At 75.6% G+C, this 56,142-nt stretch carries 55 protein-coding genes and 1 other RNA gene (1 of these 56 only partly in view); 14 read left to right on the top strand and 42 right to left on the bottom strand.

Annotated features, from left to right (window positions below):
* Positions 1-663 carry the 5' end (the start) of an adenylate/guanylate cyclase domain-containing protein gene (locus D0Z06_RS13710; RefSeq protein ID WP_199522311.1) on the bottom strand. It extends 849 nt beyond the left edge of the window, so only the first 663 of its 1,512 coding nucleotides appear in the window; its start codon is at positions 661-663; its stop codon lies off the left edge, out of view.
* A gap of 129 nt (positions 664-792) precedes the next feature.
* Here D0Z06_RS13710 and D0Z06_RS13705 point away from each other — a divergent pair, with 129 nt between their 5' ends.
* Positions 793-1,425 (top strand): superoxide dismutase family protein, encoded by a 633-nt coding sequence (locus D0Z06_RS13705; protein WP_117378003.1) that lies wholly within the window; start codon positions 793-795, stop codon positions 1,423-1,425.
* 54 nt (positions 1,426-1,479) lie between these two features.
* Here D0Z06_RS13705 and D0Z06_RS13700 read toward each other — a convergent pair whose 3' ends face one another.
* The 5 genes from D0Z06_RS13700 to D0Z06_RS25370 all read right to left on the bottom strand — a co-directional run bounded on the left by D0Z06_RS13700 (position 1,480) and on the right by D0Z06_RS25370 (position 4,595).
* Positions 1,480-1,926: an SRPBCC family protein gene (locus D0Z06_RS13700; protein ID WP_199522310.1), complete on the bottom strand. Its 447-nt coding sequence runs from the start codon at positions 1,924-1,926 to the stop codon at positions 1,480-1,482.
* Positions 1,927-1,984: 58 nt separating this feature from the next.
* Positions 1,985-2,149, bottom strand: coding sequence for a hypothetical protein (locus D0Z06_RS25845; protein ID WP_199522309.1), 165 nt, complete (start codon positions 2,147-2,149; stop codon positions 1,985-1,987).
* Between the two features lie 73 nt (positions 2,150-2,222).
* Entirely contained in the window at positions 2,223-3,059 is an 837-nt protein-coding gene (locus D0Z06_RS13695; RefSeq protein ID WP_117378001.1) for a PhzF family phenazine biosynthesis protein, read from the bottom strand.
* A gap of 118 nt (positions 3,060-3,177) precedes the next feature.
* A complete protein-coding gene (locus D0Z06_RS25375; RefSeq protein ID WP_158579984.1) occupies positions 3,178-3,660 on the bottom strand; it encodes a hemerythrin domain-containing protein in 483 nt (160 codons plus the stop codon).
* Positions 3,657-4,595: a Rieske (2Fe-2S) protein gene (locus tag D0Z06_RS25370; protein WP_158579983.1), complete on the bottom strand. Its 939-nt coding sequence runs from the start codon at positions 4,593-4,595 to the stop codon at positions 3,657-3,659. The genes D0Z06_RS25375 and D0Z06_RS25370 overlap by 4 nt, the downstream gene beginning before the upstream one ends.
* Before the next feature lie 243 nt (positions 4,596-4,838).
* Here D0Z06_RS25370 and D0Z06_RS25365 point away from each other — a divergent pair, with 243 nt between their 5' ends.
* The 7 genes from D0Z06_RS25365 (at position 4,839) to D0Z06_RS13655 (ending at position 14,373) form a co-directional block, all read left to right on the top strand.
* A complete protein-coding gene (locus D0Z06_RS25365) occupies positions 4,839-5,564 on the top strand; it encodes a hypothetical protein (RefSeq protein ID WP_158579982.1) in 726 nt (241 codons plus the stop codon).
* Positions 5,561-8,791 (top strand): bifunctional cytochrome P450/NADPH--P450 reductase, encoded by a 3,231-nt coding sequence (locus D0Z06_RS13680; protein WP_117377999.1) that lies wholly within the window; start codon positions 5,561-5,563, stop codon positions 8,789-8,791. Before D0Z06_RS25365 ends, D0Z06_RS13680 begins: the two co-directional genes overlap by 4 nt.
* Positions 8,792-8,809: 18 nt before the next feature.
* A complete protein-coding gene (locus tag D0Z06_RS27145) occupies positions 8,810-9,244 on the top strand; it encodes a hypothetical protein (RefSeq protein ID WP_117377998.1) in 435 nt (144 codons plus the stop codon).
* Positions 9,151-10,248: a hypothetical protein gene (locus D0Z06_RS13670; RefSeq protein ID WP_158579981.1), complete on the top strand. Its 1,098-nt coding sequence runs from the start codon at positions 9,151-9,153 to the stop codon at positions 10,246-10,248. Before D0Z06_RS27145 ends, D0Z06_RS13670 begins: the two co-directional genes overlap by 94 nt.
* A gap of 171 nt (positions 10,249-10,419) precedes the next feature.
* Entirely contained in the window at positions 10,420-11,907 is a 1,488-nt protein-coding gene (gene zwf / locus D0Z06_RS13665; RefSeq protein ID WP_117377996.1) for a glucose-6-phosphate dehydrogenase, read from the top strand.
* A gap of 80 nt (positions 11,908-11,987) precedes the next feature.
* Positions 11,988-13,400 (top strand): MFS transporter, encoded by a 1,413-nt coding sequence (locus D0Z06_RS13660; protein ID WP_117377995.1) that lies wholly within the window; start codon positions 11,988-11,990, stop codon positions 13,398-13,400.
* 19 nt (positions 13,401-13,419) lie between these two features.
* Positions 13,420-14,373 carry an NAD(P)-dependent alcohol dehydrogenase gene (locus tag D0Z06_RS13655; RefSeq protein WP_117377994.1) on the top strand — a complete coding sequence of 318 codons (954 nt, stop codon included), beginning with the start codon at positions 13,420-13,422 and terminating at the stop codon, positions 14,371-14,373.
* A 27-nt stretch (positions 14,374-14,400) separates the two neighbouring features.
* Here D0Z06_RS13655 and D0Z06_RS13650 read toward each other — a convergent pair whose 3' ends face one another.
* Entirely contained in the window at positions 14,401-15,192 is a 792-nt protein-coding gene (locus D0Z06_RS13650; RefSeq protein WP_117377993.1) for an MBL fold metallo-hydrolase, read from the bottom strand.
* 1 nt (position 15,193) lies between these two features.
* Positions 15,194-16,054 carry an alpha/beta hydrolase gene (locus D0Z06_RS13645; RefSeq protein ID WP_117377992.1) on the bottom strand — a complete coding sequence of 287 codons (861 nt, stop codon included), beginning with the start codon at positions 16,052-16,054 and terminating at the stop codon, positions 15,194-15,196.
* Positions 16,055-16,315: 261 nt separating this feature from the next.
* On the opposite strand from D0Z06_RS13645, the gene D0Z06_RS13640 reads away from it, so the two are divergent.
* Positions 16,316-17,326, top strand: a complete 1,011-nt coding sequence (locus tag D0Z06_RS13640) for an AraC-like ligand-binding domain-containing protein (protein ID WP_117377991.1) — start codon at positions 16,316-16,318, stop codon at positions 17,324-17,326.
* Positions 17,327-17,335: 9 nt separating this feature from the next.
* Positions 17,336-17,521: a hypothetical protein gene (locus tag D0Z06_RS13635; RefSeq protein WP_117377990.1), complete on the top strand. Its 186-nt coding sequence runs from the start codon at positions 17,336-17,338 to the stop codon at positions 17,519-17,521.
* A 34-nt stretch (positions 17,522-17,555) separates the two neighbouring features.
* On the opposite strand, the gene D0Z06_RS13630 is transcribed toward D0Z06_RS13635, so the two are convergent.
* The 18 genes from D0Z06_RS13630 to D0Z06_RS13545 all read right to left on the bottom strand — a co-directional run bounded on the left by D0Z06_RS13630 (position 17,556) and on the right by D0Z06_RS13545 (position 35,811).
* Positions 17,556-17,822 carry a DUF6510 family protein gene (locus D0Z06_RS13630; RefSeq protein WP_117377989.1) on the bottom strand — a complete coding sequence of 89 codons (267 nt, stop codon included), beginning with the start codon at positions 17,820-17,822 and terminating at the stop codon, positions 17,556-17,558.
* A 1-nt stretch (position 17,823) separates the two neighbouring features.
* Positions 17,824-18,570, bottom strand: a complete 747-nt coding sequence (locus D0Z06_RS13625; RefSeq protein ID WP_117377988.1) for a ferredoxin reductase — start codon at positions 18,568-18,570, stop codon at positions 17,824-17,826.
* Positions 18,540-19,142, bottom strand: coding sequence for a sulfite oxidase-like oxidoreductase (locus D0Z06_RS13620; RefSeq protein ID WP_117377987.1), 603 nt, complete (start codon positions 19,140-19,142; stop codon positions 18,540-18,542). Before D0Z06_RS13620 ends, D0Z06_RS13625 begins: the two co-directional genes overlap by 31 nt.
* 31 nt (positions 19,143-19,173) lie before the next feature.
* Positions 19,174-20,415: an epoxide hydrolase family protein gene (locus D0Z06_RS13615; RefSeq protein ID WP_117377986.1), complete on the bottom strand. Its 1,242-nt coding sequence runs from the start codon at positions 20,413-20,415 to the stop codon at positions 19,174-19,176.
* Positions 20,416-20,480: 65 nt separating this feature from the next.
* The gene (locus D0Z06_RS13610) at positions 20,481-21,530 is read right to left on the bottom strand and encodes a thioredoxin family protein (protein WP_117377985.1); all 1,050 of its coding nucleotides are present in this window, start codon (positions 21,528-21,530) and stop codon (positions 20,481-20,483) included.
* A 17-nt stretch (positions 21,531-21,547) separates the two neighbouring features.
* Positions 21,548-22,804, bottom strand: a complete 1,257-nt coding sequence (locus D0Z06_RS13605; RefSeq protein WP_117377984.1) for an epoxide hydrolase family protein — start codon at positions 22,802-22,804, stop codon at positions 21,548-21,550.
* A gap of 256 nt (positions 22,805-23,060) precedes the next feature.
* On the bottom strand, positions 23,061-23,195 hold the full coding sequence (locus D0Z06_RS13600) for a methionine/alanine import family NSS transporter small subunit (protein WP_117377983.1): 135 nt from the start codon (positions 23,193-23,195) through the stop codon (positions 23,061-23,063).
* Entirely contained in the window at positions 23,192-24,826 is a 1,635-nt protein-coding gene (locus tag D0Z06_RS13595) for a sodium-dependent transporter (RefSeq protein ID WP_117377982.1), read from the bottom strand. Before D0Z06_RS13595 ends, D0Z06_RS13600 begins: the two co-directional genes overlap by 4 nt.
* 249 nt (positions 24,827-25,075) lie before the next feature.
* Positions 25,076-26,011, bottom strand: a complete 936-nt coding sequence (locus tag D0Z06_RS13590; RefSeq protein ID WP_117377981.1) for an alpha/beta fold hydrolase — start codon at positions 26,009-26,011, stop codon at positions 25,076-25,078.
* 176 nt (positions 26,012-26,187) lie between these two features.
* Positions 26,188-27,828, bottom strand: a complete 1,641-nt coding sequence (locus D0Z06_RS13585) for a LuxR family transcriptional regulator (protein ID WP_117377980.1) — start codon at positions 27,826-27,828, stop codon at positions 26,188-26,190.
* A 109-nt stretch (positions 27,829-27,937) separates the two neighbouring features.
* Positions 27,938-28,678: a hypothetical protein gene (locus tag D0Z06_RS13580; RefSeq protein ID WP_117377979.1), complete on the bottom strand. Its 741-nt coding sequence runs from the start codon at positions 28,676-28,678 to the stop codon at positions 27,938-27,940.
* Entirely contained in the window at positions 28,675-28,956 is a 282-nt protein-coding gene (locus D0Z06_RS13575) for a hypothetical protein (protein ID WP_117377978.1), read from the bottom strand. The genes D0Z06_RS13580 and D0Z06_RS13575 overlap by 4 nt, the downstream gene beginning before the upstream one ends.
* Before the next feature lie 755 nt (positions 28,957-29,711).
* Positions 29,712-30,086: a transfer-messenger RNA gene (gene ssrA, locus D0Z06_RS13570) on the bottom strand.
* 202 nt (positions 30,087-30,288) lie between these two features.
* A complete protein-coding gene (locus D0Z06_RS13565) occupies positions 30,289-31,428 on the bottom strand; it encodes a magnesium and cobalt transport protein CorA (RefSeq protein ID WP_117377977.1) in 1,140 nt (379 codons plus the stop codon).
* 311 nt (positions 31,429-31,739) lie between these two features.
* On the bottom strand, positions 31,740-33,353 hold the full coding sequence (locus D0Z06_RS13560; protein ID WP_117377976.1) for an SLC13 family permease: 1,614 nt from the start codon (positions 33,351-33,353) through the stop codon (positions 31,740-31,742).
* A gap of 46 nt (positions 33,354-33,399) precedes the next feature.
* Positions 33,400-33,936 (bottom strand): carboxymuconolactone decarboxylase family protein, encoded by a 537-nt coding sequence (locus tag D0Z06_RS13555; protein WP_117377975.1) that lies wholly within the window; start codon positions 33,934-33,936, stop codon positions 33,400-33,402.
* Positions 33,933-34,811, bottom strand: a complete 879-nt coding sequence (locus D0Z06_RS13550; protein WP_117378080.1) for an SCO6745 family protein — start codon at positions 34,809-34,811, stop codon at positions 33,933-33,935. Before D0Z06_RS13550 ends, D0Z06_RS13555 begins: the two co-directional genes overlap by 4 nt.
* A 10-nt stretch (positions 34,812-34,821) precedes the next feature.
* Positions 34,822-35,811, bottom strand: a complete 990-nt coding sequence (locus D0Z06_RS13545; protein WP_233517671.1) for a GNAT family N-acetyltransferase — start codon at positions 35,809-35,811, stop codon at positions 34,822-34,824.
* Between the two features lie 97 nt (positions 35,812-35,908).
* On the opposite strand from D0Z06_RS13545, the gene D0Z06_RS13540 reads away from it, so the two are divergent.
* A complete protein-coding gene (locus D0Z06_RS13540; protein ID WP_117377973.1) occupies positions 35,909-36,226 on the top strand; it encodes a GYD domain-containing protein in 318 nt (105 codons plus the stop codon).
* Here D0Z06_RS13540 and D0Z06_RS13535 read toward each other — a convergent pair whose 3' ends face one another.
* Both D0Z06_RS13535 and D0Z06_RS13530 read right to left on the bottom strand, forming a co-directional pair.
* Complete coding sequence (locus tag D0Z06_RS13535) at positions 36,227-36,598, bottom strand: VOC family protein (protein ID WP_117377972.1); 372 nt, start codon at positions 36,596-36,598, stop codon at positions 36,227-36,229.
* Complete coding sequence (locus D0Z06_RS13530) at positions 36,583-37,821, bottom strand: MFS transporter (protein WP_233517670.1); 1,239 nt, start codon at positions 37,819-37,821, stop codon at positions 36,583-36,585. The genes D0Z06_RS13535 and D0Z06_RS13530 overlap by 16 nt, the downstream gene beginning before the upstream one ends.
* A 122-nt stretch (positions 37,822-37,943) precedes the next feature.
* On the opposite strand from D0Z06_RS13530, the gene D0Z06_RS13525 reads away from it, so the two are divergent.
* Positions 37,944-39,011, top strand: a complete 1,068-nt coding sequence (locus D0Z06_RS13525; RefSeq protein ID WP_117377971.1) for a substrate-binding domain-containing protein — start codon at positions 37,944-37,946, stop codon at positions 39,009-39,011.
* Here D0Z06_RS13525 and D0Z06_RS13520 read toward each other — a convergent pair.
* The 7 genes from D0Z06_RS13520 to prfB form a co-directional block, all read right to left on the bottom strand.
* A complete protein-coding gene (locus tag D0Z06_RS13520; protein WP_117377970.1) occupies positions 39,008-39,910 on the bottom strand; it encodes an amidohydrolase family protein in 903 nt (300 codons plus the stop codon). The genes D0Z06_RS13525 and D0Z06_RS13520 overlap by 4 nt on opposite strands.
* Complete coding sequence (locus D0Z06_RS13515; RefSeq protein WP_233517669.1) at positions 39,907-40,374, bottom strand: zinc-binding dehydrogenase; 468 nt, start codon at positions 40,372-40,374, stop codon at positions 39,907-39,909. Before D0Z06_RS13515 ends, D0Z06_RS13520 begins: the two co-directional genes overlap by 4 nt.
* The gene (locus D0Z06_RS26370; protein WP_233517668.1) at positions 40,371-40,604 is read right to left on the bottom strand and encodes an MDR/zinc-dependent alcohol dehydrogenase-like family protein; all 234 of its coding nucleotides are present in this window, start codon (positions 40,602-40,604) and stop codon (positions 40,371-40,373) included. The genes D0Z06_RS13515 and D0Z06_RS26370 overlap by 4 nt, the downstream gene beginning before the upstream one ends.
* Before the next feature lie 42 nt (positions 40,605-40,646).
* The gene (gene smpB / locus D0Z06_RS13510; protein WP_117377969.1) at positions 40,647-41,123 is read right to left on the bottom strand and encodes an SsrA-binding protein SmpB; all 477 of its coding nucleotides are present in this window, start codon (positions 41,121-41,123) and stop codon (positions 40,647-40,649) included.
* A 176-nt stretch (positions 41,124-41,299) separates the two neighbouring features.
* Positions 41,300-42,184 (bottom strand): permease-like cell division protein FtsX, encoded by an 885-nt coding sequence (ftsX, locus tag D0Z06_RS13505; protein ID WP_117377968.1) that lies wholly within the window; start codon positions 42,182-42,184, stop codon positions 41,300-41,302.
* Positions 42,185-42,258: 74 nt separating this feature from the next.
* Positions 42,259-42,948 (bottom strand): cell division ATP-binding protein FtsE, encoded by a 690-nt coding sequence (ftsE, locus tag D0Z06_RS13500; RefSeq protein ID WP_117377967.1) that lies wholly within the window; start codon positions 42,946-42,948, stop codon positions 42,259-42,261.
* A gap of 204 nt (positions 42,949-43,152) precedes the next feature.
* Entirely contained in the window at positions 43,153-44,268 is a 1,116-nt protein-coding gene (prfB, locus tag D0Z06_RS13495) for a peptide chain release factor 2 (RefSeq protein WP_117377966.1), read from the bottom strand.
* Between the two features lie 46 nt (positions 44,269-44,314).
* Here prfB and D0Z06_RS13490 point away from each other — a divergent pair, with 46 nt between their 5' ends.
* Entirely contained in the window at positions 44,315-44,602 is a 288-nt protein-coding gene (locus tag D0Z06_RS13490) for a DUF6343 family protein (protein ID WP_117377965.1), read from the top strand.
* Between the two features lie 6 nt (positions 44,603-44,608).
* On the opposite strand, the gene D0Z06_RS13485 is transcribed toward D0Z06_RS13490, so the two are convergent.
* Together D0Z06_RS13485 and cutA are read right to left on the bottom strand one after the other, a co-directional pair.
* On the bottom strand, positions 44,609-46,393 hold the full coding sequence (locus tag D0Z06_RS13485) for a putative bifunctional diguanylate cyclase/phosphodiesterase (RefSeq protein WP_233517667.1): 1,785 nt from the start codon (positions 46,391-46,393) through the stop codon (positions 44,609-44,611).
* A gap of 14 nt (positions 46,394-46,407) precedes the next feature.
* Positions 46,408-46,740 carry a divalent-cation tolerance protein CutA gene (cutA, locus tag D0Z06_RS13480; protein WP_199522306.1) on the bottom strand — a complete coding sequence of 111 codons (333 nt, stop codon included), beginning with the start codon at positions 46,738-46,740 and terminating at the stop codon, positions 46,408-46,410.
* A gap of 81 nt (positions 46,741-46,821) precedes the next feature.
* Here cutA and D0Z06_RS13475 point away from each other — a divergent pair, with 81 nt between their 5' ends.
* Complete coding sequence (locus D0Z06_RS13475) at positions 46,822-47,046, top strand: hypothetical protein (RefSeq protein ID WP_147332049.1); 225 nt, start codon at positions 46,822-46,824, stop codon at positions 47,044-47,046.
* A 75-nt stretch (positions 47,047-47,121) separates the two neighbouring features.
* Here D0Z06_RS13475 and D0Z06_RS13470 read toward each other — a convergent pair whose 3' ends face one another.
* The 5 genes from D0Z06_RS13470 to D0Z06_RS13450 all read right to left on the bottom strand — a co-directional run bounded on the left by D0Z06_RS13470 (position 47,122) and on the right by D0Z06_RS13450 (position 55,889).
* A complete protein-coding gene (locus tag D0Z06_RS13470) occupies positions 47,122-47,994 on the bottom strand; it encodes an alpha/beta fold hydrolase (RefSeq protein ID WP_117377962.1) in 873 nt (290 codons plus the stop codon).
* Positions 47,995-48,053: 59 nt separating this feature from the next.
* A complete protein-coding gene (locus D0Z06_RS13465) occupies positions 48,054-50,708 on the bottom strand; it encodes a putative bifunctional diguanylate cyclase/phosphodiesterase (protein WP_117377961.1) in 2,655 nt (884 codons plus the stop codon).
* Between the two features lie 290 nt (positions 50,709-50,998).
* Positions 50,999-52,054 carry a glycoside hydrolase family 6 protein gene (locus D0Z06_RS13460; protein ID WP_117377960.1) on the bottom strand — a complete coding sequence of 352 codons (1,056 nt, stop codon included), beginning with the start codon at positions 52,052-52,054 and terminating at the stop codon, positions 50,999-51,001.
* The gene (gene glxA, locus D0Z06_RS13455) at positions 52,051-54,072 is read right to left on the bottom strand and encodes a radical copper oxidase GlxA (protein WP_117377959.1); all 2,022 of its coding nucleotides are present in this window, start codon (positions 54,070-54,072) and stop codon (positions 52,051-52,053) included. Before glxA ends, D0Z06_RS13460 begins: the two co-directional genes overlap by 4 nt.
* Complete coding sequence (locus D0Z06_RS13450; RefSeq protein ID WP_117377958.1) at positions 54,069-55,889, bottom strand: glycosyltransferase family 2 protein; 1,821 nt, start codon at positions 55,887-55,889, stop codon at positions 54,069-54,071. Before D0Z06_RS13450 ends, glxA begins: the two co-directional genes overlap by 4 nt.
* Between the last annotated feature and the right edge of the window lie 253 nt (positions 55,890-56,142).

Genomic DNA, 56,142 nt, shown 5'->3' with positions numbered 1-56,142 from the left:
GGGGCCGCCGGGGTTGCTCGGGTCGAGGAAGAGCAGCACCAGGCCGAGCAGCGGCACGCCGCTGGTCACCGCCCAGGTCAGCAGCAGCCGCGGGCGCACCCCCAGGCCGGGCGCGCCGTCGGGTGGGTGGGCCGCCAGGGCCCGGGTGGTCACCCCGCGCGCGGTGCGCAGCGCCAGCAGGTAGGTGACACCGGCGCTCACCACCCCGCCGAGCAGGGCGGCCAGGCCCAGCCGCAGGCCGACGAGGGGGAAGGGCGAGACGACGGCTCCCACCACGCCCACCAGGAGGGCGCCGGCGAGCCACCCGACCGCGGTGAGGAGCGCGGCGTCCACCGGCAGCCGCAGCGCCTGCGCGGCCTCCTGCGGGGTGGGGTCGCGGCCGGCCAGCAGCCAGGTCGCCGTGGCCCGCTGCCGCCGCAGGCCCGCCAGGACGCCGGCGGGGAGGGCGAGGACGACGTAGGTCAGGGCGGTGAGCACGATGACCGCGCGCCCGCCGCCGTGGTCCTGCGCGCCGGCGGACAGCCCGACCAGCAGCAGCGCGACGGTGCCGGCCGCGACGAGGTTGGCCGCGACGACGAGCAGCAGGATCGCCGGGACGGCACGGCGGCCGCTCGGCGCCCACGCCGGCGCGGCGTCGAACCGCCCCGGCGCTCCGCTCGTCACGCCCCCATGGTCACCGACGCGGCGCGCGCGACCGCCCGTGACGGTTTCGTGTCGGCCCGCCGGGTGGCGTGCGCGTGCAGCCGGTGGGGGGAATCCCGGGGACGACGACAGCGGACGACAGGAGGGCCCGTGAGGCATCAGCTACTCGTCGGCACCGGCGCTGCCGTGCTGCTCGGTCTGACCGGCTGCAGCGACGCGGACGTCACCGAGGGCTCGGCCGGGCAGGAGGCCGGGACGGGCTTCACCGAGGCTCCCGAGAACGGCACCGACGAGGCCGGCGAGCCGTTGGAGGTCCCGGTCAGCCCGGAGGCCACGCTGGTCGACCCCGAGGGCAGCACCGCCGGCGGTGCGCAGCTCACCGAGGGCGGCACGGGGGCCGTGCTGGTCGTGGACGCCAGCGGCCTGGCCGCGGGCAGCCACCCGGTCACGCTGCACGCGGTGGGCGACTGCACGGCCTCGGACGGCACCACGGCCGGGGAGGTGTTCGCCGCCACCGGCCCGGTGCTGGACGGGGAGGAGTACCGCGACCTGCCCGCCCTGGTCGTGACCGAGAAGGGCACCAGCGAGTACAGCTCGGCGGTGGGCACGGCGGAGATCGGCGACCTGATGGACGACGACGGCTTCTCGGTCGTGGTCGGCCCGTCGGACGGCGGGGGCCCCGGTTCCGGCCTGGCCTGCGCGGCGTTCACGGCCGCGCAGGACGAGACGCCCACCGAGGACCAGGGAGGAACCGGGGACGAGGAGGTCGACCTCGGGACGTAGAGCTCGCAGGCCGGACCTCGGGGACCCGGGGCGACCGGTGACCGGTCCGGCTGCTCAGGTGCGCTCGAGCACCTGGCGCAGGCGGGCCAGGTCCGCGCGGTTGGCCCGCCGGACCGCCACGGCCACCACCGGGGCCGCGAGCCGGGAGAACCCGGTGGGCCGGCCGCGGTTGCGCAGGGTCATGCGGGTGCGCCCCGGGTCCACCGGCTCCCAGGTGTAGGTGGTCTCCATCGGGAACGGGCCGTCGGCCGTCCGCATGACCAGGCGCCGGCCGGGCTCGAGGTCGACCACCTCGTAGGTGTAGGCCAGCCGGCGGCCGAGGAAGCGGGCGACGAAGTCCACGCGCGACCCCACGGCCAGCGGCCGTGGGGAGCGCTCCTCGACCGAGGAGATGTTGGCGTACCAGTCGGGGGCGTGCGCCGGGTCACCGGCGTAGGCGGCCACCTCGTCGACCGGGCGGGCGACGACCGTCTCGGTCACGACGTCGACGTCCCGGGCCACGGCGCCACCTCCCACGGGTGCGCCCATGGTCCCGCCGCGGCGGTGGGCGGTCCAGGGTTCAGACCCCCACCGCGGCGGCCGCGTCGGCCTGGAGCACCAGGTCGGCCGCGGTGGTGAGCCAGCCGGCCACCAGCAGCAGCGGCCAGGGCTGCTCGTCGTCCAGCGACGCGGTGGCCGCCACGAGCCCGGCCTGGGCGACGGCGCGGCATGCGATCGTCCTCATGCCCCTTGCTCTCGGCAGCCGGGGCGCGCGGCTGCAGCGGGGACACGCGGACGTCACACCAGGGAGGCAGACGTCACAGGTCGACCGAACCCCGGATGCAGGTGACCGTGGCGCCGCCGACCCACACCGCGCCGTCCCGCGAGTCGATCTGCACGACGCCGTCCCGGCCGACCCGCGAGCCCTGCCCGGCCCGGTAGGACGGCGGCGCGGCGCCGGCGCCGATCAGCCACTGGGCGACGCCGGCGTTCAGGCTGCCCGTGACCGGGTCCTCGCGGATGCCGACGGGCAGGCAGAAGGCGCGCAGCTCGAACTGCAGCGGCGCGCCCCCGGGGTAGGCGCCGACCACGCCGACGTCGTACTCGTCCATCTCCGGGCCGCGCGGGTCGAGGTCGAGGACGGCCTGCGCCGAGGCGAGCTGGACGGCGACCCAGCCGGGCCCGTTGTCCACCCACTGCGCGGCGACGACGTCCGCCCGGTCGACGCCCAGCCCGCGGACGATGCGCTGCAGGTCCGCCTCGTCGACCGGGCCGGAGCGCACCAGCGGCGGCGCCTGGAAGGCCAGCGCCCCGCCGTCCCGGGCGATCTCCACCAGGTCCGCGCCGCACTCCTGGACGACGGCGTCCGCCCGCCGCGGTCGCCCGCCGGCCTGGAGCCAGGCGTGCGCCGAACCGAGCGTCGGGTGGCCGGCGAAGGGCAGCTCGCCACCGGGGGTGAAGATGCGCAGCCGGTAGTCGGCCTCCGGCACGGTCGGCGGGAGCACGAAGGTCGTCTCGGACAGGTTGGTCCAGTGCGCGAAGCGGGCCATCGCCTCGTCGGGCAGCCCGTCGCCGTCGAGGACGACGGCCACCGGGTTGCCCCGGTAGGCGGTGCGGCCGAAGACGTCGACCTGGGCGAACGGGCGCGCGGGCATGCGGGGCTCCTGTCCGGGAGGGTGGTGACCGCCCGACGCTAGGCGACCGCGCCGCCCGCCGGACCGGGCCACTGCCCGCCGGTGGACCGCTCGGAGGAGCCCCGGCACCGGCCAGGACTCACACCAGGCGCAGCACCGTCCGCTTCAGCCGCACGATGAGCCGCATGGCCCCGGACCGGGTCAGCTCGCGCTGCCGCTCCTGCAGCCGCCGGCCCAGCTCCTGGAGGCGTTCCTCCCCCAGCGCGTGCGACTGCGGGAACATCCGCTGCTCCTCCTCGACGGTGTGGTGGTGCAGCGTCGCCTCGAGCATGCGGACCTCGGTGGCGAACTCCGGGTCGTCCGGGGCGGTGCGCATGACGGTGGCCAGCTGGTCGTCGATCTGCCGGTGCTCGGCGTGCGCGACCGACAGCAGCGGGGAGACGTCGGCGACGGCGGGGTAGAACAGCTCGTCCTCGATCTGGGCGTGCACCTCGAGCTCCCGCAGGAACTCCGCGCGCAGCCGCCGGCGCTGCCCGGTCTGGGCGTCGGTGGTCCCCGCGAGCTCGCGCAGGAGGCCGCGCAGCACGTCGTGGTGGGCCACCAGCACCTCGTCGGCCCTCACCGCGACGCCTCCTCGACGGTCGTGACCGCCGTCGGGGTACGCCAGTGCGCCCGGCGGCGGACCTCGACCCGGCCGTCCCGGAGCCGGGTGTCGTAGCACGGGAGGGGTGCCGTCGACGGGCCCTGCGCGGGTTCCCCGCTGTCCAGGTCGAAGCGCGACCCGTGCCAGGGGCAGACCAGCTCGCCCCGGTGCAGCCAGCCCTCGCCGAGCGGGGCACCCAGGTGCGGGCAGCGGCCGCCGACGGCGCGCACCGTGCCCGCCTGCGCCACGAGCACGAGGGGGCGGCCGTCCACCTCGACGCCGACGGCCTCCCCCTCGACCAGGTCGGACTCGTCGGCCACGGCGGTGAACCGGCGGGGCTCCGGGCTGCGGTCGGCGTGGTCGGTGCCGAGGCCGTGCCGGTAGGCCAGCGCGCCACCCAACCAGCTGCTGGCCAGCGTGACCGCGAAGCCGGCGGCCCCGCTGAGCCGGGCTCGGCGGGCCCGCCCGCGCCCCCTGTCCCGCAGCGACCAGGCGTACAGCGCCAGCGCGGTGCTGTTCAGCGCGGCGTGCGCCAGGCCGACGCGGCGGGCGCCGTCGTGGGCGTGCTGCCAGTCGGTGAACCCGGTCGCCGCGGAGGCCACCGCGCCGGCCACGCCGATGCCGACCACGGTGCGGGCGGCCTGCCCGGTGCCGGGCCCGCCGCGGCCGGCGGCGTCCAGCCCGTCGAGCACCAGCGCGGCGGCCCACGCCCCGACCGGCACGGTGACCAGCGCCGGGTGCAGCGGGTGGCCCAGCCAGACGCCGTGCAGCAGGTCCTGCAGCGGCCGGGCGTACCGGCCGGCCAGCAGGAACGTCAGGGAGACGCCGTGCTCGACCTGGTAGCCGGGCGCGTCCAGCACCTGCCAGCGCTCGACCGCCCCCAGCGCCCGCTCCAGCAGGCCGTGCACGGTCACCGGGCCCGCTCCGTCTCCGTCTCCGTCTCCGTCACGGGACGGACCTGCCCCGGCTCCCCGCGCCGAAACCCCTCGCACCCCCGTGTGACGACAGGCGGGACGATCCCGGGCCGCATGCCCCGGACAGGGCACAAGGACCCGCCCGGGGGCGCGCCGCCGGGTGTAGGCACGGGCGGTCCGCGGCCCTCCCCTGCCGGCGGCGCACCGTCGACCGGCAGCAGCCGCGGCCGCCGGGAGGCGACGATGCGGGTCCACGCCCGACCACGGGGTGCAGCACCGACAGCGGACGGCGACGGCGGCGCGCGCACCGGCGCGCCGCAGCGCTCCTACGCCGCCAAGGCCGGCTGGTCGGGCGTCGTGTTCGCCCTGCTGCTCGTGGCGTCGGTGGTGCTGGTGAGCCGGGTCCCGGGGCTGACCGCCTCCGACCGGGAGTACGCGGACTTCTACGCCGGCGGCGGCGACGAGATGGTGGCGGTCGGGCTCTACCTCGTCCCGTTCGCGGGGATCGCGGCGCTGTGGCACATGACCGCCACGCGGATGCTCCTGCAGGCCCGGCGGCCGGACTGGTGGACCGACGTCACCCACTGGCTGCACCTGGCCGCGTGCGTGCTCTTCGTCGCCATGCTCTTCGCCGGCGCCGCCGCCGCGGGCTCCCCCGCCCTGGTGGTCCAGTTCTCCGACGCGGCCGCGCTGGACCCGGAGGTGGCCCGCGGCATGGCGGCCGCCGGCTACACGCTGGTGTTCGTCTACGGGGTGCGCGCCGCCGGGATGTACATGATCACCACGACCGCCCTCGCCCGCGCCGCCGGCGCGGTGCCCCGGTGGCTGGCCCTCCTCAGCTTCCTGGCCGCCGGGTTCCTGCTCGTGAGCACCACCTTCCACCCCGCCGTCCTGCTGGTGTTCCCCGTCTGGGTGCTGGTGGTCAGCACCCGGCAGCTGGTGCGCCGGCCGACTGGAGCGACGCCATGACCGCGACCATCCCCGTCGACGAGATCCCCGGCCCGCACGGCCTGCCGCTGCTCGGCAACATCCGTGACGTGGACGCCGACGCGCCCATCGAGAGCCTGATGCGGCTGGCCGACGAGTACGGGCCCATCTACAAGCTGGTCATCCCCGGGGGGACGCGGCTCATCGTCTCCGGTCCCGAGCTGGTGGACGAGCTCTGCGACGACGCGCGGTTCGACAAGAAGGTCAGCGGCGGCCAGGCGGCCCTCCGCGGTGAGATGGGGACGTCCGGCCTCTTCACCTCCGACACCCAGGACCCCATGTGGCGCCGGGCGCACAACATCCTGATGGCGCCGTTCAGCATGCAGGCGATGCGGGACTACACGCCGAGGATGCTCGACATCGCCGATCAGCTCATCGAGAAGTGGGCCCGGCTCAACCCCGGCGACGAGGTCGACGTGCCGGCCGACATGACCCGGCTCACGCTCGACACGATCGCCCTCTGCGGGTTCGGCTACCGGTTCAACTCCTTCTACCGCGACACGCCGCACCCGTTCGTCGAGGCGATGATGCGGACCCTCGCGGAGGGGCAGGCCCGGGGCCGCCAGCTCAAGGTCCAGGCGCGGCTCCGGATCCGCGCACAGCGGCAGCTGGACGAGGACCAGGCGTTCATGAACGACCTGGTCGACGGGCTCATCGCCGACCGGCGGGCCCAGGGGGACGCCGGCGACGCCACCGACCTGCTCGGCCGGATGCTCACCGGCGTCGACAAGCAGACCGGCGAGCGTCTGCCGGACGAGAACATCCGGGCGCAGTGCATCACCTTCCTCATCGCCGGTCACGAGACGACGTCGGGCCTCCTGTCGTTCGCGATCTACTACCTGGTGAAGCACCCCGACGTCCTCGCGCGGGCGCGGGCCGAGGTGGGGCAGGTGCTCGGTACCGCGGCATGGCCGACGTTCGAGCAGGTCATCCGGTTGCGGTACGTGCGGCAGGTCCTCGACGAGACCCTCCGGCTGTGGCCGACCGCGCCCGCCTTCACCCGCTACCCCTACGAGGACACCGTCCTCGGCGGCCGCTACGGCATCCCGGCCGGCACCGTGATCACCGTCCTGACCCCCGCCCTGCACCGGACGCAGTCCATCTGGGGGGACGACGCCGACGAGTTCAACCCCGACCACGTGGCCGCGGAGCGGCTCGCCGCCATCCCGCCGAACGCGTACAAGCCGTTCGGCAGCGGGCAACGGGCCTGCATCGGCCGCCAGTTCGCGCTGCAGGAGGCCACCCTCGTCCTCGGCATGCTGGTGCAGCGGTTCGAACTCGTGGATCACCTGGACTACCAGCTGCGCATCAGGAGCGCGCTCACGATCAAACCCGACGACTTCGTCATCCAGGTCCGGCCGCGGCCGGACGTGATCATCCAGCCCCCGGTCGCCGCGCCGGAGGCCGAGGCGGCCGTCCCCGCACCCCGCACCGAGCCGGTGCCGTCGGTGGTCCCGCACGGGAGCCGGCTGAGCGTGCTGTTCGGGTCGAACCTGGGGACCGCGGAGGCGCTCGCGGCCCGGCTCGCCCAGGAGGGCACCGAACGCGGCTTCGACGTCACGCTCGGCGCGCTGGACGAGCACGTCGACGACCTGCCCCGGGATGGCGCGACGATGATCGTCTGCTCCTCCTACAACGGGACGCCGCCGGACAATGCCACGGACTTCTGCCGGTGGATCACCGACGCGCCCCCGGATGCCGCCCGCAGGGTGTCCTACACGGTGTTCGGCTGCGGCAACACCGAGTGGACGAGCACCTACCAGGCAGTGCCGACCATGCTCGACGAGCAGCTGGCGGCGCACGGCGGCCGGCGGCTGCAGCCGCGCGGCGAGGGCAACGTGGCCGGCGACTTCGACGCGGCCTACCGCTCCTGGCACGGCGAGCTGTGGACGCAGGTGGCCGCTGCGCTGGGTCTGCCGGCCGACGTGGCCGCCCCCGCGCCCGCCGGCCCGCGGCTGTCGATCACGCTGACCAACCGGCAGGCCAGCAACCCGGTGATCACGTCCTACCGGGCCCGGCCCGCCCGGATCCGGACCAACCGCGAGCTGCTCGCCGCAGGGCCCGGGGGCATGCCCGACCGGTCCACCCGGCACATCGAGATCGCCCTGCCCGAGGACATGCCCTACCGGGCGGGTGACCACCTCGGCGTGCTCCCGCGCAACAGCATCGACCTCATCCGCCGGGTGATCGCCCGGTTCGGGCTCGACGCGGGGCAGTACCTCACCATCATCCCGAACAGCGGCACGCACACCCACCTGCCGATCGACGAGCCCACGCCCCTGCTCGGTGTGCTGGCCAGCTGCGTCGAACTGCAGGACGTCGCCCGCCGCGACGACATCGAGGTCCTCGCCCGCTACACCGACGACCCCGAGCAGAAGGCCGCGCTGGATTCCCTCGCCGGCGCCGATGAGGAGTCCCAGGCCCGCTACCGCGAACAGGTGTTCGCGACCAACCGGTCGGTGCTCGATCTGCTCGAGCAGTTCCCCGCCTGCCGGCTGCCGTTCGAGGAGTACCTCGACGTGCTGCCGCCGCTGCGCCCGCGCTACTACTCGATCTCCTCCTCCCCCATGGCCGACGGCGGGGTCTGCAGCATCACCGCCGGCGTGGTGCGCGGGCCGGCGCGCTCGGGCACCGGGACGTTCACCGGAGTCACCTCCGGACACCTCGCGCAGCTGCCGGAGGCCGGCACCGTGTTCGTCTTCGTGCGCGAGCCCACGATCCCGTTCCGGCCGCCGCAGGACACCTCCGTGCCGATGATCATGGTCGGCGCCGGCACCGGGCTGGCTCCCTTCCGCGGCTTCCTCCAGGAGCGCGCAGCCCAGCGGGACCAGGGCCTGCCGACAGCGAGGTCGCTGCTGTTCTTCGGCTGCCGCACCTCGCTGACCGACGAGCTCTACGCCGACGAGCTGCGCGACTACGAGCAGCGGGACGTCGTCCGGGTGGAGCGCGCGTACTCGAAGGAGCCGGGCCGGCCCGGGCGCTACGTGCAGGAGGCCATGCTCGACTGCGCCGACGAGGTGTGGGGCCTGCTGCAGCAGGGCGCTGTCGTCCTCGTGTGCGGCAACGCCGCCACGATCGCCCCCGGGGTGCGCAGGTCTCTGCTGCACATCTTCCGCGAGCGCACCTCGACGACCGACGCGGACGCCGAGGCCTGGCTGGCCGGGCTGCGCACGGCCGGCCGGTTCGTCGAGGACATCTGGGGCGGCTGACGGCGGGGAGGTGGCGGCGTGATCGAGCGGGTGGTGGTCCTCGGCGCCTCCGGCGACCTCACCCGCCGGCTGCTCATGCCGGCGGTCGCCGCGCTCGCCGACGCCGGTGAGCTGCCCCCGCGGCTGGCGGTCCTCGGCTCGGCCACCACCGACCGGTCGACCGAGGGGCCCCCGGCGGCGCGGCACCGGCGGTCCGGCCGGGCTGCAGGCGGCCCGGCAGCCCGCTGGTGGACTGCCGGGCCTCGGCCGCGCGCGCCTGCGCGCCGACGCGGGGCCGTGGAGGCAGCATGCGCGCGTCCGGCGGTCGGCGCCGCTCCGGGTGCGGGGCCGGGCGACCGGGAGGCGGGCATCATCGCGGTATGCCACGCCGTCCGGCCCCCCGGGCCGCGGTGGCGGTGGCGGTCGTCACCGCCGTGCTCGCCGTCGCGGTGTTCGCGCTGCACCCGGCCGTGACCGCCACCGCGAAGTCCGCGTTCGTGCTCGACGGCGCGTTCGGCGGTCCGCTGCCCCGGCCGTGGGCGCCGGCGGTCGAGCGCAGCGAGCGCGCCGTGGCGGGCGTCGTCGTCGACCGCTACGCCCCTCCCGGCGGCGCCCCGCCGGTCCTCCTGGTCCCCGGGGCGGCCCCCGCCGGCCGGGACGACGAGCGCGTCGTGTCCCTGGCGTCGTCCCTGGCCGCCGCGGGACGGGAGGTGGTGGTCCCGGAGCTGCGCCTCTACGCGGCGGAGCTGGACGTCGACGACGTCGACCGGGTGGTCCGGGTGGCCGCGCACCTCTGCCGCGGTGGCGGCGGGCTGGTGCTGCTCGGGTTCTCCTACGGCGGGTCGCTCGCCCTGGTCGCCGCCGCGGACGACCGCGTGGCCGGCTGCATCGACCTGGTCGCCACCTTCGGCGCGTACGGCGACCTGGTGGGCGTGATCCAGGCGGCGGTGACCGGGGTGTCCGTGGTGGACGGCGAGGTCCACCCGTGGGAGGCCGCCGACGGGTCCGTCGTCCGCAGGGTGGTCCGGGACGCCGCGGCGAGGCTGGTCCCCGAGGAGGAGCGGGCACCGCTGCGCCGCGCGCTCGAGCAGCAGGACCCCGGCGGGCTGCCCGCTGCCGCGCGGCTGGTCTACCGCATGGTGACCACCGACGACCCGGCGCTGGTGGCCGAGCTGGCCGGGCGCCTGCCGCCGCCCGGGGACGCCCTCGTCGAGACCTTCTCCCCCGTCGACGTGGCGGGGGAGGTCGAGGCCGACGTGCTGGCCGCGCACGCCCTCGACGACCCCGCCGTGCCGGTCGCGGAGCTGCTGCGGCTGCAGCGGGCCTTCCCCGGGGCGCGGGTGGCGACGCTGGGCTCCTTCGAGCACGTGGACCTGAGCACGGACGACGGCCTCGGCCCGCTCGTCCGGGACCTGGCGGTCGCCGGGGCCTTCGTGCAGGCGCTGCTGCGGCCGCAGGAGGACTGGCCGTGGGAGTAGGGCGGCGGGGACGGCGGGTCCCCGTCCGGCGCCGTGCCGGGTGCCGACCACCGCCGGAGGGGCGGGTTCTGCGCCAGGATGTCCCCAGCTGCGGCGGGGCCCAGGCCGACCGGCGCCGGAGGCCCGGCTACCCGCGGCTGCACGGACGCGGAGAGCTGGCAGGGCACGCCGATGACCGACCCGGACCGCCGTTCACCGCCGTGCGCGCTGGTCATCTTCGGCGCCTCCGGTGACCTCACCGCGCGCAAGCTGCTGCCGGCCCTGGAGCGCCTGGCCACCTACGGGGCGCTGCCGCCCCAGGTGACCCTGATCGGCGTGGCCCGCACCCCGATGTCCGACGGCGAGTTCCGGGACTACTGCCGCGAGCGGGTGCCCGGCACGGCCGGCCCCGGCTGGACCGCGCTCACGGCCTCCGCCCGGTACGTCGCCGGCGGGTACGACGACCCTGCCACCCACCGGCGCCTGGCCGAGGTCCTCGACGAGTGCGACCGCGACGCCGGGACCGCCGGGAACCGGGTGTACTACTTCGCCACCCCGCCCCGGCTCTTCGGCCCCATCGCGGTCCACCTGGCCGAGGCCGGTCTCGGCCGGTCCCCGCTCGGCGGGTTCGTCCGGGCGGTGATCGAGAAACCGTTCGGCTGGGACGAGGCCAGCGCGCGCGACCTGTACGCCGACCTGTCCTCGGCGTTCGCCGAGGAGCAGATCTTCCGGATCGACCACTACCTGGCCAAGGAGACGGTGCAGAACCTGCTGGCCCTGCGCTTCGCCAACTCCATCTTCGAGCCGATCTGGAACCGCACCTGGGTGGACAACGTGCAGATCACCGTCGCCGAGACGCTCGGGGTCGGCGACCGCGGCGGCTTCTACGAGACGACCGGCGCGATGCGCGACATCGTGCAGAACCACGTGCTGCAGGTGCTCTCCCTGTTCCTCATGGAGCCGCCGACGTCCTTCCACCCGGAGGCGATCCGGGACGAGAAGGTGAAGCTGCTGCGCGCCATCCGGCCGCTGGACGAGGCGGCGGACGTCACCGCCAACGCCGTCCGCGGCCAGTACACCCGCGGCGGCACGCGCGAGGACCTCATGACCGGCTACCGGGACGAGCCGGGCGTCGACCCGCTGAGCTCCACCGAGACCTTCGTGGCGCTGCGCCTCGACATCGACAACTGGCGGTGGACCGGCGTGCCCGTGTACGTGCGCACGGGCAAGCGCCTCCCCTGCCGGGTCACCGAGGTCGCGATGGAGTTCCACCGGCCGCCCCAGCTGCCGCTCTTCCCCGGCCCCGCGGGCGACCTCGAGCCCGACGCGCTGGTCGTCCGGGTGCAGCCGGACGAGGGGCTCAGCCTCCGGTTCGGCGCGAAGGTGCCCGGCCACGCGTTCCGGGTGCAGAAGGCCTCCATGGACTTCTCCTACGAGAGCTTCGAGGAGCAGGCCCCCGACGCCTACGAGCGGGTGATCCTCGACGCCCTGATCGGGGACCCGACGCTGTTCATCCGCGCCGACGAGGTGGGCCGTTCCTGGCGCATCGTCGACCCGGTGCTGGAGCACTGGTCCGAGGACCCCGGGTCGATCCCGCTCTACCAGGCGGCCACGTGGGGCCCCCCGGAGGCCGCGGCCCTCATCGCCCGCGACGGCCGGCGCTGGCGCACGCCGTCCTGACCCGCGGGCGTGCCCGGACCCGTTCTCCCCCGGCCCGGGCGCTGCCACACTGGTCGGGCGCGGCGAGGGGGCGGTCGGTCATGACGACACCCGGGAGCCTGCGCCTCACGCTGCCCTTCCTGCCGGTGGCCGGGGCGCTGTTCTGCATCCAGCTCGACTTCTTCTCCCTCGCGCTCGCGCTCCCGACCATCGCGACCGACCTCGGGTCGACCACGACGGACCTGCAGTGGCTGCTGAGCGGCTACATGATCGCGCTGGGGTCGCTGCTGATCCCGGCCGCGCGTTCCGGCGACGTGCTGGGCCGGCGCCGCGTGCTGCTCCTCGGCACCACGGTGTTCGGGGCGACGTCGCTGGTGTGCGGGCTGGCCTCGGCGGTCCCGGTGCTGATCGGCGCCCGCGTCGTGCAGGGCCTGGGCGCCGCGATGATCATGCCGACGGCGCTGGCGCTCGTGACGAACGCGACGACCGAGGACGTGCGGCCGCGGATCACCGGCGCCCTGCTCGGCCTGGCGGGTGTCGGGACGGCGCTGGGCCCGGTCGTCGGCGGGGTGCTGGCCTCGGAGGTCAGCTGGCGGTGGGTGTTCCTGCTCAACGTCCCCATCGCCGCGCTGGCCTTCTGGGGGGTCCTGCGGCTGCCGGGGTCCCGGGACGAGTCCGGGCCCCGCACGCTCCGGCAGCTGGACTGGTGGGGTGTGGTCTCGGTGGTCGCGGGGCTGGCGCTGGTCAGCGTCGCGATCGACGACGTCGGCGTCGAGGGCTGGACGAGCCCGGTCACCGTCGTCCCGCTGGTCGCCGGCCTCGCGCTGCTCGCGGCGTTCGCGGTGGTGGAGACGCGGACCGCGGCACCGCTGGTCCGGCCGTCGCTCGTGCGCGACCGGGTGTTCCTGGTGCTCGCGGTCGCGGGCACCATCGCCAACATCGGGACCTGCGTGTACATCGTCCTCGCGACCCTCGAGCTGCAGGACGTCCGGGGGTACTCCGCGGCCGCCGCGGGGCTGGTCTTCTTCGCCTCCTCGCTCGGGCTGGCGCTGTGCGGACCGCTGTCCGGGCCGCTGTCCGTGCACTTCCCGGCCGGCATCGTCATGGGGGTGGCGGTGCTGCTGGCCGCGCCGGCGCTGGCGCTGCTGGCCGTGGCCGGCCCGCTGCCGGTCTACGTCGTCGCGCTCACGCTCTGCGGCCTCACGACCGGCATGGGGTACTCCCTCGGCCAGGTCGCCGTGCAGAACGTCCTCCCGCCCGCGCGCTCCGCGGAGGTCACCAGCGTGCTCCTCACGGTCCTGATCAGCGTCGGCGGCGTCGGCGTGGTGGCCGCCACGGCGGTCGTGGAGGCGGTCGGCGGCGGCCGGGCCACGACCGACGGCATCGAGCTCGTCCTGGGCGTCCTCGCCGCGGTGCTGCTCGTGGCCGGGGTCGTCACGCTCGTCGCCGCGGCGCGACGGCTCCGCGCCGCGGCGGCGAGCGGTCGCCCCGGCCGCAGCCGGCTCCCGACGTGACGGTGGGCGGTGCTGCGGCGTGAGAGCGGCCGTCCGCGACCGGTACGGGCCCCCCTCCGTGCTGCGGGTCGAGGAGGTCCCCGTCCCCTCCCCCGCGGCCGGCCAGGTGCTGGTCGAGGTCGCCGCCACGTCGGTCAACCTGAGCGACTGGGAGACCCTGCGGGGTTCCCCGCTCTACGCCCGCATCGGCGGGCTGCGCTCCCCGGCCCGCCGGACCCCGGGATCGGACATCGCGGGGCGGGTCACCGCCGTCGGCGCGGGCGTCACCCGGTTCCGGCCGGGCGACGAGGTCTACGGCGACAACCTGGCGCTCACGGGCGGGTTCGCCGAGTACGCCGTCGCCGCCGAGTCCGCGCTCGCGCACAAGCCCGGGGGACTGAGCTTCGTGCAGGCCTCGACCATCCCCCAGGCCGGGGCGATCGCCCTGCAGGGGACCGCCGGTGCCGGGCCCGGGCGCCGGGTGCTGGTCAACGGCGCCGGTGGGGGCTCGGGCTCCTTCGCCGTCCAGCTCGCGAAGCGGGCCGGCGCGCACGTCACCGGCGTGGACAACGCCGGCAAGCTCGACCACGTGCGGGCCCTGGGCGCCGACGAGGTCCTGGACCACCGGCGTCAGGACTTCACCCGCTGCGGGCCCTACGACCTGGTCCTCGACCTGGTCGCCCACCGCTCGGTGCTCGCCTACCGGCGCGCCCTCGCGCCCGGTGGCCGGTACCGCTGCGTCGGCGGATCGGTGCCCGCGCTGCTGCGCGTCCTGACGATCGGCTGGGTGGCCGGCCGGCTCACCGGCCGCCACCTGGGGGTGCTCGCCGTGCGGGAGGGGCCGGCGCACTTCGAGCCGCTGGCCCGGCTCGTCCTGGCCGGGGAGGTCGGCATCCACGTGGACCGCACCTTCGGGCTGGACGACGTCCGCGAGGCGCTGACCCACGTCGGTGCGGGCCGGGCCCGCGGGAAGGTCGTCGTCCGGATCCGCTGACCGGCCCCGGCGGACGGCGGGACGCCGTCAGGTCACCGCCCCGACCGCCTCGCCCAGCGGCAGCCAGCGGACCGCCCGGCGGACGTCGTCCGGCGCCCTGGCGAACTCCCGCTCCGCGGCCTCCCTCCCCTCGGTGAAGTGCGACCACCCCTCGTAGTGCACCGGCACCACGGTGCGCGGCCGCAGCTCGCGGCACAGCCGCACGGCGTCGCGGGCGGTCATCGTGTAGCCCACCGGCCCGGTGGTGCCGAACCGCACCCGGCCCAGGTGCAGCAGCGCGGTGTCGACCCGCAGCCGGCGCGCCACCTCGCGCAGACCGCGGAACAGCACGGTGTCGCCGCTGATCCACAGCACGCCGTCGTCCTGGCCGGCCCAGCGCAGCGCGAAGCCGGTGACCTCCCCCACGACCGGCCCGCTCAGCGGGGGGCCGTGCCGGGCCGGCGTCGCGGTCACCTCGATCGCCGGCCGGCCGGGTGCCGTCAGCTCCGTCGTCCCCCACCGGCGCAGGCCCCGGGCGTTCGGGCCGAGCCGGGACGCCGCCGACGGCGTGGTGACCACCGTGCCCACCGACGCCAGCAGCGCCCGGCCGGCCTCGTCCAGGTTGTCGGCGTGCTGGTCGTGGGTGAGCAGCACGGCGTCGACCGGGCCGAGGTCGGCGGCGGCGACCGCCGGCCCGGTCAGCTTCCGCGACGAGCTGCCCCAGCCGAACGACCACCGCCGCCCCGGCGGGTCGAACGTGGGGTCGGTGAGCAGCCGCCGGCCGGCCACCTCGACCAGGACGGTCGGGCCGCCGACGTGGGTCAGCCGGACGCCGTCCACCTCAGGGCGCGCCGGTGACCCCGGCCCGCGGGCGGGCGTGCCGCACCGCCCAGTCGAGGACGTGGTCGGCGATCTGCTCCCACCCCTCCTGCGCCGGCAGCAGGTGCGCGTAGCCCGGGTGCTCCTCGATCTCGACGACGCCGGTGGTGTAGTGCCTGGCGTTCGAGCGCTGCACGCTCGGCGGCATGATGTGGTCCTCGCCGCCGGAGACGAACAGCAGCGGTGGGCGGTCCGGGTTCGCGTAGTCGACCGCGGCGTCCTGCGGGCCGGGCATGAAGTTGGCCAGCACCGAGCTCCACAGGATCCGGCCGGAGGCCGGCACGTGGTAGCGCCGGTAGAGCCGCAGCGACTCCTCCTCGCTGAACGTGTTGGTGAAGGCGTAGTGCCACTGCTCCGGGCTCAGGCCCACCGCCCGGTGCCGGTTGGCCGGGTTCCTGAAGGCCACGAACGTCGAGCGCAGCTGCGACAGCGGCAGCACCCGGACGCCCTCGGTCGGCGCGGAGTTCAGCGCGACGCCCACGGCCCCGTGGCCGCGGTCGAGCAGGAGCTGCACGAGCGTGCCGCCGGCCGAGTGCCCGATGAGGATCGGCGGCTGCTCCAGCGCCCCGACCACCGACGCGAGGTGGTCGACGATCGTCGGCAGGGTCAGCTCGGCGATCGGCGCCGGATCGGCGTTGAGCGCCTCGACCTCGACCTCGAACCCCGGGTAGCCCGGGGTGAGGACGCGGTAGCCCTGGGCCTCGTAGCGGGCCTTCCACCCCTCCCAGCTGCGGGGCGTCACCCAGAAGCCGTGGACGAGCACGATCGTGTCCGGCCCCCCGGGGCGGGGGCCTGGGCGCGGGGCGGGGACGGCGTCGGTCATGGTGGGTCTCCCTCGGTCGGGCCCGCGCGCGGGCGAGCAGGACGGAACGGTCTCCCCGGGAGGAGACCCTGGCAGGGCGGGCGCGCCCGGGATGGTCCGTGCGTGCACGGTTCTGGCCCGTGGGTGCACGCCGCTCCGGGGCCGCGGAGGGGGCGCCGGCTCGGCGTGGGAGCGCTTCCGCCGTCCCCGCCGCTCTGCCAGGCTGGCGCGGCGCGAGGAGGCGCACCGACCGTTCCGTGCCGCTCCGGCGGGAGGCCCGCGATGCTGCTGCTGGACACGGCGACGGTCGCGCCGGAGGACCGGGTGAGCGCCTTCCGGGCCGCCTTCGACCAGGCGTCGGTGCCCTGCCGCATCGAGCACCTCGACCCGGCCGACCGGGTCCGCTCGCGCATGCACCTGTGGCACTTCGGCGCGGCCAGCCTCTTCACCACCGACGCCTCGGGGTTCCGCCTCGTGCGCACGGCGCGGCACGTGCGCGTGGAGAGCCCGGCGGTCGTCGCCCTGGCCCTGCAGACCGGCGGGGTCGGCCGGTTCCGCCAGTTCGGCACGGACGCCGTGGTCCCCACCGGTGCGCTCATGCTCAGCGACCTGACCGGCCCGTACGAGTTCTCCTGGCTCGGCAGCGGCGGGTCCCGGGCCTTCCAGATCCCCTACGAGCGCCTCGGTCTGCCGGTCGACGTCGTCCGCGCCGGTGCGCCGCGGCTGCGTGCGAGCCCGCTGCACGACCTGGTGCGCGACCACCTCGAACGGCTGGCCGCCCGCCCGGAGGAGCTCTCCGCCGACCCCGGTGCGGCGGTGCTCGGGTCGGCGACGGTCGACCTGGTGCGCGCGCTGCTGGTGTCCGCCGCCGGGCACGGCGACCTCGCCCGCACGGTGCGGGAGGAGACGCTGCTCACCCGGCTGCGGGCCTACGTCGGCCGGCACCTCGCCGAGCCCGGGCTGACCCCCGAGGTGATCGCATCGGCGCACAACGTGTCGGTGCGCCGGCTGTACCAGGCCTTCGCCGAGGCCGGGCTCAGCCTGGAGCAGTGGGTCATCGGCCAGCGGCTGGAGGCGGCGCGCTCGGCGCTGGTGTCGCCGGCGGGGATGCGCCGCCCGGTCGAGGCGACCGCGCGCTCCTGCGGGTTCGGCAGCCCGAGCCACTTCACCCGCCGCTTCCGGGAGGCCTACGGAATGACGCCGCGGGAGTGGCAGCGGCAGCACCGGGGAGGGAGCGGCGCCGGCCCGGTGCAGGGCCGTCCGCCCCTGCCCGGCGGGCCCGCCGGCTCCTAGCGTCGGTCCATGACCAGGAAGCCGCTGCGGTGCCGGTTCGGGCTGCACTCCTACGTCCAGCGGCACCCGGACGGCGAGCGACCCGCGGGGCCGGACCACCGGATCTGCCGGCGGTGCGGGAAGCACACCGACGTCCCGTTCGGCAACGTGCCGGGGATGGGCCTCGGCGGCGGGGGCGGCGGGGGCGGCTTCTGACAGCGGGCGCGCGGTCGACCCGCCGGGGCGTCGGTCAGGAGTCGTCGACCGGGACCTGCAACGTCCGGATCCCCGGGAAGCCGATCCACAGGCGCCCGTCGGCCGGGACGAGCGTCACCATGGCCTGCTCGCAGCGCGGGCAGCGGAGCACGAACCCGGCGCCCCGGTAGACCTGCGTCGCCCCCATCGGCGAGGGTGCGCCGCAGCCGGCGCACGTCGCGATCGTGGTGGTCGTCTCCACCGCGAAGACGTCCTGGAGCAGTCCGGCGACGGCGTTGCCGTCGAGCATCGCCTCGTCCATCTCACCCTCCCGTCGGTCCGAAACGTTCGGTCCTGATGCGCTGCGGCTCGTGCCCGAGGGCCACCAGCGCCTCCGCCACCGCCTCGACGAACGGCGTCGGACCGCAGACGAAGGCGTGCGGCCGCGCGGCCGGGCCGGGGCCGACCTCGGCCAGCATGTCGGCGTCCACCCGGCGCGCGTACCCGCTCCAACCGGCCGGCCGGGACGCCGTCAGCGTGTGCACCACGGTCAGCCCTCCCCCGGCGAGCCGCCCGAGCTCGGCTCGGTAGAGGACGTCCTCCTCGCTGCGCGACGACACGAGCAGCCGGGTCTCCGCCGGGCTGCCGACCGCGGCCCGCAGCCGGACCATCGCCATCAGCGGCGCGAGCCCCGAGCCGCCGCCCACCAGCAGCAGCGGTCCGCCGTGCGCCGGCTCCCACACGAAGTAGCCCCCGACGGGTCCCCGCAGCTCGATCCGGTCGCCGGGACCGATCTCCCCGGTCAGGTAGGGGGAGACCTCGCCGTCCTCGACGCGCACCACGGTCAGCTCGATGCGCGTCCCGTCCGGTGCGGAGGCGATCGAGTAGCTGCGCTGGGCCTGGTAGCCGTCCTCGGCCGTGAGCCGGAGGTCGACGTGCTGCCCGGCCCGGTGACCTGCCCAGCCCGGGACGTCGAGGACGAGCGTCCTCGCCCGCGGCGTCTCCGCGCGGACGTCGACGACGTCCGCCACCCGCCAGGTCAGTCGCCCCAGTACCGCTGTTCCCGCCATGGGTCTCCGTAGTGGTGGTAGCCGTTGACCTCCCAGAAGCCCGGCTCGTCGTGGTCGAGGAGCCGCAGGCCGCGCACCCACTTGGCGCTCTTCCAGAAGTAGAGGTGCGGCACCAGCACGCGCGCCGGGCCGCCGTGCGCCGGCTCGAGGGGCTCCCCCTCGTACTCGAACGCGATCCAGGCCTTGCCGTCGAGCAGGTCCTCGAGCGGCAGGTTCGTGGTGTAGCCGCCGTCGCTGTACTGGACGACGTGGTCGGCCGAGGTCTCCACCCCGTCGAGCAGCGTGTCCACCGACACCCCCCGCCACACGGTGTCCAGCTTGGTCCACTTGGTCACGCAGTGGATGTCGCGGGTGACCTCCTCGCTGGGCAGCGCGCGGAACTCCTCCCACGTCCACCGGCGCGGCTCGTCCACCTCCCCGTCGATCGAGAAGTCCCACCGGTCCAGCGGGGTGTGCGGCGTCGGACCCGCGGAGAGGACCGGGAAGTCCCGCGTCACGTACTGGCCCGGTGGCACCCGGTCGGCGGAGGCCGCCTCGCGGCGTCCCCGGAAGCCACGCGTGATGATCGACATCGTCGGCTCCGTTCCTCCTGGCGGCCGCTGGTCAGCCACGCGGCTCGGGGACGCGGGGTTCGCGCAGCGATCGGAAGCCCGCCCGGATCTCCTGGGAGAGCAGCTGCGGCTCCTCCCACGCCGCGAAGTGCCCCCCTCTCTCGACCTGTCCGTAGTGGACGAGGCGGGGGTAGGCCTGCTCCGCCCAGCTGCGCGGGGCCTGGTACTGCTCCCCGGGGAAGACGCTGACCGCAACGGGGACGGCGACGCCCTTGGCGTCGAAGAAGCCACCCCGGTACTCCCAGTACAGGCGGGACGCCGAGACGCCGGTGTTCGTCAGCCAGTAGAGCGTGATGTTGTCGAGGACCTCGTCCCGGGTCAGCTGCCCCGAAGCGCTCGTGGTCCGGTGCAGGGCCGAGGCGACCGCCGCGGCCGGCTGGCCGTCGGCGTCGTTGTGGTCCAGGAGCCAGGCGGCCAGGCCGACCGGTGAGTCGGCGATGCCGTAGAGGGTCTGCGGCCGCGCGGCCATGTACCGGGCGTACTCGACCTGCCGGTAGGTCCTGAGCAGCTGCTCGCAGGCCCGGTGCTCCTCCGCCGGGAGACCGGGCGGCGGCGGGCCGCCGGCCAGGAGGACCCGGTCGACGTCGGCCGGCACGGTCGCCGGCATGTTGGTGTGGATGCCGAGCAGGCCGGCAGGCTCCTGCAGCCCCATCTGGTCGACGACGAACGCGCCCCAGTCGCCGCCCTGCGCGACGTACCGGGTGTAGCCGAGACGCTCCATCAGCGCCGCCCAGGCGCGGGCCATGCGCTCGGGACCCCAGCCAGGGCTGGTCGGCTTGCCCGAGAAGCCGTACCCGGGCATCGACGGGATCACCACGTGGAAGGCGTCGGACGCGCTCCCGCCGTGGGCCGTGGGATCGGTGAGCGGCTCGACGATCTTGAGCTGCTCGATGACCGATCCGGGCCATCCGTGGTTCACGACGAGCGGCAAGGCCCCGTCGTGCGGCGACCGGACGTGGACGAAGTGGATGTCGAGCCCGTCGATCTCGGTGACGAACTGCGGCAGGGCGTTCAGCCGCGCCTCGCAGGCACGCCAGTCGTAGCCGGTGGCCCAGTGGTGCGCGAGCTCCTGCATGGTGGCCAGCGGCACGCCCTGCGACGCGTCGGGCACCGTCTCGCGCTCGGGCCAGACGGTCCCGGCGATCCGCCTGCGCATCTCGGCCAGCACCTCGTCCGGCACGTCCACGTGGAACGGGCGGATCGCCCGTCCGGTGTCGTGTTCGACTGCTGTCATGGCGGGGGTTCCCCTCGGTCTCGCGATAGCGGTGGTCGACCGCCCGGCGGGTCGGCCGGGGGCAGTCAGCCGAAGGTGACGGCGAAGGCCCGCACGCCGGGGTCGGCGAAGCCGATCTCGAACGTGCGCTCGACGACCGGGCGGCGCTGGCGGACGAGCTGGTGCAGCCGCGGCTCGGTGAGCGTGCCGGCGCCGTCGTCGTCCACGTCCTCGCCGTGGTCGGCCCCCGGCGGCCGGCCGTCGAGCAGCACGCGGAACGGCACCGGGACGGTCACGGCGGGTGCCATGACCAGGTGCAGGTCCCGGGCGGTGAAGCGGACGCGGATCCGCCCGCCCGGCTCGTCCAGCAGCACGGCGTCCGGCTGCACCGTCCACCCGCCGGTCAGGGCCCAGTGCTCCGCGGGCAGCCGGGAGGGTGCGGTGTAGCGGCGCGAGCTGCCGACCGCCAGGCGCTCCGGGGAGGCGAAGTGCTCGGTGCGGTCGGCCCCGAGGTAGGTCTCCCCCGAGGCCAGGTGGGCCCGGTCGGCGGCCGCCTCGACGCCCCGCCCCTCGACGTCCCGCTCGTCGCCGACCGGCCCGGGGAGCGTGCCGTCGGCACCCACCTCGGAGAGCAGCTGCCGGATGACGCCCTCGGACTCCTCGTAGGCGCCCTCACCGGCGTGCGTGAACCGGATCTTCCCCTGCGCGTCGACGAGGTAGAGGGCGGGCCAGTACATGTTGGCGAAGGCGGTCCACACCGCGTAGTCGCTGTCGACGGCGACCGGGTGGCGGATCCTCAGGTCCTCGACCGCCCGGCGGACGTTGCCGACGTCCCGCTCGAACGCGAACTCCGGGGTGTGGACGCCGAGCACGACCAGGCCGGAGTCCCGGTACGACTCGTGCCAGGCACGCCGGTACGGCGCGGTGCGCAGCCAGTTGATGCAGGTGTAGGTCCAGAAGTCGACCGCGACCACCCGGCCGCGCAGCCCCTCGGTCGTCAGCGGCGGGGAGTTCAGCCACCCGGTGGCGCCGTCGAGGGAGGGCATGCCCCCCTCGACGAGGTGGCGGCCGGGCGCCCAGCCCGGGCCGCGGATCGCCTCGCGGAGGGCGGCGAGCAGCGACTGCCTCGGTTCCACGGTGCGCCCCGGTCCGGTCAGCGCAGCGGCCGGAAGGCCGCCCGGACCTCGGCGGCGAACAGCTCGGGCTCCTCCCACGCGGCGAAGTGGCCGCCCCGGTCGACCTCGTGGAAGTAGCTCAGCGTGGGGTAGGACTGCTCGGCCCAGCTGCGCGGCGTCCGCCAGATCTCGCCGGGGAACGTGGTGAAGCCGACCGGGACCGCGACCGGCGGCGGGGGCTGCCCGGAGGCCGCCGCGGCCGCCCGGGCCCCGCCGTCCTCCCAGTAGGACCGGGCCGCCGAGGCCCCGGTGCCGGTCAGCCAGTACAGCGTGATGTTGTCGAGGACGTGGTCGCGGGTGAGGTTGCCCGCGGGCTGCCCGTCGACGAACGCGCGCGCGATCTTGTGGTAGCTGTCGGTGTCGTGGTCGCACATCCAGGCCGCCAGGGCGGCCGGGGAGTCCAGCAGGGCGTAGCCGATCGTCTGCGGCCGGGTGGCCATCTCCAGGAAGTAGCCGAAGCCGCTCTGCTGGAAGGTGGCCAGCTGCTCCAGCGCCGCGCGCTCCTGCTCCGTGTCCCCCGGCGGGGGCCCGCCCAGCACCGTCACGAGCAGGTTGACGTGGATGCCGAGCAGGCCCTCGGGCGCCTGCCGGCCCATCAGATCGGTGACCGCGGCGCCCACGTCGCCCCCCTGGGCGACGTAGCGGGTGTAGCCGAGGCGGTCCATCAGCTCCGCCCAGGCGCGCGCCACCCGGCCCGAGTCCCAGCCGAGCTCGGCGGGCTCGGCGGAGAAGCCGTACCCGGGCAGCGAGGGCAGCACGAGGTGGAACGCGTCCTCGGCCCGGCCGCCGTGGGCGGTGGGGTCGGTGAGCGGGCCGACCGAGTCGAGCAGCTCGACCACCGAGCCGGGCCAGCCGTGGGTCATGACCAGCGGCAGCGCGTCGGGGTGCCGGGAGCGCACGTGGAGGAAGTGGACGTCCACCCCGTCGATCTCGGTCAGGAACTGGGGCAGGGCGTTCAGGCGCGCCTCGCAGGCCCGCCAGTCGTGGTCGGTCGCCCAGTAGCGGCACAGCTCCTGGACCGCCGCGAGCTGCACCCCCTGGGAGCGGTCGGCCACCAGCTCCCGGGACGGCCAGCGGGTGGCGGCGAGGCGCCGGCGCAGGTCGGCCAGGTCCTCCTCCGGGACGTGGACCTCGAACGGGCGCAGCGCGGTGGGGTCGGCCTCGGTGCGGGGACCCGGGACGGCGGTGGCCGTGGTGCCGGTGGTGCGGGACGTGGGGTCGGTCGGTGCGGACATCTGCGTCTCCTCGACTCAGACGTCGCGAGGGGGATCCCGCCGCCTCGTCGCTCGGGATGCCCGGTCGCGTGCGTGGGTGAGGTGGACTCAGCGGCTCGGCCGGTGATCGACGCTCCGTCAGAGGGGGAGCTGCTCGGGTCCGTGGGCGATCGAAGCGCCGGCCGCAACTCGGCGTCAAGCACCTCCGCGCGCGCCGTGGCTCGTCGTCATCAGGGACGTCGCCCTGTGACGCCGACCTCCGAGCGCCCTCCCGAGGTCAGCGGTCGCGGTGCCGGTTCTCGGCGCGGTCCTCGACGGCGCCGTGGCGCAGCAGGCTGGTGATCGCCAGGGCGAGCCCGCCCCAGATCACGACCATCGCCACCACCATCATCACGATCGCGGCCGCGCTCACCGGTGTCCTCCCTCGTCGTGCCCGGTCCCCGGGCGGTCGCGGGGGGCCGGGTCCGTCGCAGTGGTCGCGTGCAGGGGCGTCGCCGGATCCGATCCGGGTGGCGGCCCGTCCAGGTGGGTCCCGGCGTGCCACGGCAGCCGGGCGAGGAGGAAGCCGACCAGCGGCAGCGCCAGGACCAGTGCCCAGCCGCAGACCACCAGCAGCCAGGTCGGGTAGTCCTCGTAGGGCGCGGCGAGGTCGTCCCGCAGCGCGAACACGAGCACGAGAGCCAGCCCCACGGGGGCGACCAGGCTGACCAGCACCCGCCAGCCCGCGCCGACCCGGGGACGGCCGTGGACGTTGAGGTGATCGCCGAGCCCGGTCAGGGCTCTGAGCACCCAGGCGACGATGAGCATGCTGACCAGCGCGACCACGAGGATGCCGTACTGGTTGACGAAGTGGTCGACGACGTCGAGGACGTAGATGCCGCTCGTCGTGCTGAAGAGCACCAGGCTCAGCACCGCGGCGGGGACGCCCACCAGAAGCGTCGCGGTGAGGCGGCCGGTGTCGAGCTTGTCGCGGACGGCGGAGATCACGACCTCGATCACGCTGACCAGCGAGGTGACGCCGGCGATGACCAGCGAGCCGAAGAACAGGACGCCGAGGAGGGCGCCGGCCGGGGCCTCGCTGATGATCGTGGGGAAGGCGATGAAGGCCAGCCCGATCCCGTCGCTGGCGACCTCGCCGACCGCGACCCCACCGGCCTGGGCCATGAACCCGAGGGCGGCGAACACGCCGATGCCGGCGAGCAGCTCGAAGCCGGAATTGGAGAAGCCGACGACGAGGCCGGAGCCGATCATGTCCTCGCGACGGCCGACGTACGAGGCGTACGTGATCATGATGCCGAAGCCGATCGACAGCGAGAAGAAGATCTGGCCGAACGCGGCGGCCCAGACGGGAGCCGAGGCGAGCGCCGACCAGTCGGGCGTGAACAGCGCGTCGAGCCCGGCGGCAGCGCCCTCCAGGAACAGCGCCTGCACCACGAGGACGGCGAAGGCGAGCACCAGCACCGGGATGAAGACCAGCGAGGTCGCACCGATGCCGCGCTGGACGCCCAGGGCCATGATCACGAGGACGGCCAGCCAGACCAGCAGGAGCGGCACCAGCACCCCGGGCACGATGTCGGCGGTGACCTCGACGTCCCCGGCCTGGAGGAACTCGCCGAAGAAGAACCCCTCGGGGTCGGCACCCCAGGCCTCGTCGAGCGAGAAGAAGGTGTAGCGCAGCGCCCAGGCGATGACCGCGGCGTAGTAGACGGCGATGACGAAGCAGATGCCCACCTGCCACCAGCCCAGGCCCTCGGTGCCGCGGCGCAGCCGGGCGAAGGAGAGCGGCGCGGAGCCGCGGTGGCGGTGGCCGATCGCGTAGTCCAGGAGCAGGAACGGGATGCCGGCGGTCAGCAACGCGACCAGGTAGGGCACCACGAAGGCGCCGCCGCCGTTCTCGTAGGCGACGTACGGGAACCGCCAGATGTTGCCGAGCCCGACGGCGGAGCCGATCGCCGCCAGGATGAAGACGCGCCGGGAGCTGAACGCGCCGCGCCGGCGCGCCTCGTCGGCCTGCCCCGGGGCTCTCCCCTCCGTCGTGCTCATGCGCCCTCCTGTGTGGTGGTCCGCCGCGCCTGCGCGGCACTGCGGCACCGGCCGACGTCATGCCGTCGAGGAGAGGATGTCAGGATCGCGGCCCCTCGGCTGCCGGAGCGTCCGGGACCGGGTGGGCGGCCGCGCCCGCCTGCGGGACGAGACCGCCCCGGGCCCGGGAGGCCGGGGCGGTTCGGATCCGCCGAACGCCCGCTCCGACCGTCACCCGGACGTCCGCGAGCTGCGTTCGCGCCGGGACCATCAGGCCGGCACGTGGCGGCGCAGCGGCCGGGCCAGGGCGGCTCGCAGCGCCGGGACGGCGGCGTCGGGCCGCTCGAAGCAGGGGTCGTCGCGCACGTCCTCGATGACCTCGAGCGGCCAGCCGAACCGCGCGGCCGCCGCCTCGGCGATCTGCAGCCGGTTCTGCAGGTCGTGACGTCCCCAGATCATCGACACCGGCACCGGGATCCGGGCCAGGTCGCGTCGGCGGAGCGGGAACATGCCGAAGGCGGTCGCGAAGGCCAGCACCGCCGAGCGGGAGCCGCGCTGCCGCACGCCCGCGAGCGCGTAGTCCGCGAGCGGGTCCCAGCGCGGCCCGAGGTCGCGCCGCACGCCGTCGAAGTCGTACATGCACCGGCCGACGAAGCGGTCCAGGCTGCGGACCGTCGGGTGAGCGATGTAGCCGGCGAGTGCCGCGGCGAACGACACCGCCGGCCGGCTCATGGCCAGCCCGCTCGAGTCGACCAGGACCACGCGCTCCACCGGTCCGCCGTCGATCGCGTGGCGCAGCGCGAGGGCACCGCCGGCCAGGTGGCCGACGAGCGCGGGCGGCCCCGGGCAGGTCTGCCCGATCAGGTCCCGCAGCCAGGACAAGAAGCGCTCGGCATCCAGCGGCCCGTCGCCGGGCAGCCCCGAGGCGCCGTGGCCGGGCAGGTCGGGGACCACGACCCGGTGGGTCGCGGTGAGCGGGGGGACGACGCGGCCCCACAGGGCGGCGAACTCGCCAGGGCCGTGCAGCAGCACGACCGGCGGGCCCTCGCCGCCCTCCAGGACAGCGGTCGGGATGCCGGCGGCCTCGAGCCGCCGCTCGGTCAGCGGCAGGTCGTGGATCGTGCTCGCGCGGATGCCGGCGATCGTGCCCGCTCCCGCGGCGTCGCCGCGGGGGCCCGTCCGGCCGGTGGTGTCGGTGGCGCGCATGACGGCCTCCTCCGGTTGTGCTCGTGCCTCTCTCGGACGCCGTCGACGCTAGGGAGCGCGACCCGGTGCGGGCATCGACCGGGACGACCAACTCTGCCGGCCCGGCCGTGGTCCGAACGGGCCACGCGCCCCGCACCGGGGCGCGGCGGAACCGTGCCGCGCGGAAAGGGAATAGGTCAGACGAGGTCGTGCTGCACGGCGAAGGCGACCGCGGCCGCGCGGGAGGAGACCCCGAGCCGGGCGAACACATTCTGCAGGTGCCGCCGGACCGTGTGCTCGCTGAGCACCAGGGTGGCGGCGATCTCGCGGTTCGTCTGCCCCTGTGCCACCAGCCGGAGCACCTCCAGCTCCCGGTCGGTCAGCCCGCTGGGCCGCTCGGTCGCCTCCGGCGCCAGCCGCGCGGCGACCCGGGCGAGGTCGTCGACCGCGCCGAGCTGCTCGAAGGTGTAGCGGGCGGCGTCCCACTCCAGCAGCGCCCCGTCGGCGTCGCCGAGGGCCGACCAGACCTCGCCCAGCAGGATCCGCACCCGCGCCGCCTCGTAGGGCACGCGCAGCTCGTGCCAGGCGTCCCGGGCGCGGGCGAGCACCGCCCCTGCCTCCCGGGGAGCCCCCTCCGCCAGCAGCACGGTGCCCGCCGCGGTCGTGGCGATCGCCCCCAGCCATTCGCCCGGCTGCTCCCGGGCGAGCGCCTCCAGCTCGTCGGCGGCCGCGCGGGCGGCCGCCGCGTCGCCGGTGGCGCAGCAGACCTCGATCGCCGCGACGAGCAACGCCCAGCGGTCGGCCGCGGTCGTCGCGGTCGCCAACACGGCGTCGACGGCGGAGCGGGCCTCCGCGCCGCGGCCCTGGGCCAGCCGCAGCAGGAGCATGCCGGGCTGCGGCGAGTGGCCGTGCTGGCTCGCCCGCCGGTAGCAGTCCTCAGCGTCGGGGTGCCGGCCCAGTCGCCGGAGCAGCTCCCCGGTCTCGTACCAGGCCATCCCGACCGCCGGCTGGCCGGGCGGATCGGCCAGCCGCTGCCGTGCCCGGGCCATCTCCTCCATGGCCTCGGGCCAGCGGCCCTCCATCGCGAGCACCTGCGCGCGGTGCACGAGGCACTGTCCCCGGTAGGGCACGAGCTCCGGCTGGGCGGCGCACCAGCGGCTGAGCACGCCCGTCCACTCGCGCGCCCGGTGCAGGTCGAAGGCCTGGTGGCAGGTCACCACGACCGCGCAGTACACGATGCCGACGGTGACCGGCGAGACGTCGTCCGCCGTCACGGCGACCATCGCCTCGTCGAGGAGGCGCAGCCCGGTGTCACGCCGGCCCCCCGCGATCATCGCCTGCCCGCGGCCGCAGAAGCCGAAGGCGGTGACGTCGGGATCACGGAAGCGCCGGCCGATGGCGACCACCTGGTCGAACACGTCCGACGCGACCTCGCTCTCCCCGACGCCCAGGTGGTGGAGGGCCATCGCCGCCATCAGCAGGCCCTGCTCCGGGCACGGAGGGTTCCCCGCCTCGGCCAGGGTGCGCTGGGCGCGGGCCAGCCAGCCGCCGCCGCGGGCCGGCTCGCCGCGCAGGAGCAGGGCGAGGGCCAGCCAGAACGCGCTCCTCGCCGCGCGGCGGGCCTCACCCGCCTCGTCCAGCCGGTGCACGAGGCGCTCCATCGCGTCCTCGTGGGCCTCGTCGTGCCCGCTCAGGTAGGCCGCCAGCGCCAGCCGTTCCAGGTCGTCGGCACCCAGTTCGCCGTCCCGGTCGGCGGCGCGCAGCGCGTCGTAGGCCCGCGCCCACTCCCGGGCGGCCACCGCCTCCCGCGCCGTCGTGAGCTTCTCCGCGAGCGTCATCCGTCTCCCCACCCCATGAAACCGCCGACCGGACCGGCCGGTCCAGGGGTGTGGGCCAGGCTCCGGTGGATCGGGCCGATCCGCCGGAGCCTGGCCCGGAGTCCCGCCGTCAGCCCGGCCCGGCCGGGACCGGTGGCCGTGCCGCCACCGTGCCCGCGAGCGGCAGCAGGCCGACCACCAGCGCGGCCGCGCCCACGACCAGCGCCGCCCCGAACGGGAGGAAGCGGGACACCGCGGTGACCGCCAAGGCGCCGACGACGACCGCGGTCAGCGCCCGCCCGAGCACCTTGGCGCGCACGACGGCCCTGGCCGCGCAGGCCACACCGACGGCGAAGACCGCCGCCGAACCGAGCAGCACCGGCCGGAACCAGGGCTCGAGCTCGATCAGCACCGCCTCGGCGTCGGCGCCGGCGAGGGAGGCCGCCAGCACCCCGATCTCCATCGCGGGCAGCAGCGCGAACAGCGTGCTGCCGACGACGACGAACGGCACCGCGCGGCCGCTCCACCGCCACTCGCCCCGCTGCCGCAGCGCCGTGGCGACCGCGAGGAACGCGAGCGCGACCAGCGCCGAGCCGACGGCCGCGACGAGGTGCGCGATGGACCACCGGGTCGTCGACGCGGTCAGCGCGGCCGCCACGTCGTGCTTGTGCCGCAGGTCGGCGATGAACGGGTGGTAGAGGATGCCGCCGAGCAGCACGAGCGGCGCCACGGCCACGATCGCCGCGCCCAGCAGCCGCCGCGGGCGGCTCCACGAGCCCGGCCCGGGGCCCCGGGCGTACCCCGCCGAGCGCATCGACGGCGACGGCCGGGCGGTGTGGCTCGGCCGTCCCGGGGACGTGGTCGCGGTCACGCCGGCACCCCCGTCACGCAGCGGTACACCGGCCAGAACTCCACGGGCGGCGGCGGACCCTGCGCCCCGGCGGCGCGCAGCGCGGGGGCCAGCTCGTCGCGGACGAACCGGCGCCCCTCCTCCTCGCTGTCGAACACGTCGATCACGCGCCAGCCGCCGTGCGGGCCCGGCCCGGCCAGGTGCACGCTGCCGCCGATCGGCAGGGTCCGGCCGGCCGCGACCCGCTCGTAGATCTCCTGTGAGCCGTGGGGGTTGTCGATCATCATGATGACGGACATGGGGTGCCTCCCCGGGTTCCACTGATGTTCCTGACGCCCTCCGACGCTAGGAATGCGGGCGCGGCGCCTCATCGCCCGAAGCGACCAACCACCGGCGGCCGCGGCGTGGTCGGATCGGACCACGTACCGGTGCGGCCGTTGCGGCGGCAGCGGCGCGCGCGGCGCGTAGGTCAGCGCCCGCCGCCACGACCGGTTGTTCCGCCGGAACGCAGCCAACACACATGGCGCCCAGGCCGATCGGGAGGGGCAGCACGAGGTCAGCGCGCCGTACCCCCGCCGGGGACATGACCCACAACTCCGCCGCCGCGGCGCCGTGCACCGCCGCACGCACAGCGGACCTGGCGAGGACCGGGCCTACCTCCGTGTGCGGTGGCCCCGGGCCCGTCTCGCGAACGAAGGTGCCGCCTTTGCGCCAGCACCCCGGGAACGCCCGGGTGGAGCCGTCCGCACAGCGGCCCTACGGCACGTGCTCGACAGTCGGTCTCGCCGCCTGGAGGACGGGCATGGTCGACGTCGCAGACATCCACTACGCCGAGACATGCCCAGCTGCTCGGCACAAGGCTGTCAGCGCCCCCGCAGACGGCAGACGCCTGACCCGTGCGGCTCCATCGTCGGGTCGATACGCCAGGCGGCTGCGGCGCCCGTTGACGCGACGAGAAGCCCCGGCATGCGAAGAGGCCGGCGGCCACCGCGTGAGCAGTGGCCGCCGGCCCCTGTGTCGCCAGCTGCGGTCCCGGCATCTCGCCGAGACCCCGGGGTGGAGGTGGCGGGAATCGAACCCGCGTCCTTCGACGCAGAACCAGGGCTTCTCCGAGCGCAGTCCGCTGTGTCTCTGCTCGGCCCCACCGATCCCACGGACGGGTCGGTGTGACGGGCCCAGTCGCTGTGAGGTGTCCCGCACGTACCCGCGACCGGCACGCACGGTGAGTCATCTAGCTGATGCCAGATTCCGGGCCGATGACGAACCCGGGCTGACAGACACGCCTAGCTGCGATCAGGCAGCGAGAGCGTAGTCAGTGCGCTTATCAGCGGCACTTGTTGTGTCGCAACGCATGGTTAACGAGGTCATCGTTGCCTTCCTCGGCTCGCTTCCCCTGGTCGAACGACCGAAGTCGAGACCATTCACCCCCTGTGTAGTTGTGCACCCAGGATAACCGGGCCGGCCACCGGGTTGTTCCCCGCGCGCCGCGCGACCGCCCCGCTTCCCCGCCCTTTCGGGTGATCATGGGCATCTCGCCCGCCGACACGCCGACGACGGTGCGCCACCCGGCAAGAACCCCATGATCACGGCGGAGGGGGCCGGTCACGGCGGAGGGGACCGGGACGGCGGCGTCAGATCCAGTCGCGGCGCTTGAAGACGGCGTACAGCGTGAGGCTGACCCCGATCATGAGCACCACCGCGAACGGGTAGCCCAGGTGCCACGCCAGCTCGGGCATGTCCTCGAAGTTCATCCCGTACACGGTGCCCACCAGCGTCGGGGCGAACAGGATGGCCGCCCAGGCCGAGATCTTCTTGACCTCCTCGCCCTGGGCGATCGAGGCCTCGGTCAGCTCCCGGATCTCCTCGTTCTGCCGCTGGGCGACCAGGGTGGCGTTGACGGTGAGGATGTCGCGCAGCTGCAGCCGGAAGGCCTCCACCCGCTCGGTGACGCTGGCGACGTGGTCGGCGACGTCCCGGAGGTAGCTGCGCAGCTCCTCGTCGACGCCGTACTTGTCGAATCCGGCCGAGATGGCGGCGAGGATCCCGGTCAGCGGCTGCGCGGCGCGCTGGAACTCCAGCACCTCCTGCGACAGCTCGTAGATGCGCCGCGACACCCGCGGGTCACCGCCGAAGACCTGGGTCTCGATCTCGTCGATGTCGTTGGCCAGGCCCGCGACCACGGGCGAGTACCCGTCGACGACGGCGTCCAGGACCGCGTACAGCACCGCCTCGCTGCCCTTGTCGAGCAGGTCCGGCTGGCTCTCCAGCCGCCGGCGCACCCGGGCGAGGTCCGGCGACTCGCTGTGCCGGACCGAGATGGCGAAGTTGGCACCCAGGAACAGGTGCAGCTCCCCGAACTCGACCTCCTCGGTCGCGTCGAGGTAGCGGGCGGCCTTGAGGACGACGAACAGCGTGTCGCCGTAGCGCTCGAACTTGGGCCGCTGGTGCGCGGTGATGGCGTCCTCGACGGCGAGCTCGGGCAGGTCGAACAGCTCGGCCAGCTCCCCGAGCTCCCGCGGCTCCGGGCGGTAGAGCCCGAGCCAGACCAGGCGCTCGTCGTCCTCGGCCAGCCACTCGTGGCTCTCGGCCACGGAGTCCGGCGTGGCCACGCGGCGGCCCGAGGAGTACACGGCGTTGTCGACGATGCGGGACGGCCGCCGGTCCGGCGCGGGGGCGGGCGCCGGGGCGGGCGCGGCCAGGGTGAGCGCGGGCCGCGGGCGGCGGGTCAGGCTGGACAGGGCGGTGAGGGGCGCACGGCGGCGGTCGGCCACGACGGGACTCCCGGGGGGACGCGGGGGCGGGGGACGCGTCAGGGCCCGGCACCGCGCGCGGCCGGCGTCCCGGTCCCACCCCGCGTGTGCGAGGAGGAGGACGGGTCGGTCAGCGGGCGGTGCGGAGCCCGGTGCCGGTACTGGGCGGTTCGCTGCGCATGCGCTCCACTCCCCTCCCGTACCCGGTCGCGACGGCCCGCGGTGGCCGTCGACCATCGTGGCACGGCGGGGCGACCCCGCGCCCGCCCGGACGGCGAACGCCATCCCTCCGGGCGGTGAACATCACACGGCGCCGGCCGGCCGCCGCGGCGTCAGACCTCGAGGACCAGGCCGATCATCACCGGCAGCAGGACGACGATCAGCAGCGCGCCGAGCACGTCGAAGCTGATCCCCGACCGGATCATCTTGGTGATCGGCACGACGCCGGAGCCGTAGACGATCGCGTTCTGCGGGGTCGACACCGGCAGCATGAACCCGAACGACGCGGCGAACGTGGCCGCCAGCGCCGGCACGAACGGGTTGATGCCCGCCGCCACGGCCACCGGGATGACGATCGGCACGACGACCGCGGCGGAGGCGGTGTTGCTCGTCGTCTCGCTGATGATGATCGCGAGGATCACCGCGAAGACGGTGATCGCGAGCGTGCTGGTCAGCCCCAGCCAGTCGGCCGAGCTGGTGCCGATCGTCTCGGCCAGCCCGGTGTCGGCCAGCAGCGAGCCGAAGATGATGCCGGTGCCGAACAGCAGGATGGTGCCCCAGTCGATCCGCGCCGCGTCCGACCAGTTGAGGGTGAACTCCCGGCTCTTCCAGTCGGTGGGCAGCAGGAACAGCAACGAGGCGCCGAGGACGGCGACGATGCCCTCGTCGAGGCGGTCGCTGACCGTGGTGTAGAGGTCGGACTCGGTGCCGGCGGTCAGCGCGATGATGCCGGGGAAGATCCACAGCGCCACGGTGGCGCCGAAGGCGACCAGCGTGTTCTTCTCCGCCCGCGAGATCGGGCCGAGCTCGGCCCGCTCGTGCTGCACGTACTCGTGCACGCCCTCGATCCGCCGGATCTCCGGCCGGTTGAGCAGCAGCAGGACCAGGGCCAGCGCGACGAACATCAGCGCGCAGATCGGCGCGGCCATGAGCATCCACTGCAGGAAGCCGATGCGCTCCCCCGTGGCCTCCTCGATCAGCCCGCGGCCGATGAGGTTGGGCGGGGTGCCGACGGGGGTGAGCAGCCCGCCGACGCTGGCGCCGTAGGCGAGCATGAGCATGATCGCGACGCCGACCCGCAGCCGCAGCGGGTCGAAGTCCGGCGCGACCAGTTCCTTGTCCTGGAGCAGCTTGGCGATCACCGAGAGGATGCCGATCGCCGTCGGCAGCAGCATGGCGACGGTGGCGGTGTTCGACACGAACGCCGAGAGCAGCGCGGTGATCAGGCCGAAGGCGATCACCAGCCGCGCGGTCGAGCCGCCGACCCAGCGCAGCGACAGGATGAACATGGCGAAGCGGCGGGCGACGCCGTGCTTGAGCATCGCCGCGGCGAGGATGAACGCCCCGATGAAGGTGAACACGGTCGTCGAGCCGAACGGGGTGAGCGCGTCGTCGGCCGGGACGACGCCGAGGACGACGATCGCCCCCACCCCGATGAGACCGCCGACCGGGATGGGCACCGGCTCGGTGATCCACAGGACGATGACACCGAGCAGGATCGCCGCCAGCAGCTGCTGGTCGTCCGGCAGGTCGAGCGGCAGCAGCGCGAAGACGACGGCCACCACCGGGGCGAGGAACAGCCCGACGGTGCGGCGGCCCTTCTCGAACCGCTCCTCGGCCGGGCTGAGGGTCTGCTCCCCCAGGCTGCGGTAGGTGGCGTGACCGCGGAACGCCGCGTCGACGTCGGTGCGTCGTCCGGACCCGGGTCGGTGCTCGGTGGTGGCCATGGCCGCTCCCCTGAGGACTGTGAGGCAGACCATAGAGAGGTCGGCGCTACCCGGCGACCTCACCGTCGGGCGGGGGCACCCGGAGCGCGACGAGGAAGCGGGAGACCATCGCGTAGCCGCCGACGAGCACGGCCAGCTCGACCACCTGGCGATCGGACAGGTGCCCCCGGACGGCGGCGAACACCTCGTCGGGGACCTCGACCTCCCGCGTCGAGGCGTCGGCGAAGGCGAGGACGGCGGACTGCGCGGGCGTCCAGCCCGGCCCGGCGAGGGCGTCCGGGCGGCGCAGCAGCGCCAGCCGGGCGTCGTCCAGGCCGGCGCGGCGGGCGATCGGCTCGTGCGCCGCCCACTCGAACTCCGCGCGGTTGAGCACCGCCACCCGCAGGACGACCAGCTCGCGCAGGTCCGCGGGCAGCGTCGTCCCCGACCGCAGGGCGCCCAGCATCGCGTTCCACCCCTCGGCGACCGCCGGGCTGTGCAGCAGCAGCCGGTCCAGGGTGGACAGCCGGCCCCCGCGGCGGGCGGCGAGCAGCTCCGCGGTCGGGCCCTCGGCGGCCGCCTCCGGCAGGCGCGGCGCGCTCACCGGCCGAAGGTCTCCGCCGGGTAGGCGCCCGCGGCCACCAGCCGGGCCGACAGCCCCTTGCCCAGCTCCACCACCCGGGCCGTGCGCTCGGGGCCGAGGTGCTGCCACGGCGCGGCCGACAGCGCGTCGGTCTCGGCCTCGATCGCCTCCCGCAGCTGCTGCCCGGCCGGGGTGAGCTCCCCCTCGCCGGCCATCAGGCCGCGGGCGACCAGCCCGGCGACCGCGGCGTCCCACTCCTCCTCCGACCAGCCGCGGGTGGCGCGGGCGGCGGCCGGGGTGAAGCCGCGGCCGGTGGCGCTGTGGGTGATGAGCGACTCCAGGCCCGACAGCCCGTGCCGGACCAGCACCGCCACGTGCCCGTCGCCGCGGTGCTCGCGCAGCAGCGTGGCGCCGTGCCAGAGCCGGCCGACCGGGTCCTCCGGCCAGGGCAGGTCGGCGTGCCCGGCGTAGAGCGGCCGGCCCTCGACGGCGAGCGCGGTGCACGCCTCGGCCACCAGGTCGCCGAGCTCGGCGACCTCCGGGGCCGCGGCGGCCTCGGCCCCGCCGAGCAGCCGGGTCAGCGAGGCGCGGGCCCCCTCGAGCCGGGCGGCGACGACCTGCTCGGGGCCGGCGAGGGCCCAGGCCCGGGGGACGTGCCGGGCGACCAGCCGGGGGGCGAAGTTGGAGAAGGTGGCCGTGACCACGCCGGGACCGACCGCACCCATCGCGGCCGCCCGGCCGGCGAAGTAGCACATGCGACCGGGGCGCAGCCCGACCGCGGTGAGGTACTCGTCCTGCTCGGGCGAGAAGTAGACGTGGTTGTGCAGGGGGTCGACGGCGCGGTGGGCGCGGGCGACGGCACGGGGGTCCAGGGCGGGCTGATCGACGCTGACCATGCGCGGCACCCTAGGACGTGGCCACCGGCGGCAGGACGCGGGCCCAGTCGGTGCGGGTACGCACCGGGGTGAACCCGAGCCGCCGGTAGAGCCCCAGGGCGCCGGTCGGGTTCTCGGTGTCGACCTGCAGGCCCGCGGTCGCGCACCCGGCCGCGGCGCCGGCGTGCAGGGCGGCGGACACGGCGGCCGAGGCGATGCCCCGCCCGCGGGCCGACCGCAGCACCCCGATCTGGCCGAAGTGGGTCTGCTGCACGCCGGTCGCCCGGGTGTCGGCCTCGAAGACGTAGGCGAGCACGTAGCCCACGACGGCGCCGTCGGCGAGGGTGAGCACCGACAGGTCCGGCCGGAAGGCGCGCTGCCCGGTGAACCACGCCCGCCAGGTCGCCTCGTCGCGCTCCGAGGAGCCGTGGTGGTCGGTGAAGGCCTGGTTGTGCACCCGGCGGACCTCGTCGTCCCGGTCCGCGGCGTAGGGCACCAGCTCGATGCCCGGGACGGGGGGCACCGGGGGCAGGTCGGTCAGCGGCCGGGCCATGTCGGAGTACCAGCGCTCCGGTGCCAGCCCGGCCCGGCGCACCAGCGGCTCCAGCCCGGGCATGCCCGGGTGGACGCCGACGACCAGCCGGGCCGGCACCTCGGGGTGCACCTGCCGGTGCTGCTCGCCGCCGCGCTCGAGCAGCCAGGCGAGCAGCTCCCGGCCGATCCCGCGGCCACGCCAGGCCGGGTGGACGCGGCCCTCGAGCCCCACCCGGTAGGCGTCCCGGACGCCGCGGGACCCGACCGCGACCGCCCACGCGACGAGGGCCCCCTCGGCGGTGCACACCGCCCGGCCGTCGGCGGCCAGGTCGACCAGGTCGTCGGCCCACCACTCGGTCAGGTCGGCCGCGTCGAGGTTCTCCCCGGTGTCGTCGACCGGCTCGGCGTCGGCCAGCAGGGCGGCCACGGCCTCGACGTCGGCGGGGGCGAGGGGGCGGGCGGCGAGGTCCCCGGGCAGGTCCAGCACGGGCGCAGCGTAGGGACGCCCGCCCGGTGCGTCGACCGGGTTGCGGCCCGGCACGACCGGCCGCGAGCATCGGCGCACGCCGCCGAGAGGAGGGCCCGTGCCCCGCTTCCTGGTCATCGCCGCCTACTCACCGCAGGGCGCCCGGGCGGTGATGGCCGGGGGCGGGTCGGCCCGCCGGAGCGTGTTCGAGCACGCCGTCCTCGACCTGCACGGCCGGCTGGAGACCTTCGACTTCGCCCTCGGCGAGGCCGACGTGTACGCCCTGGTGGAGCTGCCCGACGCGGCCGCCGCGGCCGCGCTGTCGCTCACCATCAGCGGCGGCGGGGTGGCGTCGGTCCGCACCGTCGTCCTGCTCAGCCCGGAGGACGTCGACCGCGCGGCGCAGCTGCACCCGCACTACCCCGGCGCGGGCTGATCAGCCCTCCGGCAGGTAGAGGCAGAACGGGTGACCGGCCGGGTCGAGGCAGACCCGCACGTGCTCCTGCGGCTGGTGCCCCGCCACGGTCGCGCCGGCCGCGACGGCCAGGGCCAGGGCCCCGTCGAGGTCGTCGACGGCGATGTCCAGGTGCGCCTGCATCCGCGGGTCGCCGTCCCCCGCCGGCCACACGGGGCGGACGTGCCGCTCCTCCCGCTGGAAGGACAGCCCCGCGCCGCCGTCCGGCGCGCGCAGGGTGACCCACTCGGGGCTGTCCTCGTCGACGCGGAAGCCGAGCAGCCGGGCGTAGAAGCGCGCCAGGCCCTGCGGGTCCGGGGTGTCGAGCACGGTGGCGGTCAGGCGGAGCGGCACGGGTCGTCCCTCCGGTCGGGGTCGGCGGTCGCGACCACGGGCAGCGGGCGGGTGGCCCCGGCGGCCAGCGCCCCCAGGGCGAGCACGGCCGGCACGACGAGCAGCGCGCGCAGGACGCCGGCCCCCTCCGCGAGGAAGCCGATCAGCGGCGGGCCCGCGAGGAAGGCGGTGTACCCGACGGCGCTGACCACCGAGACCCGGGCCGCCGCGCGCCGGGGGTCGTCGGCGGCCGCGCTCATGCCGACCGGGAAGCCGAGCGCCGCCCCGGCCCCCCAGAGCACTGCGCCCGCGGCCGCCCACGGTGCCGCCGGGGCCAGCACGAACAGCAGCACGCCGGCCAGCGCGGTCGCCGCGCCCACGCGCAGCACCGGCACCCGGCCGAAGCGGTCGAGCAGCGCGCCGCCGACCAGGCGCACCACCGTCATGGCGGCGACGAACACGGCGAACCCGGCGGCGGCCACGGCCCCGCTGACCCCGTAGCCGTCGACCAGCGCCACCGCCAGCCAGTCGTTGGCCGTGCCCTCGGTGAACGCGAAGGCCAGCACGAGCAGGCCGACGAGCAGGGTGCGCGGGTCCCGCCACGCCTCCCCCACCCCGGACGGTCGCGGCCCCGCGTCCCCCGCGGCGGCGGGCACCGGCAGGAACCAGCGGACCGCGACGGCCAGCGCGGCCAGCACGAGCACGCCGGTGAGCACCAGCTGCGCGGCCAGGGGCACCCGCAGGGCCGCGGCCCCCGCGCCGGCCAGGGCGCCGGCGACCGTGCCCAGGCTGAAGCCGGCGTGCAGCCGCGGCATGACCGAGCGGCCCAGCCGCTGCTCGACGTCCGCACCCTCGACGTTCATCGACACGTCCCAGACGCCGACGCCCGCGCCGGTGAGGAACAGCCCGAGGCCGGCGAGCGCGGCCGAGGGCCAGGTCAGGCCGGCGCTCAGCACGAGCAGGCCGGCGACGGCCAGCGCCCCGGCGGAGAGCACGCTGCGCGCCGGGGCCAGCCGGTGCACCAGGGGCCCGGCGGCGGGCAGGGCGAGCACCGAGCCGATCGCCATGCACAGCAGCAGCAGCCCGAGACCGGCGGGGGTGAGGTCCAGCCGGTCGCGGGCGGCCGGCACCCGGGCGATCCAGGAGGCGAAGGCGAGCCCGTTGAGGACGAAGACGACCGTCACCGCGACGCGCGCCCGTTCGATGCGCGCGGTGTCGGGCACGGCGGCCGGCAGCGGGCGCACGGATACCTCCGGGAAGGGAGCGGGTCAACCTATCGAATCGATTCGACGGCCGAGGACGAGGATAGCCCCCCGTGTTCCCGTACGGTCAAGCCGAGATCCGACCCCGCCCGCCGAGGAGGCCCGTGAGCCGACCGCGCCCGACCCTGGCCGCGGTGGCGGCCCGCGCCGGCGTGGCCCTGTCCACGGCGTCGCTGGTCTACTCCGGCTCCGAGCGGGTGGCCCCGGGCACCCGGGAGCGGGTGCTCGGCGCCGCCGCCGAGCTCGGCTACGGCGGCCCCGACCCGGTGGCCCGGTCGCTGCGCTCGCGGCGCAGCGGCATCGTCGGCGCGGTCGTCGGCGAGCGGCTCATGTACGCCTTCCGCGACCCGGTGGCCGTGCTCCTGCTCGACGGCATCACCGAGGTGCTCGGCCCGCTCGGCGTGGGCCTGCTCCTGCTGCCCGGGGACCGGGAACGCAGCGGCCCGTCGGTCGCGCAGCTGTCGAGGGTGCCGCTCGACGCGGCCGTCTACGCCACCTGCGGCCTCGAGGACGACCCGGCCCTGGAGCACCTCCGGCGGCGCGGCGTGCCCGTCGTCGCCGTCGAGGGACCGGTGGCCGACGACCTGGTGCTGGTCGGCATCGAGGACCGCGCCGGCAGCGCCGCGCTGGCCGAGCACCTGCGGGACCTGGGGCACCGGCGGGTGGCGGTGGTGGCGATGCCGCTGCGCCTGGACGGCACCCGCGGCCCGGTCGACGCCGCCCGCCGGTCGCTGGTCCACTACCGCGACGTGCGCGAGCGGCTGCTCGGCGTCGAGCAGGTGCTCGGCTCGGTGCCGGCCGTCGAGGCCGCGGCCAACGCCGTCGAGGAGGGCGAGCGCGCCGCCCGCGCGCTGCTCGACCGGCCCGCGGCCACCCGGCCCACCGCGGTGGTCGCGCAGAGCGACCTGCTGGCCGCGGGCGTGCTGCGTGCCGCCGCGGCGCTCGGCCTGGCCGTGCCCGGCGACCTCAGCGTGGTGGGCTTCGACGGCGTCGACCTGCCCTGGCTGGCGCCCGCCGTGCTCACCACGGCGGTGCAGCCGACGCAGGAGAAGGGCCGCGCCGCCGGGCGGGCGGCGGCCGCGCTGATCGAGGGCCGCCGCCCCGACGACCTGGTCCTGCCCGTCGAGCTGCGCGTCGGCACCACGACCGGCCCGGCGCCGGCCGCGCGCTAGACCAGGCCGAACAGGCGGGCGCCGTTGTCGTGCAGCACCGCCCGCAGCCAGTCCTCCCCCAGCCCGAGCCGGTGCAGCGCGGCCAGCTGGTGGGCGTACTCGTAGGGGATGGACGGGAAGTCGCTGCCGAGGAGCACCTTGTCCCGCAGCGCGGCCAGGCGGGGCCGGTCGGCGGGGTCGAAGGGCATGAGCCGCTCGGTGAAGTCGGTGGCGAACATCGTGGTGTCCAGGTGCACCCGCTCGTACCGCTCGGCCAGGTCGAGGAACTCGCGGTACTCCGGCATGCCCAGGTGGGCGATGACCAGCTGCAGCCCCGGGTGCCGTCCCAGCAGCCCGGTCATCGGCTCGGGGCCGGTGTGCTCGCCGGCCAGCGGCCCGGAGCCGCAGTGGATGACCACCGGGGTGCCGGTCTCTGCCAGGCGCGCCCAGACCGGGTCGAGCAGCGGGTGCCGGGGGTCGAAGGCGCCCACCTGCACGTGCACCTTGAACACCCGCACCCCGGCGTCGAGGGCCTCGGCGACGTAGTGCGGCGCCTCCGGCTCGGGGTAGAACGTCGCCGACCGCAGCACCTGCGGGTTCGCGTCGGCGAACTCTGCCGACCAGTCGTTGAGCCAGGTCGCCATGCCGGGCTTGTGCGGGTAGGGCAGCGTCGGGAAGGCCCGGACGCCGAGCCGGGCCAGGTGCGCCAGCCGCTCGTCGTCCGGCCACGGGTAGCGGATCGGCCAGGCGGAGCCGTAGTGCGTCTCGGCCTGCCGGAAGTAGGCCCAGACCTTCTCCTGCACCCGCGCGGGCAGGAAGTGCACGTGCACGTCGACCAGCCCGGGCAGGCCCAGCTCCCGCCAGTACCGCGGGACGTCGGCGTCGTCGGCCGGCGGTGCGACCCGGTCTCCCCCGGTCATCGCAGCGTGACCACGACCTTGCCGCGGACGTGCCCGCCCGCGACCAGCTCGTGCGCCTCGGCCGTGCGCTCCAGCGGGAACGCCCGGGCGATCGCCACCCGCAGCTGGCCGGCGTCGGCCATGCGCGCCAGCTCCTCCAGGTCGTGCCGCTCGGGCCGGACGAACACGTAGCGCCCGCCCATGGCGTCGACCACCGGGTCGACGACGCCGGCGATGCGGGCGACGTCGCGGACCTGCTTCGGCGGGTCCTCCAGCGCCGGGCCCCCGACCAGGTCCAGGACGGCGTCCACCGGGCCGGTCAGCTGCCCGCTGACCGGCCCGGCCGCGTGGTCCAGGACCTCGGCGGCCCCGGCGTCGCACAGGGAGCCGTGGTTGCGCGGGCCGGCGGTGCCGATGACGTGCGCGCCCAGGGCGGCGGCGATCTGGACGGCGAAGAAGCCGACCCCGCCGACGGCCCGGGTCACCTCGGCCCCCTCCCGGGCGCCACGCAGCGCTGCGGGGCGGGGACGAGCTCGGCCGCCGTCCCCCACTGGACGTCGTCCCGGCGCACGTACCCGAACACCTCGTCGCCGGCGCGGACGTCGACGACCGCCGGCCCCACGGCCTCGACGGTGCCGACCGGCGGGTCGGGGAGGTCCTCGCGCAGGGAGAGGACGTCGACGCCCCCGAAGCGGTCGTAGGCCATGCCGCGCATGGCACCCACCGTAGGGCGGGGCCCGGCCCGGGGCTCACCCGGTCAGCGGCGGCCCTTGACGTAGCGGCCGAACGCCCGCTGGATCTCCCGCCGCGAGTCGCGCTCGGCGAGGTCCTGCCGCTTGTCGTAGGACTTCTTGCCCTTGGCCAGCGCCAGGGTGGCCTTGACCTTGCCGTCCTTGAAGTACAGGTCCAGTGGCACCAGCGTCAGCCCGCCCTCGCGGGTCTTGCCGATCAGCTTGTCGATCTCGGCGCGGTGCATGAGCACCTTGCGCTTGCGGCGCGGGGCGTGGTTGGTCCACGTGCCCTGCGTGTACTCCGGGATGTGCACGTGCTGCAGCCACACCTCGCCGTCGTCCACGGTGGCGAACCCGTCGACCAGCGAGGCGCGCCCGGCGCGCAGGCTCTTCACCTCGGTGCCGGTGAGCACGAGACCCACCTCGTAGGTGTCGAGGATCGAGTAGTCGTGCCGCGCCTTCTTGTTCTGGGCGATCAGCTTGCGCCCCTGCTCCCGCGGCATGGGAACAGGTTACTGCGACCCGACCGACCCCCTACCACCCCCGCGATCATGAAGTCCGGGAGGCGACCCGCCGCGACGGGACGGCGTGCCGCTTCCCCGACTTCATGATCGCGGGGAGCGAGGAGGCGCGAGGGGGAGCGAGGAGGCGCGAGCAGCGGGAGACGTGCGGCCGGGGGCTACAGCCGGACGTACAGGCGCAGGGTCACGTAGGCGGCGATGGCGGCCAGCCCCACGCCGGCGGCGGCGATGATCGGGCTGATGAACGCGATCGCGCTCCAGTCGACCGGCGGGATGATCCCGGCCTTGATCGGGCCGGCCAGCGTGCGGTCGACGAACAGCACCTTGGTGAGCACCAGCCCGCCGACGGCCAGCGCGGCACCGATCAGCCCGGCGACCGCGGCCTCCAGGATGAAGGGCAGCTGGGTGTACCAGCGGGAGGCGCCGACCAGCCGCATGATGTTGGTCTCGTTGCGCCGGTTGAACGCCGCCAGCTGGATCGTGTTGGAGATCAGCAGCAGGGCGGCCAGCGCCTGGACCACCGCGACCGCGATCGTCGCGTTGCGGGCCCCGTTGAGCAGGCTGAACAGGCGGTCGAGGAAGTCGCCCTCGTCGCGGACCTGGTCGACGCCGTTCTGCCCGTTCGGGAACTCCGCCGCGATGACCTCGTAGCGCTCCGGGTTGACCAGCTCGACGCGGAAGCTCTCCGGCAGCGCGTCGGCCGGCGTGTTCTGCACCAGCTCCGGCTGCTGGGAGAACTGCTGCTGGAAGCGCGCGTAGGCCTCGTCCTTGGACTCGTAGAGGTAGCTGGCCACCTCCGGCGAGTCCGACAGCTGCTGCTCGATGGCGCTGCGCTGCTCGTCGGAGACGTCGTCGCTGAGGAAGATGGAGACCTGGACCTTGTCGTAGTAGATCTCCTTCATGTCGGAGATCATCCCGGCGATCAGCAGGCCGGTGCCCATGAGGCCGAGCGAGATGGCCGTGGTCAGGATCATCGCGACCGTCATGGTCAGGTTGCGACGCAGCCCGGTGGCGACCTCGGAGAGCACGAAGTTGACGCGCATGGAGTTCCTGTCGTGGTAGCGGGGGGACGCGGGTCAGCGAGCGGCGCTCGGCGGCCGCGGCGGGGTCGGGCGGCTCAGCGGCCCACGCCGTAGACGCCCCGCGACTGGTCGCGGGTGACGGCTCCCCCGTTGAGCTCGATGACGCGGCGGCGCATGGAGTCGACGATGTGGTAGTCGTGCGTCGCCATGATCACGGTGGTGCCGGTGCGGTTGATCCGCTCCAGCAGCAGCATGATCCCCTCGCTGGTCTCCGGGTCGAGGTTCCCGGTGGGCTCGTCGGCCAGCAGCACCAGCGGCCGGTTCACGAACGCGCGGGCGATCGCCACCCGCTGCTGCTCCCCGCCGGAGAGCTCGTGGGGCAGGCGGGTGGCCTTGCCCTCCAGGCCGACCATCTCCAGCACCTCGGGGACGACGCGCTTGATGGTCCGCTGCGGCTTGTTGATCACCTCGAGCGCGAACGCGACGTTCTGCGCGACCGTGCGGTTGCGCAGCAGCCGGAAGTCCTGGAAGACGCAGCCGATCGTGCGGCGGAACTTCGGCACCTGCCACTTGCTCATGGTGTTGAGCGTCTTGCCGTTGACCGTGACCGTCCCGCGGGTGGGGTCGTCCTCCTTGAGCAGCAGCCGCAGGAAGGTCGACTTGCCCGACCCAGACGAGCCGATGAGGAAGACGAACTCGCCCTTGTCGATCTCGGTCGACACGTCGTCGAGCGCCGGCCGCCCACTGGCCGGGTACAGCTTGGTGACGTGTTGCAGTTCGATCACGAGGCGCCACGGTACCTTCCCCGAGGCGCGATCCGGGCCCTCCGCGTGGAGACGCCCCGGGACCGGCCTCGCACAGCGTGACGGGGCCGCGCCGATCGCGGGACCCCCGTCACCCAGCGTGGCCTATTCCCGCCGACCGCGGGGTGCCGGTGTGACGAAGGGGACGGTTGAGCCGGGCGACCGGTGGGCACCACGCGCCGTCGCTCACCCGGCGGGCACCGTCTCCTGCTGCTTGCGCCACCGGATTCCCGCCTCGATGAAGGGGTCGATGTCCCCGTCGAGGACGGCGGAGGTGTTGCCGGTCTCCTGCTCGGTCCGCAGGTCCTTGACCATCTGGTAGGGGTGCAGCACGTAGGAGCGCATCTGGTTGCCCCAGCTGCTGCCCTCCCCCTTCAGCGCGTCCATCTCCGCGCGCTGCTCCTCCTGCCGCTTGGCCAGCAGCCGGGCCTGCAGCACGCGCAGCGCGGCGGCCCGGTTCTGGATCTGGCTCTTCTCGTTCTGGCAGCTCACCACGATGCCGGTGGGCAGGTGGGTGATGCGGACGGCGGAGTCGGTGGTGTTCACGCTCTGCCCGCCGGGCCCCGAGGAGCGGAAGACGTCGATGCGCATCTCGTTCTCCGGGATCTCGACGTGGTCGGTCTGCTCGACGACCGGCATGACCTCGACCCCGGCGAACGACGTCTGGCGGCGGCCCTGGTTGTCGAACGGCGAGATGCGCACCAGCCGGTGCGTGCCCTGCTCGACCGAGAGGGTGCCGTAGGCGTAGGGCTGCTTGACGGCGAAGGTGGCCGACTTGATGCCGGCCTCCTCCGCGTAGGAGGTGTCGTAGACCTCCGTCGGGTACCCGTGCCGCTCGGCCCAGCGCAGGTACATCCGCAGCAGCATCTCGGCGAAGTCGGCGGCGTCCACCCCGCCGGCCTCCGACCGGATGGTCACCAGCGCCTCGCGGGCGTCGTAGGGCCCGGAGAGCAGCGTGCGGACCTCGAGCTCGTCGATCTCCCCGCGCAGGGCGGCCAGCTCCCGCTCGGCCTCGGCGGCGGTGGCCTCGTCGTCCTCCTCGACGGCCATCTCGTGCAGCACGCCGGCGTCGTCGAGCCGGCGGCGCAGCTCCTCGACCCGGCGCAGGTCGCCCTGGAGGTAGGAGAGCCTGGAGGTCAGCGCCTGCGCGGCCTCGACGTCGTCCCAGAGGTCGGGGGCAGCGGCCTGCTGCTCGAGGTCGGCGACCTCGCGGCGGAGTCGGTCGACGTCGAGGACCGCCTCGATCGACCGGAGGGTCGTGTCGAGCTCGTCCAGGACGACGGAGAAGTCAGCGGCTGCCACGTCGACCCAGGGTAGTGCGCCCCGGCCGCGGGTAGGCACGCGTGGCATGAGCGAACCGCGCCGGCGCCGGACCCGGGAGGACTACGCCCGCGGCCTGCCCGACCACCACGACCCCACCGCGGGCATCGGCGGGGCCCGCCCCGCCCGGTCCGCGCTCACCCTCCGGATGGTGCTGGCCGCCTTCGGCCTGGTGGTCTGCACCGCCCTCGGCTTCCTGTGGCTGGCGACCGACCTGCCGGCCTGGCCGGCGGTCGTGCTGTTCGTGCTCGCCGCGGTCGCCCTGGTCGACCTCGGCGTGATCGCCCGGCGGAAGGCCCGCGGCGAGCCCGGCTGACCCGGCTCAGGCCCCGCCCGCGGCGTGCGCCCGCCGGGCGGCCATCCACCCCGGCACCTCCGCGGCGGGCATGGGGGCGGCGATGTGGAAGCCCTGGGCCAGCGTGCAGCCGAGCTCGCCGACGAGGGCGAGCTGGTCGGCGGTCTCGACGCCCTCGGCCTGGCAGCGCAGCCCCCAGACCCGGCCGAGCGCCACGACCGCGGCGATCGCCGCGGCCGCCTGGCGCCGCCGGCCGGCCGCGACCGCCACCAGGCTGCGGTCGACGGTGAGCACCCCGGCGGGCACCGTCGCCAGCTCGACCAGCGAGGAGAAGCCGCTGCCGACGTCGTCGAGGGCCACCTCGACCCCGGCGAGGCGCAGCGCGGTGAGCTGGGCGGCGGCGTGCTCGGCGTCCGCGCTGACCGCGCTCTCGGCGACCTCGACCTGCAGCAGCTCCGGCGGCAGCCCGGCCTCGCCCAGGGCGGCGAGGACGTCGTCGACCAGCGTGCCGCCGGCGACGTAGGCGGCCCCCACGTTGACCCCGGTGACCAGCCACAGCCCGTCCGCCGCCCAGGCGGCCGCCTGGCGGGCGGCGGCGCGCAGCACCCAGCGGGTCAGGGGGCCGATCAGGTCGTGCTGCGCGGCGGACGGCAGGAAGTCGGCCGGCGGCAGGAGCCCGCGCTCGGGGTGCCGCCAGCGCACCAGCGCCTCCACCCCGGTGCAGCGGTCGGAGGGCAGGTGCAGCACCGGCTGGTAGTGCAGCTCCAGCTGGTCGCCGTGCAGCGCCTCCCGCAGCTCGGCGGCGACCGTCGCCCGCCGCTGCGCGGCCGAGCGCAGGTCGGCGGTGAACAGCCGCACCCGGTTGCGGCCGGCGGCCTTCGCCGCGTACATGGCCAGGTCGGCGTCCCGGACGAGGTCGGTGGAGCGGACCGGCGGCGCGTCGGCGTCGTCGGCCCCGGCCAGGCCGATGCCGGCGATCCCGATGCTCACGCCGAGCCGCACGAGCCGGCCGGCCAGCTCGAAGGGCCGGTCGACGCCGGCCCGGCAGCGGTCGGCGAGCGCCTCGGCGCCGGCGGTGTCGCAGTCCCGGCAGAGGACGACGAACTCGTCCCCGCCCAGCCGGCCGACGGTGTCCCCGACGCGGGTCGAGCCGGTCAGCCGGCCGGCGATCTGGCGGAGCAGGTCGTCACCGGCCTCGTGGCCGAGGGAGTCGTTGACCTCCTTGAAGCCGTCGACGTCGAGGAAGAGGACCGACACCGGGCCCCGCCCGGGCCGGGCCAGCTCGGCGTCGATGAGCTCGTGCAGGTGGGCGCGGTTGGGCAGCTCGGTCAGCGTGTCGTGCCGGGCCCGCCAGTCCGAGGCGCGCTCGGCGCGGACCCGGGAGGTGACGTCGGTGTGGGTGACGACGACCTGCCCGGCCTGGTCGACCCGCGAGGCCTGCAGGTGGTACCAGCGGGTGCCGTCGCGCTGCTCGAGGGCGTAGTCGGCCTGCACGCTGTCGCACTCGCCGCGGGAGAGCGCCCGCAGCCGCTCGATGAGGTTGCCGGTGTCCTCGTCGGCCACCAGGCGGTGGGCCATCGCGAAGTAGTCGCCGTCCACCCCGACGCGGACCCGGTCGTCGTCGAGCAGCTCGGCGGCGTGCTCCCAGGCGGTGTTGGTCAGCAGCACCCGGCCGTCGGCGTCGATGAGCAGCGTCGGGGACGGCAGCGCGTCGAGGACCGCCTCCACGACGACCGCCGGCGCGCTCGGCCGCCCGCCCCTGCGCCGCACGTCGAGCGGGAGGTCCGCCCCACCCGCCGTACCGGTCCGCACCGCGCCGTCCCCGCTCAGCTGTCCGGGTCCCGGGTCTCGGCGGCGACCCAGGCCAGGTAGGCGGGGTTCCCGCCGACGAGCGGGAGGGCGATGACGCACGGGACGTCGTACGGGTGGACCTCCCCGGTGCGGGCGACGATGGCCGGCACCAGCGAGCGGCGGGTGTGCAGCGCCACGCGGGCCTCGGCCTCGTCGTGCACCGCGCCCTCCCACCGGTACACCGACCGGATCCGCTCCAGGTGGTGACCGCAGGCGGCCAGCCGCTCCTCGACCAGCGCCCGGGTGTGGCGGGCCAGCCAGTCGGCGTCGGCGGCCGTCACCACCACCTCGCAGAAGTCCTCGTCCACGCCGTCCATCCTCTCCCGCGTTCCGCCGGGGTGGGTGGACGGGACCGTGCCCGGGGTAGGGCTGCGGTCATGAGCGAGGAGATGAGCGTCCGAGTGGACGCCGAGGAGTACGTGGTCCGGCCCGAGGACGGGGTGCTGAAGGTGGGCCGCCGGGTCGGCGGGGACGTCGCCTGGCTGGACGACGTCGACCCCGGCACCCTGACCGAGGCCGCCCGCGCCGCCCTCGACCGGGGGGACACCGGCGACGAGGCCCTGCGGACCGCGCTGCGCGGCCTGGTGCAGGCCGAGGTCGAGCGGGGCGGCTGAGCCCTCCGGCGGGCCCGGTCGCCGGCCGCCGCGGGTGCCCCGCCCGCGGCGGCCGCGCAGGGCGGCCACGCCCCCTCAGCCGCGCAGGGCGGCGTAGACCCGCTCGGCGTGGTCGAACACGAGGAAGTGGCCCTCGCCGGGGAACCAGTGCGCCGAGCAGCGCGGCAGCATCGCGGCCAGGGCCCGGCCGAGCGGCACCGGGACGACCCAGTCCTGGGTGCCGTGCCACAGGTGCACCGGCTGCCGCACCCGGGCCAGCGGGAAGCCCCACGGGCGGAACAGCAGCGCGCGGTCCCCGGCGAGGGGGGCCGCGCCGTTGCGCAGCCCCTCGCTGAAGGTCCGGGCGGGGACCCGGCGGACCGCGGGCCGGCCGATCACCCGGCGGTCGGCGGGGGCCAGCCGCAGCTGCAGGTAGCGCGGGATGAGCGCCGGGCGCACCGCCAGCGGCGCGAACACCGGCTGCAGCAGCCCCGCGGCCGGGGAGGGGCGGTGGGCGACCCCCCGCAGCCGGCGCGGCACCCAGCCGGGCCACGGCCACGGGACGTCCGGCGGCGGCGCCCCACCGAGCACGCCGACGGTGTGCACCCGGTCGCCGAGGGCGTGCGCGCAGGCGAGGGCGTAGGCGGCGCCGCCGGACAGGCTGAGCACGGCGCACCGGTCGACGTCGAGGTGGTCGAGCAGCTGGGCGGCGTCGTCCGGCCAGTCGAGCACCCGGCGGCCCGGCTGCGGGTCGGAGCGGCCGAAGCCCGGGCGGTCGGGGACGACCAGCCGCACCCCCCAGCGGCGGTAGGCGTCGGGGTCCTCGACGTGGTGCTCCAACCGCGAGCTCGGGGAGCCGTGGCAGCCCAGCACCGGGCGGCCGTCCGGGTCCCCCCACTCGGCGTAGGCCAGCGTGCGGCCGTCGCGGAGGCGGACGGACCCCTCGCGGGGTCCCGGGCCGGTGCGCACGGCCCTGCCCTACCCCGGCGCCCGCCGCCGCACCCGGGCGGCGGCGGACCCGGCGGGCGTCAGAGCCGCGGTGCGGTCGCCGGCTGGCCGAGCAGGAGCAGCTCGGCGTCGGTGGTCTCCAGCGGCCGGGCGAAGAGGTAGCCCTGCGCGGAGTCGCAGCCGGACCGGGCCAGCGCCCGCCGCTGGGCCTCGGTCTCCACGCCCTCGGCGAGGACCTCCAGGCCCAGCGCGCGGCCGAGCTCCAGCAGGCCGCGCAGGAGGGGTGGCAGCCCGCCGTCCTCGGGCAGCTCGGCGACGAAGGACCGGTCGATCTTGAGGACGTCGACGGTGAACCGCTGCAGGTGCTGCAGCGAGGAGTAGCCGGTGCCGAAGTCGTCGAGGGCCAGGCGGACGCCGAGCTCCCGCAGCCCGGCCAGCGACCCGGCGGCCCGGGCCGCGTCCTGCACCAGGGCGGTCTCGGTGACCTCGAGCACCAGGGCCTCCGGCGGCAGGCCGGAGCCGGCCAGCGCGGCGCGCACCGAGCCCAGCAGGCCGGGCGAGGTCAGCTGCACCGCGGAGAGGTTGACGGCCATGGTGAGCCCGGCGGCGGCCGGGTGCTCGCGGCGCCAGGCCGCTGCGGTCCGGCAGGCCTCGTGCAGCACCCACTCGCCGATCGCGCCGATGAGGCCGAGCTCCTCGGCGACGGGCACGAAGCGGGCGGGTGGCACGGGGCCGAGCACCGGGGAGTTCCAGCGCAGCAGCGCCTCGAACCCCACGACCCGGCCGTCGGCGAGGTCGACGACGGGCTGGTGCACCAGCCGGAGCTGGCCGCCCTCCAGCGCCCCGCGCAGCTCCTGCTCCAGCAGCCGGCGCTCGACCGTGGCCGCGCGCATGGCCGGGTCGAAGAGCGCGAGGCGGCCGCGGCCGGCGACCTTGGCCTCGTACATGGCGGTGTCCGCGTCGCGGACCAGGGAGTCCGCGTCGGCCCCGTCGGCGGCCACGACGACCCCGACGCTCGCCGACACCGGCACCTGGTGGCCGGCGACCACGGCGGGGTGGCGCAGCGCCTCCAGCACCCGGCCGGCGGCCGCCTCGGCCTCGCCCGGGGCGCCCGAGGTGAGCTCGGCGAGGACGGCGAACTCGTCCCCGCCCAGGCGGGCGACGGTGTCCCCGGCCCGCACCGCACCGCGCAGCCGGCCGGCGACCTCGACGAGCAGCGCGTCGCCGGCCGCGTGACCGAGGGTGTCGTTGACCGCCTTGAACCGGTCGAGGTCGACGAAGACGACGGCCGGCGCGGACGAGCTCCGCCGGCGGCGGCGCAGCGCCTGCTCGACGCGGTCGGTGAACAGCGCCCGGTTGGCCAGCCCGGTGAGGGGGTCGTGGAAGGCCTGGTGGGCCAGGGCCGCCTCGGCGCGCTTGCGGTCGGTGATGTCGGTGACGTGGACGACGACGCCCCCGACGTCGGGGTCGGTGCGCAGGTCGACCAGCCGGACGGCCACCCAGCGGTCCACGCCGTCCCGCCGGCAGGGCAGCTCGGCCGCGACCACCGAGCCACCGGCGGCCAGCGCCCGGTCGAAGACCACCCGGGCCTGCGCGGGGTCGACGCCGGTGAGCCCGAGCAGCTCCTCGGCGCTCGTCCCGGCGCCCGGCTCGAGCCCCCCGGGGGACGAGGGGCAGCTCAGCGGCCGACCACGCTCGTCGAGCACGACCACGGCGTCGGAGGAATGGCGCGCGAGGGCGGCGCCGTACCGCTGCTGGGAGGCCACCAGCGCGCGGGCCGCGGACTCGGCGCGCAGCAGCCGCGTGGTGCGGACGAACACGATGAGGGTGAGCAGGAGCGTGCCGCCGACCATGCTCGCGTGCGTGCCCCCGGCCCCGACCCGGTCGTCGACGAGGTGCAGGCCGGCCGGCACCAGCAGCGTGCCCATGCTGATCGCCAGCCGCCCCGTCCCGAGGGGCCGATCGGCCGGGTCGGTGCCGGCCGGGGCCCGGTGCCGGGTCGCCGCGGCGATGAGCAGCGCGCCGCACAGCCAGCCGGTGTCCAGCCAGGTGCTCATCGGGTCGGCATCGGCCAGCAGCAGGTAGGCCGTGTCGGAGGCCAGCCAGCAGGCCGCACCTGCGGTGAGGGCGAGGGCGGCCCGGTCACCGCGGGCGCGGGTGGCCAGCAGGCGGAGCACCAGCCCGATGAGGGCGGCGTCCAGCGCCGGGTACAGTGCCCAGACCAGCCGGGTGAACGGGTGCAGCGCGTCGTCGGCGACCAGCGCTCCCACGGAGAACTGCCAGGCGAGCAGGAAGGCCGCGACGAAGACCGCGGCACCGTCCAGCCAGCCGTCCACCTGTTCGGGGCGGCCGCGCCCGCGGCTGCTCGCCGTGCGCCAGATGCCGGCACCGAGGGCCACGTAGCCGGCGAGGTAGGCGCCGTCGGCCGCCGACACGGTGGGCGCCGCGCCGACCCAGTCCTGCAGGACCCAGAAGGACTCCCCGGTGGCGTTGAGGCTGACGCCGACGGCGACCAGCGCCGTCCCCGGTGGGGTGCCCTGCCGCTGCACCGCCCACCAGGCCATCGCGGCGGCCGCCCACACCACCCCCAGGTAGACCACGTCGGCGACGAGGCCGTCGAGCACCGGGTAGCCGACGAGGACCACCAGCAGGCCGACGAGGACGGCGACGGTCCCGCCGCCGGCCTGCGCGGCACCCCGCCGGTCCGCCGTCCCGAGCCGGGCACTCCCGCCCACGGGCCACCTCCTCCGTCCGGACACGTTCCGGACGGCCATCGGCCCGGGGCGGGGGCGGCTGGAGGAGCGGGCAGGCGCCGGTCACCCCGGCGGGGGGGACGCACGCCGTGGTGTGCGGATCGCCGGCGGCCGTGAGACCACTGCAGACGCCCAGCGCGGCCAGCGTCGTCGCTCCGGTTCTTACCTGCCGCTTCGGACCGGCGATCCGGCCTCCCACGCTAGACCTGCACCGCCGGCTCGGCACCGCCGCCCTGGTTGCGGTCCCGTTGAGATCTGCACCACCCGCCCGGTCAGCCGCCCGCGAGCTCGGCGGCCCCCTCCGGCCACCAGCGGCCCGCGGGGGGCCCGCCGCGGCAGGTGCCGTCGGAGTCGCCGGGCTGCTTGACCCACAGCAGCGCGTCGACCCGCTCCAGGCCGGGGTCGGTGGTCGGGGCCTCCCCCAGCAGGCGTCCCTCCGGGTTGCACCAGCGGTCCTCGTCCGACCCGGTGTCCGGCACCGGGCCGGCGCCGTTGCGGCTGGTGTCGATGACGAAGTGCGCGGCCGGCGTCCCCGGCGGCGCGCCCTCCTCCAGCTGCCGGGACAGCGCCAGCCCGTACTCGGCGCTGGCCTCGGTGGTCTCGAAGTTGGCGACGTTGAGGGCGAAGCCCTCGGCCCGGTCGACGCCGCTGCGCCGCAGCGCCTCGGCGAGGGCCGGCAGGTCCTGGATCCAGCCGGCGTTGCCGGCGTCGAGGTAGACGCGGGTCCTCGGCTGCCGGTCGAGGATCGCCACCGCCTGCGCCAGCAGGTCGAAGCGCGCCTCGGGGTCGACCCCCGGGCAGCCGATCAGGGCGTGCGCCACGGAGTCCGGCTCCAGGACCACGACCGCGGGGCGGTCCCCGAGCGCGGCGGCGAAGCTGCCGACCCAGCCGAGGTAGGCGTCGACGTCGGGGGCGCCGCCGGCGGAGTAGGAGCCGCAGTCCCGGCCCGGGACGTGGTAGGCGACGAGGACCGGCACCCGGTCCACGGCCGCCGCGGCCTCGGACACCTCGAGCACCGCCGGGTAGGGGTTCTCCGGGGTCGCCACCCAGGTGGCGGTCGGCTGCTCGGCGAAGGGGGCCAGCAGCTCGGCGTCCGCGTCCCGGCCCTCCTCGATCGCCTGCCGGACGGCGGCCGGGCCGTGCCCCTCGGGGTTCACCCACAGCCGCCCCGGCAGGCGGTCGCGCTCGACGGCGGACGCCGCGGGGTCGGCCGGGGCGACCCGGCCCCGGTCGTCGCCGGGCGCCGCGGCGCCACCGCAGGCCACGGCCCCGAGCGCCGCGGCGGCCAGCGCGAGCGCCCGCAGGGAGCGCTGGGACGTGCGCCTCATGCCACGCGCACCCACCGCGCCGGGGAGGGGATCCCCGCGGCGTCGAGCACCACGAGCATGTACCAGCCGGAGGGGGTGATCCCCTCCTCGTCCGGGACGCTCAGCTCGTAGGTGCCCGCGTCCGACCCGCAGCAGCCGCCGGCGGGGCAGTCGGCCGCGTGCCCGGCCGCCGCGTGGTCGCCGTCCGGGCAGTGCTCCTGGCCGGCCGGGGCCTCCTCCCCCGCCGGGGCCACGTCCAGGGCGATCGAGCGCTGCTCCGGGTCGGTCTGGTGGGTCACGGCGCTCGGGCGCAGCAGCCGGGCCTCGGCGACCTCGGTGTCGGCGGTGACGGTGAACGTGCTGCCGCGGGTGATCTCGGTGGGCGCGGCGGTGAGCGCGGGGCGCTCCCCGGCGTGCAGGTACGGCGGCGAGTAGATCTCGATCCGCGTCTCGAACGTCCCCGGGATGGTGTTCTCCGCGTCGGAGAACAGCGGGTCCGAGCCCATGGTCATGACCCGCCCGTCGGGCAGCAGCACCGCGGTGGCGTGGTAGTTGCGCCCGATCTCGTTCGGCGCCGCCGGCAGCACCTCCCCCGACCCCGGGTCGAACATCGTGGTCAGGTGCAGGTCGCTCCGCGAGTTGCCGCGGTAGCCCACCGAGCCCCCGGTGATGAGGGTCCGGTCGTCGGGCAGCGTGACGGCGTTGAGGTAGCGGGCCGGGCTCGGGTGGTCGGGCAGCGGCGTGAAGCGCGGCCGCGGGTCGGTGAGGTCGACGACGTCGAAGCGGGCCGTGGACTCCTCGCTGTCGCCGACGCCCCCGCCGCCGATGATCGCGACCCGCTGGTCCTGCACGGGGGCGAGGAAGAAGGAGGCCGCGGTCTCGTTGAACTCGGGGTCGCGCAGGCCCGGGACGTCCTGCCAGGAGTTGTCCCGCAGGTCCCAGATGCCGGGCCGGCGCCCCTCCAGGTGCGAGCCGTAGCCGGTGTTGGCGCCGCTGTAGAAGATCCGGTCCCCGTCGGCGAGCCGGTGCAGGCCCGGGTAGGTCGGGAAGTAGCGCTCCAGCTCCGGCGCCGCCGACCAGGTGCGGGTGGCCGGGTCGTAGACCTCGTTCTCCCCGTCGAGGACCACGCCGTGCTCGTCGAGGCCGGAGACGGCCAGCACGCGCCCGCCCTCCAGCCCGACCAGCGTCGGGTACCACCGGGACTCGGCCAGCCGGCCGGCCCGGCGGTAGGTCTCCGTGGCGACGTCGAACTCGTACGAGGCGTCCAGCCCCCGGTAGTTCTGCTTGTCCAGGGTGAGGCTGTCGGCCAGGCCGTAGACCTCGTCGCGCCGCGACGGCTCGACGTCGGGGATGCGGAACTGCCGGCTGCCGGTGACGACGTACTCCTCGCCCTCGGCCTCCGCCTCCACCCACACCGTCTGCTCGCCGGCCATGCGGGTGCCGTCGGGCATGGTGTGCGCGGGCGGCACCGTGACGTCCTCGGTCGACAGCCAGGTCAGGCCGTCGGCGGTGAAGCGGGTGCCGGCGGGCAGGGCCACCGTGCCGTCGTCCCGCTCGTTCTTGACGGTGAGCACGCCGGCGGCGCGCTCGACGTCCCCGGCGAGCACCTCGTAGCGGCGGGTGCCGCCGGCGACGAGCAGGTTGCCGTTGGGCAGGTAGGCGTGCCCGGAGCAGAACAGGTCCTCCGGGGTGGGGACCTCCTTCGTCTCCCCGGTGACCGGGTCCCATACGACGGTGCGGAAGGTGCCGGCCTCGAAGTCCTGGGCGTCGTTGCCCGACCCGGCGATCAGCAGCACCTTGCCGGTGTGCAGCAGCGCGGCGTGGATGGCCTGGACGCGGTATTCCTCCGGCAGCTCGACGGTCTCCCAGGAGCCGTGCTGCGCCATGTAGTCGGGCCGGCTGCGCTGGAAGTCGGTGTAGGCCGCGGTGACGACGTCGGTCACCACGGGGCCGTTGGCGGCGACGAGGCCGGCCACCGTGAGGGTGGTGAGGGCGGCGTTGCGCAGCCGGCGCAGCGGCCGGGGCCTGCGGCGGGTCATCGGGGGGTCTCCTGGGGGACGGGGAGGGCGGCGGAGAGGGCGGCGCGGTTGCCGACGAACGCGACCGCCGGTGCGGGCAGCCCGTCGGCCCGCGCGTTCCGCGGGGCGGGGAGGGCCGGCGGAGCCGCCACGGGGGCGGGCCGGCGCAGCCGGGCACGCACCCGCCCGGTGAGCCAGATCCCCACGGGCAGCAGGCAGGCGAGCAGGGTGAGCACCGCCCACCCGCGGATCTCGGCGTGGGTGTGGCCCCGGACCTGGGAGAGGCCCAGCGCCACCAGCAGCACGGCCGCCCAGACCAGGTGCCGGGAGAAGGTGAGCACCCGGTCGCCGTCGACCGCGCCCTTGCGGGTGACGGCGAAGGTGATGGCGCGGTTGCGGACGGCGGCCCACAGGGCGCTGACGTACACCGGTGTGGAGAAGACCGACATCAGCATGCCGCCGACGCCCGAGGAGCCCTCCTCCTCGTGCGGGCTGACGTTGTGCCGGCGGTTCCACAGGTAGACGGCGACCTGCAGGACGGCGGCGTTGACGTAGAGCATCGCCCACAGCTGCGCGGAGACCAGCAGGCCCGCCACGCCGGTCAGCAGGTAGGCGACCAGGTTGGTGATGCCCAGGACCCAGCTGAGCGCGGCCGCCGGGTAGAAGGACATCAGCAGCGCGTAGTGCGCCCGCCGCCAGAACGACAGGCGCCGGGCGACCCGCCAGAACAGCCGCAGGACGACCTCGTCGGTCCCCCGCGCCCACCGGCCCTGCTGGGTGAAGTAGTCCCGCCAGGTCGAGGGCCCCTCCCCCACGGCCAGGACGTCGGGGGTGTAGACCGACCCCCACGGCCGGCCCGTCGCCGGGTTGCGGCTGGAGTGCCAGACGATGCTGGTCGCGGCGTCCTCGGTGATGGAGTCCTGCAGCCCGCCGATGGCCCGCAGCGCCGAGAGCCGGACGGCGTTGTTCGTGCCGACGAACATCGCGGTGGTGAACCGGTTGGCGGCCCGCTGCAGCACGCTGTGGAAGAGGTACTGCTGCGACTCCGCGCCGCGGGTGACCAGGTTGTCGTAGTTGCCGTAGACCTGCGGGCCGACGACGAAGGCGACGTCCGGGTCGTGGAAGTAGCCCATGAGCCGCTCGGCGAAGTTGGGCAGCGGGACGTGGTCGGAGTCGACCGACAGCCAGAAGTCGTAGCCGTCGCCGTGCGCCTCCAGCCAGGCGTTGTAGTTGCCGTGCTTGGTCCTGGCCTTGTTGCGCCCGGTCGGCTGGTTCCAGCGCGCCACCCCGTGCCGGCTGAAGTGCCGGACGCCGAGCTCGGCGCACGTGGCCCGGACGTCGGGGTCGTCGCCCTCGTCGAGCAGCCACACGTCGAGGACCCCGTCGTAGGTCATCCGGAGGGCGCCCTCCAGCGTCCGCCGCACCATGTCCAGCGGCTCCTTGCCGGGGACGATGGTGGTGAGGAACGCGATCCGCTGGCCCGTCAGCGGGGTCATCGGCAGCGGGTCGCGGGCGTTGAGGGTCGCCACGGTGAGGGTGAACACGTTCACCAGGCGCAGCAGCTCGATGACCGCGACGCTGCCGATCAGCCCCAGGGCGAGCGCCGCCCGCCAGCCGCCGTCGAACTCGGGGTGGTGCTCGGGCTGCAGCAGCCAGAGGAGGAAGACGGCCTCGAAGGTCAGCGCCCCGGCGACCAGCAGGTACGCCCGGACGCGGGCCGCGCCGCGGGTCACCGGGCGGAAGCGGACCCGCGGCTCCTCCGCCGGGTCCTCGAGGGGCCCGGCGAGCTCGCTGAAGTCGTCGTAGGGGTAGTGGGGACGAGCAGCACGCTCAGTCACGGGGGGACGTGACCACGGGGCTGCCTCCTCTCCGTTGGCACGTGCCGGCCGGGGGGACCGGCCGGACCCCCGGGTGGGGGTGGCACGTGGGCGATCAGGGGCATGGGGGCCGGCGACCGCAGCCGGTGTCGACGACGCCTGAAAACTGACCCCCTCGCGACGGTCGAAAGTTGACCCCCTCCCGAGACCCTGGCTCGAGCCGAGCCGGGGAGGGACGAGGTGCTGGCAGTGGAGGACTGGGCGGAGATCCGCC

The sequence above is a fragment of the Geodermatophilus marinus genome (assembly GCF_003428645.1).
Lineage (GTDB): Bacteria > Actinomycetota > Actinomycetes > Mycobacteriales > Geodermatophilaceae > Geodermatophilus.
This window is presented reverse-complemented; position numbering and strand designations above follow the sequence as displayed.

What these genes read in the sequence shown, in the direction of transcription:
- D0Z06_RS25845 (WP_199522309.1), bottom strand. Translation starts at nt 2,149, where the DNA reads ATGAGGACGATCGCATGCCGCGCCGTCGCCCAGGCCGGGCTCGTGGCG.
- D0Z06_RS13695 (WP_117378001.1), bottom strand. Translation starts at nt 3,059, where the DNA reads ATGCCCGCGCGCCCGTTCGCCCAGGTCGACGTCTTCGGCCGCACCGCC.
- D0Z06_RS25365 (WP_158579982.1), top strand. Translation starts at nt 4,839, where the DNA reads ATGCGGGTCCACGCCCGACCACGGGGTGCAGCACCGACAGCGGACGGC.
- D0Z06_RS13680 (WP_117377999.1), top strand. Translation starts at nt 5,561, where the DNA reads ATGACCGCGACCATCCCCGTCGACGAGATCCCCGGCCCGCACGGCCTG.
- D0Z06_RS13670 (WP_158579981.1), top strand. Translation starts at nt 9,151, where the DNA reads ATGCCACGCCGTCCGGCCCCCCGGGCCGCGGTGGCGGTGGCGGTCGTC.
- zwf (WP_117377996.1), top strand. Translation starts at nt 10,420, where the DNA reads ATGACCGACCCGGACCGCCGTTCACCGCCGTGCGCGCTGGTCATCTTC.
- D0Z06_RS13660 (WP_117377995.1), top strand. Translation starts at nt 11,988, where the DNA reads ATGACGACACCCGGGAGCCTGCGCCTCACGCTGCCCTTCCTGCCGGTG.
- D0Z06_RS13645 (WP_117377992.1), bottom strand. Translation starts at nt 16,054, where the DNA reads ATGACCGACGCCGTCCCCGCCCCGCGCCCAGGCCCCCGCCCCGGGGGG.
- D0Z06_RS13640 (WP_117377991.1), top strand. Translation starts at nt 16,316, where the DNA reads ATGCTGCTGCTGGACACGGCGACGGTCGCGCCGGAGGACCGGGTGAGC.
- D0Z06_RS13635 (WP_117377990.1), top strand. Translation starts at nt 17,336, where the DNA reads ATGACCAGGAAGCCGCTGCGGTGCCGGTTCGGGCTGCACTCCTACGTC.
- D0Z06_RS13630 (WP_117377989.1), bottom strand. Translation starts at nt 17,822, where the DNA reads ATGGACGAGGCGATGCTCGACGGCAACGCCGTCGCCGGACTGCTCCAG.
- D0Z06_RS13625 (WP_117377988.1), bottom strand. Translation starts at nt 18,570, where the DNA reads ATGGCGGGAACAGCGGTACTGGGGCGACTGACCTGGCGGGTGGCGGAC.
- D0Z06_RS13620 (WP_117377987.1), bottom strand. Translation starts at nt 19,142, where the DNA reads ATGTCGATCATCACGCGTGGCTTCCGGGGACGCCGCGAGGCGGCCTCC.
- D0Z06_RS13615 (WP_117377986.1), bottom strand. Translation starts at nt 20,415, where the DNA reads ATGACAGCAGTCGAACACGACACCGGACGGGCGATCCGCCCGTTCCAC.
- D0Z06_RS13605 (WP_117377984.1), bottom strand. Translation starts at nt 22,804, where the DNA reads ATGTCCGCACCGACCGACCCCACGTCCCGCACCACCGGCACCACGGCC.
- D0Z06_RS13595 (WP_117377982.1), bottom strand. Translation starts at nt 24,826, where the DNA reads ATGAGCACGACGGAGGGGAGAGCCCCGGGGCAGGCCGACGAGGCGCGC.
- D0Z06_RS13590 (WP_117377981.1), bottom strand. Translation starts at nt 26,011, where the DNA reads ATGCGCGCCACCGACACCACCGGCCGGACGGGCCCCCGCGGCGACGCC.
- D0Z06_RS13585 (WP_117377980.1), bottom strand. Translation starts at nt 27,828, where the DNA reads ATGACGCTCGCGGAGAAGCTCACGACGGCGCGGGAGGCGGTGGCCGCC.
- D0Z06_RS13575 (WP_117377978.1), bottom strand. Translation starts at nt 28,956, where the DNA reads ATGTCCGTCATCATGATGATCGACAACCCCCACGGCTCACAGGAGATC.
- D0Z06_RS13560 (WP_117377976.1), bottom strand. Translation starts at nt 33,353, where the DNA reads ATGGCCACCACCGAGCACCGACCCGGGTCCGGACGACGCACCGACGTC.
- D0Z06_RS13550 (WP_117378080.1), bottom strand. Translation starts at nt 34,811, where the DNA reads ATGGTCAGCGTCGATCAGCCCGCCCTGGACCCCCGTGCCGTCGCCCGC.
- D0Z06_RS13520 (WP_117377970.1), bottom strand. Translation starts at nt 39,910, where the DNA reads ATGACCGGGGGAGACCGGGTCGCACCGCCGGCCGACGACGCCGACGTC.
- D0Z06_RS26370 (WP_233517668.1), bottom strand. Translation starts at nt 40,604, where the DNA reads ATGCGCGGCATGGCCTACGACCGCTTCGGGGGCGTCGACGTCCTCTCC.
- smpB (WP_117377969.1), bottom strand. Translation starts at nt 41,123, where the DNA reads ATGCCGCGGGAGCAGGGGCGCAAGCTGATCGCCCAGAACAAGAAGGCG.
- ftsX (WP_117377968.1), bottom strand. Translation starts at nt 42,184, where the DNA reads ATGCGCGTCAACTTCGTGCTCTCCGAGGTCGCCACCGGGCTGCGTCGC.
- D0Z06_RS13490 (WP_117377965.1), top strand. Translation starts at nt 44,315, where the DNA reads ATGAGCGAACCGCGCCGGCGCCGGACCCGGGAGGACTACGCCCGCGGC.
- D0Z06_RS13475 (WP_147332049.1), top strand. Translation starts at nt 46,822, where the DNA reads ATGAGCGTCCGAGTGGACGCCGAGGAGTACGTGGTCCGGCCCGAGGAC.
- D0Z06_RS13460 (WP_117377960.1), bottom strand. Translation starts at nt 52,054, where the DNA reads ATGAGGCGCACGTCCCAGCGCTCCCTGCGGGCGCTCGCGCTGGCCGCC.
- glxA (WP_117377959.1), bottom strand. Translation starts at nt 54,072, where the DNA reads ATGACCCGCCGCAGGCCCCGGCCGCTGCGCCGGCTGCGCAACGCCGCC.